Genomic DNA, 57,671 nt, shown 5'->3' with positions numbered 1-57,671 from the left:
CCCGCTGCTGGCCGCGCTCACCACGCTCGCCACCGCCGCCGTCCTCGCCGGAAACCTGCTCGCCGACCTGCTGTACGGACTGACCGACCCGAGGGTGAAGCTCAGTGAGATGTGATCGCCATGGCTGACACCACCGCCGGGGCGGTGTGGCGGCCGCACGGCACCGCCCGCCGCTCCACCCACACCCTGCGCCTGCGCGTCTCCGCGGCCCTGATGGGCGTGACCGTCCTCGCCGTGCTCCTGGTGCCCCCGCTGGCCCAGCTCGACCAGCAGGCCGTCGACCTCGCCGCCAAGCTCCAGCCGCCCACCTGGGCCCACCCCTTCGGCACCGACGACGTCGGCAGGGACCTGCTGCTGCGCTGCGTCTACGGACTCAGGGTGTCCCTCCTCGTCGGCGTGGTCGCCGCGCTCACCGCCACCGTCATCGGCACCGCGGTCGGCGCCACCGCCGGAGCCCTCGGCGGCCGCACCGACCGCGCCGTGATGCGGCTCGTCGACGCCGTGGCCTCGGTGCCGCATCTGCTCCTCGGCGTCTTCATCGTGGCCATGTTCCGGCCCGGCGTCTGGCCCGTGGTGATCTCCGTCGCCCTCACCCACTGGCTGTCCACCGCCCGCATCGTCCGCGCCGAGATCCTCTCCCTGCGCTCCCGCCCCTGCATCGACGCCGCCGTCTCCGGCGGGGCCTCCCGGTGGCGGGTCGCGGTACGGCACCTGCTGCCCGGCGTGCTGCCCCAGGCGGGGCTGGCCGCCGTCCTGATGGTGCCGCACGCCATGTGGCACGAATCGGCCCTGTCCTTCCTCGGCCTGGGCCTGCCCACCCACACCGCCAGCCTCGGCACCCTCATCCAGACCGCCCGCGGCTCCCTGCTCGCCGGCGACTGGTGGCCGACCCTCTTCCCCGGCCTCTTCCTCGTCGTCCCCACCCTGGCCGTCGCGGGCCTCGCCGGCGTCTGGCGGGAACGGATCAACCCACGACGCCGATCGGAGCTGATGCTGTGACCCGGCCCGGCCCCCTCCTCACCGTGCGAGGCCTGTCCGTGCGGTTCCTGATGCCGGGCGGCCGGCGCATCGCCGCCGTCACCGACGCCCGCTTCGAGGTGGCATCAGGGGAGTGCCTCGCCCTGATCGGGGAGAGCGGCTGCGGCAAGTCCGTGCTCGCCTCCGCCCTGCTCGGGCTGCTTCCCGCCAACACCGAGACCGCGGGCAGCGCCCGCCTCGGCGACCTCGACCTGCTCACCGCCGGCGAGCGCACCCTGGCCCGCACCGTGCGGGGCCGCCGGATCGGCCTGATCCCGCAGAGCCCCGCAGCCCACCTCACCCCCCTACGCACCGTCCGCTCCCAGCTGGAGGAGACGCTCGCCGAACTCACCGGCGTACGCGGAAGAGCGGCCCTGCGCGAGGCCGCGGAGCGGGCCGCACAGCGGGCCGCCTTCCCGCCCGACCACCTCGACCGCCACCCGCACCAGCTCTCCGGCGGCCTCGCCCAGCGCGCCGCCACCGCCCTGGCTCTGGCCGGCGACCCGCCCCTGCTGCTCGCCGACGAACCCACCACCGGCCTCGACCGCCCCCTGGTCGAACGCACCGTCGACGAACTGCGCCGCCATATCGAAGCCGACCGCGACCGCGCCCTGCTGATGATCACCCACGACCTGGCCGCGGCCGAGCGCATCGCCGACCGGGTGGCCGTGATGTACGCCGGACGCATCGTCGAACTCGCCGACGCCGCGGCCTTCTTCGGCACCCCAGGACCCCGCCACCCCTACAGCCGGGGCCTGCTGGACGCCCTGCCCGACCGTGCCTTCACCCCCATTCCCGGCCTGCCCCCGGAACTCGGCGACCTCCCCGCCGGCTGCGCCTTCGCCCCCCGCTGCCCGCGCGCCGACACCTCCTGCACCGAACTCCCGCCGCTGGCCGGCTCCGTCGCCTGCCACCACCCGGTCCGCCCTCCGGTCCCGGCCGCCACCCCGGAGAACGCCCGTGCTTGAACTGCGCTCCGTCACCGCCGGATACGACCGGCGCGCCCCCGTCGTCCGGGAGGCCTCCCTGACCCTCGCCCCCGGCCAGGCCCTCGGCCTGCTCGGCCCCAGCGGCTGCGGCAAGTCCACCCTCGCGCGGGTCGCCGCGCTCCTGCACCGCCCCGACGCGGGCACCCTCCTCCTCGACGGCACACCCGTCCGCCGCTGGCGCCACCGCGCCCCCCGCGAGCAGCGCACCGCCTTCGGCGTGGTCTTCCAGCAGCCCCGCCTCGCCGCCGACCCCCGGCTGCGCCTCGCCGACCTGATCGCCGAGCCGCTGCGCGCCACCGGCCGCCGCGACCAGATCCCCGGCCGCGTGACCGAACTCGCCGAGGCGACCGGACTGACCCCCGACCTGCTGACCCGGCGCCCCCACGAGGTCAGCGACGGGCAGCTGCAACGCGCCTGCCTGGCACGCGCCCTGGTGCTCCGCCCGCGCATCCTGGTGTGCGACGAGATGACCGCCATGCTGGACGCCTCCACCACGGCCGCACTGGTCGCCGCCGTCGAGCGGTACCGGCGGGAGACGGGCGCGGCACTGCTCGCCGTCGGCCACGACCGGACACTGCTCGACCGCTGGTGCGACCGCACGCTGCACTGGCACGAGGTGGCCAGATCCCGCGCAGACGCGCCGACTTGAGCCCGTACAGTCACAAGGGACGCATGCGCCCCCTGCGGCCGGAGGTGTCCGGTGACGGCCTCGTCCCGCGCTGACCAGGTGCGCCCCGCGCGGCCCTCTGCGAGGCGGAGGCTGCCTGATGAGCACCGGCTTCCGGTGAGATGAGCCCCCGGCCAGGTTCAGACGCTTCCCCCGCCTTCCTCGACCTCGTTCACCCGCGGCATCCGGGCCGTGAACCCGAGGCGGCACCCACCGGTGTCACGGATCTGGCGGCGCTGACCGCGCTGCTGTGTGACGCCCGCCATGCGACATGCGTCGCGCTGCCCCGCGGCGACGGCTTCGCCGCTGCCGTGGCCGGCCCGCTCACCGGGATCCGCCCCGGCCCACGGTTGCGCGTCCTGTGCACGGCGGAGTCCGCGGACGGCGTCCTCGAGCGGCTGAGCCCGGCTGGGACAGCCCTCGCAGGACCGGGCGCCGAGGCCGGCGGCAGCCACCGCAGTCACCTCGAAGTGCGGTGTCACGAGGGGCGGTCGCAGCCTGTCGTCGTGGTCGACGCTTCCCCCGCCCTGGTCCGCGGCCGGGCGCCGGCGCCGGGGACCGGGCCACCTGGTCACCGACACAGCCGCCGTACGCGCACTGGATCTTCTCTGCGCCGGAACCCGGGCGCGCAGCCGACGGCTCGGCGGCGCCCTCGCCTCCGGTCCGGGCCGTCCGCGAGCACCTGCGCCGCGAGGTCCCCGAGCACCTGCGGTCCGGTCGGCGGGACGAGATCGCCGCCCGCGAACTGAGCGTCTCCCCGCGCGCCTGTCGTCGGCAGGCAGCGGAACCCATGCGCACCCTCGGCGCGATCTCACGTTTCCAGGCAGGGGCGCGTGCCGTCGAACCGTCGCTGCCGCCCCCTGCTCCTGTGGTCTCCACCCCGCCGGACGTCGCCGGACCGCACCACGGCCAGCCGCCACAGTGAGGACGGCAACGCGACCAGTGGGACGGCGTGGACGGCCCAGCGTGCCCAGCGGGGTGGCGGAGGGGTGGCCAGGGCGGCCTCGTGAGCGGGGGAGACGGGAACGGCAGTGGTCATCGGGTACGGCTGCCTTCTCCTCGGGGCGGCTGCTCGGGGGCGTCCGCCGACGGCGGGTGGGTGCCGTCGGAGGCGAGCCGAGTGCATGGAGCCGGCGACGGCGTCATCCGCGTTCGTGGCAGCTTCCTGCCACCCGGCCGCGCCGTCCGCGAGCCGGGCGGCCGGGGGAGCTGCCTTCGCCGTCCGCGAGCCGGGCGGCCGGGGAGCCGCCCCCGCCGTCACCCCGTGGCTGCCTCACCGGACGGCAGCGCGTCCCGCACGGCCCGGGCCGTGCCCCTCGGGTCGTAGTCCTCGGGGACGCCCTCCACCAGGACGATGTCGGCCTCGCTGTGCCGGGTGCGCAGCGGGGCGATCTCCCGGTAGGCCGGGGAGTTCCACCACGCCCGCGCCTCGGCGATCCCCGGGAAGGCGATCATCACGACGTTCCCGGGCCAGTCACCCTCCACCACCTCGTGCTGCCTGCCGTGCACCAGGAACCGGCCGCCGTACGGCTCGAAGGTGCCCTGGATGCGCTCGATGTACTCGGCGACGTCCGCGTGCGGCGTGACCCGGTGCAGACGGGCGATGGCGTAGGCGGTCATGGCGTCCCTCCGGTCGGACTGTCGGTCGGTCCGTACGCCGTCGATCATGACAGCGGGGGCACAGGTGGTCGATTACCTGCCGGGTAATGAGCCCCGGGTGACCATTCACCGCTCCCGCCGCGCACCGAACCGTCAGGTTCGGCCCGCATAGCGACAGTTGGCGACAATCACGCACCGGCCGTGACCCGGCGCGCTGGGATGGACCCTTACCACTGGCGGCAGCACGGCTGGGTCCGACATGAAGAACAAGACCGATGCGACGGCCATGTGTCCCGTCGCCGCCCGGGAACCGGGCACACAGGTGATCCCCGCGCAGCCCGGAGCGCCGGGAACCGCGGAGGAGCGTTTCCGCGGCCTGCTGGAGGCGGCACCGGACGCCATGGTCATCGTCGACGACACCGGAACCATCAAGCTGGTCAACGCCCAGACCGAGGCGCTCTTCGGCTACCGGCGCGAGGAACTCCTCGGCCAGTCCGTCGAACTGCTCGTCCCGCACCGCCTGCGCGGCCACCACACGCGGCACCGCAGGTCCTACGCCGCGAACCGGCAGGTCCGTCCCATGGGGGCCGGGCTCGACCTGTACGGACTGCGCCGGGACGGCAGCGAGTTCCCGGTCGAGATCAGTCTCAGCCCGCTGGAGACCACCGACGGGCTGCTGGTGTCGGCCGCCGTGCGCGATGTCAGCGACCGCAAGGCCGCCGAGGAACGCATCAGCGAACTGGCCGCGCTGGTGGAGTCCTCCCAGGACGCCATCCTCGCCAAGACGCTCGACGGGTACATCACCTACTGGAACACCGCAGCCCAGCGGCTCTACGGGTACACCGCCGCCGAGGCGACGGGCCGGCACGTGTCCCTGCTCGCCCCGGACGACCGGCACGACGAGGTCACCGCGCTGCTGGGCCGCCTGCGACGCGGTGAGAAGGTGGAGCACTTCGAGACCCTGCGCGTCACCAGGAGCGGCGCGCTGCTGGACGTCGACGTCACCGTGTGGCCGCGGCGGGCCCCGGACGGCACGGTCATCGGCGCCTGTGCCATCGTCCGCGACATCAGCGACCGCAAGCGGGCCGAGGCCGAGCTGACCGAGCTGTACGAACAGCAGCGCCATGTCGCCCTCACCCTGCAGCGCAGCCTGATGGGCACACCCCCCGCCGTCCCCGGACTCGTCACCGCCAGCCGCTACCGGCCCGCCACCCAGGGCGCCGGGGTGGGCGGCGACTGGTTCGACCTGGTCCCGCTCGGCGCCGGCCGGGTCGGCGTCCTGATCGGCGACGTGATGGGCCGTGGCCTGGAGGCCGCCGCCGTGATGGGTCAACTGCGCTCCGCGGCACACGCGTTGGCCAAGACCGGCATGCAGCCCCGGCGGCTGATGCAGACCCTGGACACCTGCGTCGCCGACCTGGACGTCCCGGACCAGCTGGTCACCTGCTGCTATCTCGTCGTCGCCGCCGACCAGGGCGAGGTGACCCTGTGCTCCGCAGGCCACCTCCCGGTCCTGGTCGCCGCACCCGGTGAAACGGCACGCCCCCTGCCCGCCTCGGTGAACGCACCCCTCGGCGTCGGCGGCGTCCTGTACGAGCAGGCCACGTCACCGGTCCCGCCCGGCGCGACCCTGGTGCTGTACACCGACGGCCTGATAGAGACCCCCGACTGCGACATCGAGGACCGGGTCCGCCAGCTGACGTCCGTCTGCGACGCGCTCCTCACCACCCGCGCACCGAGCCTGGACACGGCCGCCGACCACATCCTGTCCGCGCTGCGGCCGGACGCCGAGGGGCACGACGACGACGTCACCCTCCTGCTGGTCCGGCTGCCCGAGGCGCCCCTCGCCTCCGCCACGACGGCACTGTCCGCGCGCCCCGAGTCCGTGCCCGAGGGCCGTTCCTTCCTCGCCAAGACCCTCACCGCGTGGGGCTGCGAGGAGAAGACCGACGACGCCCGGCTCCTCGTCCCCGAGCTGCTCACCAACGCGGTGCAGCACGGCCGCGGACCCGTCACCCTGCATGTGTGCCGGACCCCGGCGGAACTCACGGTCGAGGTGAGCGACGGCAGTTGCCATCTGCCGGAACCCCGGCACGCCGAGGAGGACGAGGAGTCCGGCCGGGGCCTCAACCTGGTCCGCATGCTGGCGGACAGCTGGGGCGCCCGCCCCACCGACGAGGGAAAGTGCACCTGGTTCACCCTGCGGTGACGGGCCGCGGCACGGTGTCCGGAGCGCAGCGCCGGTCCGGGCGATCCGGCACGCCTCCGTCCGACACGCGCCCGTCACTCTCCGGCCTGCGCCGCTCGGCTCCCCCCCCCGTGACGAGCCCCTGCCGCCGCCGGCGCGGGGGGGAGCGGGATCCGGGGCCTTTCTCTGCGGCCGGCGCCGCCCGGCGCGACCCGCCGGGTCGTCCGTACGCGCGGCACAACCTGCGCACCCCGGCCCGCCACGAGCACCTGACGCAGGTGCCCGCGCTCCGGAGCCGCGCCAGGAGTCGCGCTCAGGAGTCGTCCGGATCGACGCCGGTGAACTCCGAGGCGTCCTTGCCGCCGGCGGGGCGCCCGGAGGTGCCCCTGCGCTCGGTGTCCCGCCTGCCCTGCGGTGGCCCGGCGCCGTGCTCCTCACCCCGCCGGGTCTCGCTCTTCACCGCGTCGCCGGGGACGGAGGTGCGTTCCTCCTTCGACGGTTCGCGTCCCGCTCCGCGCGACGGCGCGTGCTCCTCCGGGTGGAAGGAGCGGTGGGCGCTGGGGTTGTCCTGCTGCCGCTTCTCGTCGACGTCGGGCGACCAGCCGTGGTGCTCCGAGCCCTGGTGACGGCTCGGTCCCCGGTCGTCCGGCGATCGTGACTCGTGCCTGCTGGCCATGTGCCGACCTGCCTGTCCGCTGTCGTGTCCGGCGCCTCCCGGGTGGTCCTGCGCCTCGTCGAGGGCACACCTCGCGCGCCCGGACGTCCCGGGTTCCCGTAGGCGGATATTTCACTCATATCGCCCGTCCTGTCGAGCGGGCCGCCCCGCCCCCATCCCGCACCGCCCGCAACCCTTCCATGTGGCGGGAAGCGCGTCTCGGCCGTGGAGCCGGTCCGGCCGGCCGGCTCGTCGAGTGCGCACCGGGGCGGTTCACCACCGAGGTCACCCGACTGGCCGAACTCCGGGCGGCTTCTCCCGGGGCACTCGCCCGGCCCGCCGGGAAGAAGGCCGAGAGCGAGCGGCGGGAGGCCCTCACCCCGCTGGCGGCGGTCAGCGCGCGGGAACCCGACCGCATGCGCAGGATCGTCTTCGACCCCGAGGCGCCGTACCACGCGCCGCGCCGGGCGTTCGTGCGCAAGGAGACCGCGCCCGTGCGACCGCCGCCCGCGTCGTCCGAACGCCTCGGCTCCGCTGCGAAGACGGAGCCGGTGGCCGACGCTTGGCAGGAACCCCAGGGGCCGATGCATCGGCCCGGCCGCATTCCTCCCCGGGAGGCATCGATGAACGCAGCATCCCAGGCCACGAGCGAGGCGCCGGAGGCCGGCGCGGTCGGCACGGACGACAAACCGATCCACATCCTCTGGATCAACGCCGGCCTGAGCTGTGACGGCGACTCGGTCGCCCTGACCGCCGCCATGCAGCCCAGCATCGAGGAGATCGCCCTGGGGGCGCTGCCCGGTCTGCCGAAGATCGCCGTGCACTGGCCGCTGATCGACTTCGAGTGCGGCCCGGTCGGCGGCGCCGACACGTTCATCGAGTGGTTCTTCAAGGGCGAGCGCGGCGAGATCGACCCGTTCGTCCTGGTGATCGAGGGATCCATCCCCAACGAGGACATCAAGCCGGAGGGCTACTGGTCCGGCTTCGGCGACAACCCGGAGACCGGCCAGCCCATCACCACCAGCGAGTGGATCGACCGGCTCGCGCCCAAGGCGCTCGCCGTCGTCGCGATCGGCACCTGCGCCACCTACGGCGGCATCCACGCCATGGCGGGCAACCCCACCGGCGCCATGGGCGTGCCCGACTACCTGGGCTGGGACTGGAAGTCCAAGGCGGGCATCCCGATCGTCTGCGTGCCGGGCTGCCCCATCCAGCCGGACAACTTCGCCGAGACCCTCACCTACCTGCTCTACCAGGCCGCAGGCTCGGCGCCGATGATCCCGCTGGACGACAAGCTGCGCCCCACCTGGCTGTTCGGGGCGACCGTGCACGAGGGCTGCGACCGGGCCGGCTACTACGAGCAGGGCCAGTTCGCGCTCTCGTACGACTCGCCGCAGTGCCTGGTGAAGATCGGCTGCTGGGGGCCGGTCGTGAAGTGCAATGTGCCCAAGCGCGGCTGGATGAACGGGATCGGCGGCTGCCCGAACGTGGGCGGCATCTGCATCGCCTGCACCATGCCCGGCTTCCCCGACAAGTTCATGCCGTTCATGGACGAGCCCCCCGGCGCCAAGCTCTCCAGCACCGGCAGCCGCGCCTACGGCGCGGTGGTCCGCAAGCTGCGCTCCATCACGGCCGACACCGTGGACAAGGAACCGAAGTGGCGCCACACCGGCCGCGAGCTCACCACCGGATACCGGCCGCGGTGGTGAGGCCCCCGCACCCGACCGCCGCCGTCACTCCTCCCGCTCGCACACCCCGACCGACCGAAGGGCAGCACAGACACGATGGCCACGACGACGACCGGTGACAGCGCCGGCCTGGTGGAGATGGCGTGGGACCCGATCACCCGGATCGTGGGCAGCCTCGGCATCCATACGAAGATCGACTTCAAGCAGAAGCGGGTGGCGGAGTGCTACAGCACCTCGTCGGTGTTCCGCGGCTACAGCGTCTTCATGCGCGGCAAGGACCCGCGCGACGCGCACTTCATCACCAGCCGCATCTGCGGCATCTGCGGCGACAACCACGCCACCTGCTCGGTGTACGCGCAGAACATGGCCTACGGGGTGAAGCCCCCGCACCTCGGCGAGTGGGTCATCAACCTCGGTGAGGCCGCCGAGTACATGTTCGACCACAACATCTTCCAGGAGAACCTGGTCGGGGTCGACTACTGCGAGAAGATGGTCCGCGAGACCAACCCCGGCGTCCTGGAACTCGCCGAGCGCACCGAGGCCCCGCACGCCGCCGAGCACGGCTACCGCACCATCGCCGACATCATGCGCTCCCTCAACCCGCTGGAGGGCGAGTTCTACCGGGAGGCGCTCCAGGTCAGCCGGTACACGCGGGAGATGTTCTGCCTGATGGAGGGCCGCCATGTGCACCCCTCCACGCTCTACCCGGGCGGCACCGGCACCGTCGCCTCCGTGCAGCTCTTCACGGACTACATGAGCCGCCTGATGCGCTACGTCGAGTTCATGAAGCGCGTGGTGCCGCTCCACGACGACCTGTTCGACTTCTTCTACGAGGCGCTGCCCGGCTACGAGAACGTCGGCCGTCGCCGGGTGCTGCTGGGCTGCTGGGGCGCCCTCAACGACCCCGAGTACTGCGACTTCACCTACGCCAACATGACCGACTGGGGCCGGCGCATGTTCGTCACCCCCGGCGTCGTCGTGGACGGCGAGCTGGTCACCAACGACCTCACCGAGATCAACCTCGGCATCCGCATCCTGCTGGGCAGCTCCTACTACGAGGACTGGGAGGGCCAGGAGCAGTTCGTCACCCGGGACCCGCTCGGCAACCCGGTCGACCCGCGCCACCCGTGGAACCAGCACACCCTTCCCGCCCCGCAGAAGCGGAACTTCGACGACAAGTACAGCTGGGTGATGTCGCCCCGGTGGTTCGACGGCAAGGACCACCTGGCGCTGGACACCGGCGGCGGCCCCATCGCCCGGCTGTGGTCCACCGCCCTGTCGGGACTGGTCGACATCGGCTACGTCAAGGCGACCGGGCACAGCGTCGTCATCAACCTGCCGCGCACCCTGACCAAGCCGGAGACCACCTTCGAGTGGAAGATCCCGCAGTGGAGCAACGCCCTGGAGCGCAACCGCGCCCGCACCTACTTCCAGGCGTACGCGGCCGCCGTCGCCCTGCACTTCGCGGAGAAGGGCCTCGAGGAGGTGCGCGCCGGACGCACCCAGACCTGGGAGAAGTTCGAGGTGCCCGACGAGTCGATCGGATGCGGCTTCACCGAGGCGGTACGCGGTGTGCTCTCCCACCACCTGGTCATCCGCGACGGCAAGATCGCCAACTACCACCCGTACCCGCCCACGCCGTGGAACGCCTCCGTGCGCGACAGCTACGGCACGCCAGGACCCTACGAGGACGCGGTGCAGAACACGCCCATCTTCGAGGAGAACCCGCCGGACCAGTTCAAGGGCATCGACATCATGCGGGCCGTGCGCAGCTTCGACCCGTGCCTGCCGTGCGGTGTCCACATGTACGTGGGCGGCGGCCGGACGGTGAAGAGCATGCACGTCCCCACCGGCCTGAGCGGCCTGGCCGGATGAGCGGCGCGCAGGGCGCGGCGGAGCGCGGCACGGTGAGCGCCGAGGCGGCCGGGCGCATGGTCGAGGACGTCCTCGACCGGCTCGCCGCCCAGGGCGATCCCGCCGCCTGCGAGGCCGCGGAGGAACTGGTGCGCGCACTCATGCAGTTCTACGGCGCCGGCCTGGCCCGCATCGTGGAACTGCTCCCCGGACCGGCCCGCACCGCGCTGCTCGACGACGACGTGGTGGCGAGCCTGCTGGTGCTGCACGACCTGCACCCGGCCGACGTGCGGACCCGCATCGCCCGGGCACTTCGGACCCTGCCCCACCCCGTGGAGACCACCGGCTTCGACCCCGGATCGGGCACCTTGCGGCTGCGCCTGACCGGATCGTCCGGCTGCGGCTGCGGCAGCACCCGCGAGGCCGTGGAACAGGCGGCCAGGGACGCCCTGGCCGGCCTGGCCCCGGAGGTCACCGAGGTACGGCTGGACGCGGACACCGCCCGCGAGCCGGTCCTGCTGCAGATCGGGTCGGGCCCGCCCGGCGCCCGGAGCACGAACGGCCGCCCGGCCGGCCGGCCCTCGTGAGCGGCGCACCGAGCGCCGAGCGGCGCACGTCCCGTTCCGGCACCGACGGGAGTTCGCACGGCCCCGGCGCCCACGGCAGCGCGTACGCCTCCGGCGCCGAGCGGCCTGAGCACCGCCCCGGCGCCGGGCGGAGCGCGTACGCCTTTGGCGCCGGCCGGGGCGCCCATGGCCCCGGCACCGACCGGACCCCTGCCCCCGGTGACCGGAGGTACGGCCCCGGTGCCGCCGCCCGGCCGCGCGGTCTGGCGCGTTTCCTGGCCCCCCGCGCTCCCCGCGAGGAGCGCTGCGAGCTGTGTGCGACGCCGTTGCCCGGCGAGCGGCACCGGCATCTCGTCGACACCGAGCGCCGGTCCCTGGCCTGCGCCTGCGATCCGTGCGCCCAGGTACTGGAGCGCCCGGGCGCGGCCGGCGGGCGCTTCCGGACCGTCCCCGGCCGCTATCTGACCGACTCTGCGCACGGCATCGACGAGGGGGCCTGGGAGCGGCTGGGCATCCCGGTGGGCGTCGTCTTCCTGTTCCGCAACTCCGCGCTCGGCCGCACGGTCGCCTTCTACCCGAGCCCGGCCGGGGCCACCGAGAGCGAACTGGACCCGGAGACCTGGCAGTCGGTGCTCGGCGGCTCCCTGCTGGCCCGCCTCCTCGAGGCCGACGCGGAGGCGCTGCTGCTGCGCAGGCACCAGGGCCGCGTCGAGTGCCATCTGGTGCCGATCGACATCTGCTACGAGCTGGTGGGCCGCATGCGCCTGCACTGGCAGGGCTTCGACGGCGGTGCCGAGGCACAGGCCGAACTGGCCTCCTTCTTCGCCCATGTCCGCGAGCGGGCCCGCGACGCCCGCCGACCGCGCAGGAGTCACGCGTGACCGAGTTCGCCTTCAGCTGCACCGGCGTGCGCGCCGACCCGTACGCGGCCGGCCCCACCCTGGTGTTCCGGCTGCGCGTCACGGCGTCCCCGGAGACCCGGGTGCACGCGCTGGCGCTGCGCTGCCAGATCCGCATCGAACCCGCCCGGCGCGCCTACGACGACACCGAGGCGGCCGCCCTGGGCGACCTGTTCGGGGAGCGTTCCCGGTGGGGGAGCAGCCTCAACCCCGTGCAGTTCGCCCAGGTCCCGCTGATGGTGCAGGGCTTCACCGGCGAGACGGAGGCCGACCTGCCGGTGCCCTGCACCTACGACATGGACATCGCCTCCACCCGCTACTTCCACGCACTCGACGACAGCGACGTCCCCCTGCTGATGCTGTTCTCCGGGACCGCCTTCACCGGCGCCGGCGGCTTCCACGTCGAACCGGTCCCCTGGGACCGGGAGGCCGCCTTCCGGATGCCGGTGAAGATCTGGCGGGAGATGATCGAGCAGCACTTCCCGGGCTCGGCCTGGGTGCGGCTGCCCAGGGACACCATGGACGCGCTGCTCGCCTACCGCTCCGGCCGGGCGCTGCCCTCCTGGGAGGCGACCGTGCACCGGCTGCTGGCGGCGGCCGGGGAGGCCACACCGTGACCACGACACCCATGACGACGTTCCCCCCGGCGACCGAGAACCGCCTGGCCGCCGCCCGCCAGGTCGCCGACGCCGTGCTGTTCGAGGGATACGTGCTCTACCCGTACCGGGCGTCGGCCGCGAAGAACCGGCTGCGCTGGCAGTTCGGGGTGCTGGTGCCGCCGTCGTGGACCACCACCGCCGACGAACACGACTTCCAGCACACCGAACTGCTGATGGAACCCCGGCGCGGCGCGGTCCTCGCCGTCGAGGTGCGCTTCCTGCACGCCCAGCGGCGCACGGTCCAACGAGCCCTGCCGGGCGGCGGGTTCGAGACCGTGCCCGAACTCCGTCTCGACGACCGGGTCCTGGTCCCCTGGGACGAGGGCACCGAGGAACAGGTCCGCTTCACCGTACCCGTCGCCGAACTGACCGGCGACGGCCTGGAGGTGCCCTTCTCCCGCCCCGCGGCCGAGGAGACCGAGCCGGTCGAGGACGCCGGGGGGCAGCTCGTGGGACGCCTGGTGCGGCGCCGCGCGGACCTCGCCGGCCGCGTCCGCCTGTCGGCGCAGCCCCTGGACGGCCCGTACACCGCCCAGCGCCTGACCCTCGTGGTGGAGAACACCAGCACCTGGCAGCCGGCCGAGAGCCAGGACCGCGACGCCGCCCTGCTGCGCTCCCTGGTCGCCACGCACACCCTGCTGCACCTGGACACCGGCGCCTTCCTGTCGCTGACCGGCCCGCCGGAGTGGGCCGCACCGGCCGCCGCCGCCTGCCGCAATCTGCACACCTGGCCCGTCCTGGCCGGGGAGCCGGACTCCCGCGACCTGGTGCTCTCCTCACCGATCATCCTCGAGGACCACCCGGCCATCGCCCCCGAGAGCCCCGGCGCCCTGTACGACGCCACGGAGATCGACGAGATCCTGGCGCTGCGCACCGCGGCCCTCACCGACGAGGAGAAGCGGGAGGCCAGGGGCACCGATCCCCGGGCCGCCGCGGTGATCGACCTGGCCGACTCGATGCCGCCCGAGGTGCTGGAACGCCTGCACGGCGCGGTGCGCGGCCTGCGCGAGATCACCACACCGGGTGCGCCCGCGCCGTACCCGCCCGCAGCCGGTGAGGTCCCGGTCCTCCGGGAGAGCACCGACCCGGCCGGGGGACCTCCGGGGTCCGGCTTCCCCCGCCCGGAGGCCCCCTGGTGGGACCCCGGCGCGGACCCCTCCGTCGACCCGGCACGGGACCACGTCCTGATCGACGGACACGAGGTCCGGGCGGGCAGCCGGGTGGTGCTGCGGCCCCGGCTGCGGCACACCGACGCCCAGGACCTCTTCCTCGACGGCCGGCGGGCCGTGGTGGAGGCGGTGCTGCACGATGTCGACGGCGGGGTGCACATCGCGGTCACCGTCGAGGACGACCCGGGCGCCGACATCCGCCGGGAGCAGGGCCGCTACCTCTACTTCCAGCCCGACGAGGTCGTCGTCGCGAGCACCGAGGAGGACGCGTGAGCAACGCAGCCGGCAGTCCCGCGCGCACGCTGGTCGCCGGGGTGGGCAACATCTTCCTGGGCGACGACGGCTTCGGCGTCGAGGCCGCCCGCGTCCTGGCCGGGCAGGACCTCCCGGAGGGCGCCGAGGTCGCCGACATCGGCATCCGCGGCGTGCACCTGGCCTACCAGCTGCTCGACGGCTACGACACGCTCGTCCTCCTCGACGCGACGGCCCGGGGCGGCGAGCCGGGCACGCTGTACCTCATCGACGCCACCGACCCCGCGACCCGGCGGCAGCCGGACGGCGTCGCCCTGGACGGTCACCGCATGTCCCCGGACGCCGTACTGGCGCTGCTCGACTCCCTGTGCGCGGGCACCGGCGCACCACCCCCGCGGCGCACCCTGGTGGTGGGCTGCGAACCGGCCCGCGTCGAGGAGGGCATCGGCCTCAGCCCTCAGGTGGCCGCGGCGGTGCCCGAGGCGGTGCGCATGGTCGGTGAACTGATCCGGGCCGAGGCCGCCGTGCCCTGAACCGCCCCGGCCGGACGCCTCCGTCCTCGCCTCCTCGCCCCACCCATCGGAGGGAACCATGAACAAGCGAGTCATCGGCGGAACCGCCGCCACGGTCACGGCCACCGCGCTCGCCGCCGTCCTCGCGGCGCTCTGGCCCGACCTGCAGCGCTATCTGCGCATCCGCAGGATGTGACGCACGTCTCGAAGAGCGCCCCCGAGACCGGTCCGGGCCGGGCCGTGCACCGATCGGGTTGTCCGGCCGTCCCGGCGCGGCGTGCCGGGGGGTGCACCGCGTGCGCCCCGCCTCTAATGGGTCTCGGAGCACTTTTCCGGCGAGCACCTTCCCCGGCCAAGGACGGAGCGGCGATGCACGAGATGTCCGTCGCGCTGTCGGTGGTCGACCAGGTCGAGCAGGCGGCGCGGGCCAACGGGGCGCGGGGAGTGCGGCAGGTCCGGGTGGACATCGGCGAACTGGCCGGGGTCGTTCCGGACTCGCTCGCCTTCTGCTTCGAACTGGCCTGCGCCGGGACCGCTCTGGAGGGCGCCCGGCTGGTGATGCGCCCCGTGCCGGGCCGGGCGAGCTGTGCACCGTGCGGGCGCACCTGGGACACCGGGATGCCGCCCGACCTGGTGTGCGCACGGTGCCGCTCGGCCGCGACCGAGCTGCTGTCGGGGCGCGAGCTGCGCATCACCCAGGTGCAGTGGACCACCGAGGCCGCCGCGCCCCCGCCCGCACCCGCCGGTCGAACCGAGGAGAACTGACCATGTGCCGCACAGTCGACCTCCGGCAGGCCGTGCTCGCCAAGAACGCCATGGCCGCGAACATCCTGCGCAGCGAACTCACCGCCCGCGGCACCACAGTGATCAACCTGCTGTCGAGCCCCGGCAGCGGCAAGACGGCCCTGCTGGAGCGCGAACTGCTGCTCGCCAGGGAGCGCGGCATCACCGCCGCGGCCCTCACCGCCGACCTCGCCACGGAGAACGACGCCACCCGCCTGGCCCGTTCCGGCGTCCCCGTCAAGCAGGTCCTCACCGACGGGCTGTGCCATCTGGAGGCGGACATGCTCGCCGGCCACCTGCACGACTGGCTGCCCGAGGACACCCGGCTGCTGTTCGTGGAGAACGTGGGCAATCTGGTCTGCCCGGCCTCCTACGACCTGGGCGAGACACTGCGCGTGGTGCTGGCCTCCGTCACCGAGGGCGAGGACAAGCCGCTGAAGTACCCCACCGCCTTCGGCCTGGCCAACCTGGTCGTCGTCACCAAGTCCGACCTGGCCGGACCCGCCGGGTTCGACGAGGCCGCGTTCCGGGACCACGTGGAGCGGGTCAACCCGGGCGTGGAGGTGGCGCTCACCTCCGTGCGCAGCGGGGAGGGCGCCGGGGTGCTGGTCGACCGGGCCCTCGCCGCCGCCGAGGGACACGCCGTCCACGCCCCGGTGATGGCCCGGGCCGAGGCGTGAGCGCCACCCCGGGTGTCGACGCCCCCGAGCGGGACGGGCGGACCGTCCGACGGGCCCGGATCGTCGTACGGGGCGTGGTGCAGGGCGTGGGCTTCCGGCCGTTCGTGCACGGGCTGGCCACCCGGCTGCGGCTCGCGGGGCATGTCACCAACACCGGCGAGGGCGTCGTGGTGGAGGTCGAGGGCCCGCCGGAGGCCGTGGACCGCTTCCGCTCCCGGCTCGCCCCGGAGGCGCCGCCGCTGGCCTCGGTGGAGTCGGTCGAGTCCGCCGAGCTTCCGGCCACCCTGGAGAGCGGCTTTCACATCGTCCCGTCCCGTACGGACGGACCCGTACGCACGCTGGTGGCACCCGACACCGCCACCTGCGACGCCTGCCTGAAGGAACTCGCCGACCCGCACGACCGCCGCCACCGCCACCCCTTCATCACCTGCACCCACTGCGGCCCGCGCTTCACCATCGTCACCGGCCTCCCCTACGACCGCGCGCACACGACGATGGCGCGGTTCCCGCTCTGCCCGGACTGCGAGCGCGAGTACCACGACCCCGCCGACCGCAGATTCCACGCACAGCCCGTCGCCTGCCCCCGCTGCGGCCCGCGGCTGAGTTTCGTCCCCGCGCAGGCCGGCCCGGACGGCGCCGTGCACGGAGCGGCGGCCCTCGCCGAGGCCCGTGCCCTGCTCGCCGCCGGCGGCATCCTCGCCGTCAAGGGCCTCGGCGGATACCACCTCGCCTGCGACGCCACCCGCACCGGCACCGTCACCGAACTGCGCCGCCGCAAGGCGCGGGGCGACAAACCGTTCGCGCTGATGGCCCGGGACGTCCGCGACATCGAGCACCTCGTCCACCTGAGCCCGCCCGAACGGCAGTTGCTCACCGGACGGGTGCGCCCCGTCGTCCTGCTGCGCCGGCGCAGCGGCACGGGTCACCCGGCCGGACGCCCCGTGCCCGCCGAGGCGGTCGCCCCCGGCAGCCCGGACCTCGGGATCATGCTGCCGTACACGCCGCTGCACCACCTCCTGCTCGCGCCGGCCCGTCCGGGCACCGACGACGGCCCGGCGCCCGGCCTGCTGGTGATGACCAGCGGCAACCTCTCCGGGGAGCCCATCGTCACCGACGACGCGGCGGCCCTGGAGCGCCTGGCCGGGCTCGCCGACGCCTGGCTGATGCACGACCGGCCCATCCAGGTGCCGTGCGACGACTCCGTGGTGCGGGTCTGCGACGGCGAGCCGCTGGTGCTGCGCCGCTCCCGCGGCTACACCCCGCTGCCGGTCACGCTGCCCGTGCGGGTCGACGCGGCGCTCGCGACCGGCGGCGACCTGAAGACCGTCCTCTGCCTCGGTCAGGGCGACAAGGCCTGGCTGTCCGCGCACATCGGCGACATGGACGACCTGGCCACCCAGCGCGCCTTCGGCCGTGCCGAGCGGCAACTGGAGTCGGTCACCGGCGTACGCCCCGGACTCCTCGTCACCGACACGCACCCCGCCTACCGTTCGGCCGCCTGGGCGAGGCAGCACGCCGACGGCCGTACGGTGGCCCGGGTGCAGCACCATCACGCCCACATCGCCTCGGCGCTCGCCGAGCACGGCGTACCGGCGGACACCCAGGTGATCGGGGTCGCCTTCGACGGCACCGGGCACGGCGACGACGGAGCCGTCTGGGGCGGCGAGTTCCTGCTCGCCGGCTACGGCGGCTTCCGCCGCTTCGCCCACCTGTCCTATGTGCCGCTGCCCGGCGGGGACGCCGCCGTGCGCCGCCCGTACCGCATGGCCCTGGCCCACCTGCACGCCGCGGGACTGACCGCCGACCCGGACCTGCCCTGCACGTCCGCCTGCCCGGCCCCCGAACTCGCCGTGCTGCGCACGCAGTTGACCCGCGGCCTGGCCTGCGTACCGACCTCCAGCATGGGCCGCCTCTTCGATGCCGTCGCCTCGCTGTCCGGGGTCTGCCACCACGCCGGCTACGAGGCGCAGGCCGCGATCGAGCTGGAGGCGGCGGCCGTCGCGGCGGGTGCCGTGCCCGAGGACCCGCGCTACGCCTTCGACCTGACCGGCGAGGGACCACCGGACGGCCCATCGCTGACCGCGGATCCGGCGCCGCTCCTCGCGGCCGTCGCGGCGGACGTACGGCAGGGAGTACCGGCCCCCGTGATCGCCGCCCGCTTCCATCTGGCCGTCGCCCGGATGGTGCGGGCGGTGTGCCGCGCCGCCCGCGAGGCGTCCGGCCTGCACACGGTGGCGCTGACCGGAGGCGTCTTCGCCAACACGCTGCTCTCCTCGGCCTGTGCGCGAGGGCTGCGGGAGGACGGATTCACCGTACTGCGCCATCGCGAGATCCCGCCCAACGACGGCGGGCTGGCCCTCGGTCAGCTCGTCGTCGCCGCACGGACCGGTGCCGGGGGCGCGGCAGTTGAGCATCAGCAGTGAGGAGACACGCATGTGCCTGGCGGTACCCGGCAGGGTGCTGGCCGTCGAGGAACGGGACGGCACCCGGATGGCCACCGTCGACTTCGGCGGAGTGGTCAAGGACGTGTGCCTGGAGTACCTGCCCGATCTGAAGGTCGGGGAGTACGCCATCGTCCACGTCGGCTTTGCCCTGCAGCGGCTGGACGAGGAGTCCGCACGCCGGACCCTCGAGCTGTTCGAGAACCTCGGCATGCTCGAGGAGGAGTTCGGCGACCCGTGGGAACAGGCCGCGCAGGCCGGATCGGCACAGGGTGACCTGGCCGGGGAGGTGCGGCAGTGAAGTACATCGACGAATTCCAGAATCCCGAGCTCGCGCAGCGGCTGCTCGACGACATCAAGGCCACGGTGACCAGGCCGTGGGCGCTGATGGAGGTGTGCGGCGGGCAGACGCACACCATCATCCGGCACGGCATCGACCAACTTCTCCCCGAAGGCGTCGAGTTGATCCACGGACCCGGCTGCCCGGTGTGCGTGACCCCGCTGGAGGTCATCGACAAGGCCCTGGAGATCGCCTCCCGACCCGACGTGATCTTCTGCTCCTTCGGCGACATGCTCCGCGTGCCCGGCACCGGACGGGACCTGTTCCAGGTGCGCGGCGAGGGCGGCGACGTACGCGTCGTCTACTCCCCGCTGGACGCGCTGCGCATCGCCGAGGAGAACCCGGACCGGCAGGTGGTCTTCTTCGGCATCGGCTTCGAGACCACAGCCCCGCCCAACGCCATGACGGTGTACCAGGCCCGCAAGCGCGGCATCCGCAACTTCAGCCTGCTGGTCTCGCACGTCCGGGTCCCGCCCGCCATCGAGGCGATCATGCGATCGCCCGACTGCCGGGTGCAGGGCTTCCTGGCCGCCGGCCACGTCTGCAGCGTGATGGGCACCCAGGAGTACCCGGAACTCGCCGAACGCTTCAAGGTGCCCATCGTCGTCACCGGCTTCGAACCCCTCGACATCCTCGAGGGCGTCCGGCGCACCCTGCGGCAGCTGGAGCGCGGCGAGCACACCGTCGACAACGCCTACCCGCGCGCGGTGCGGGCCGAGGGCAACCCGGCCGCGCGGGCCATGCTCGACGACGTCTTCGAGGTCACCGACCGCTCCTGGCGCGGCATCGGCGTCATCCCCGACAGCGGCTGGCGGCTGTCCTCCCGCTACCGGGACTACGACGCCGAGTACCGCTTCGACGTCGGCGACATCACCACCCGGGAGCCGGCCGCCTGCCGCAGCGGCGAGGTGCTGCAGGGCCTGCTCAAACCCCATGAGTGCGAGGCCTTCGGCACGACCTGCACGCCGCGCACCCCGCTCGGCGCCACGATGGTCTCCAGCGAGGGCGCCTGCGCGGCCTACTACCTCTACCGGCGTCTCGACCTGCCGACCCGCCCGGCCGCGGCGACCGCCGACCGGGCCACCGCCACGGCCCCGGCTCCGGCCCCGGACCTGGAGGGCAGCCCCGTTGTCTGACACCAACACCACCGTCGACGCCCTGTCCTGGACCTGCCCCGCCCCCCTGCGCGACCGCCCCCGGGTGGTGATGGGGCACGGGGGCGGCGGCGCGATGTCCGCGGAACTCGTCGAGCAGGTACTGCTTCCTGCCCTCACCGGGTCCGACCGGGCTCCCGCCCCCCTCACCGACTCCGCGGTGGTCGAACTCGGCGGCGCCCGCCTCGCCTTCTCCACCGACTCCTTCGTCGTCCGCCCGCTGTTCTTCCCGGGCGGCAGCATCGGCGACCTGGCGGTCAACGGCACCGTCAACGACCTCGCCATGAGCGGCGCCCGCCCCGCCTTCCTGTCCTGCGGGCTGATCCTCGAGGAGGGCGTCGGCATCGACACCGTCACCCGGGTCGCCGAGGCGATCGGCGCCGCCGCCCGCACCGCGGACGTCCGGGTGGTGACCGGCGACACCAAGGTGGTGGAGGCGGGCCACGGCGACGGCGTCTACATCAACACCGCCGGCGTCGGCCTGGTCCCCGCCGGGATCGACCTGCGCCCCGACCGGGTGGTGCCCGGCGATGTGATCCTGCTCAGCGGCCCCATCGGCCTGCACGGCGTCGCGATCCTCAGCGAGCGGGAGAACCTGGCCTTCGAGAGCGACGTCCGCAGCGACTGCGCCCCGCTCGGCGGCCTGGTGGAGGCGATGCTCTCGGTCACCACCACGGACCTGCACGTCCTGCGCGACCCCACCCGCGGCGGCCTGGCCGCCTCCCTCAACGAGATCGCCACGGCCGCCGGCTGCGGCGTCGTCGTCCAGGAGCGCGCCGTCCCCGTGCCCCCGTCGGTCGCCGGGGCCTGCGCCATGCTCGGCCTGGACCCGATGTACGTGGCCAACGAGGGCAAGCTGGTCGCCTTCGTGGCCCGGGAACACGCCGACGCCGTCCTCGCCGCCATGCGGGCCCACCCGCTGGGCGCCGAGTCCGCGATCATCGGCGAGGCCGTCGCCGACCACCCGGGCATGGTGGTGGCCCGCACCGGCCTCGGCGGCACCCGTGTGGTGGACATGCCACTGGGGGAGCAGCTGCCTCGGATCTGCTAGCCGTCGAGATTCCGGGCGGTGCCCGGCGGGCCTGGGGAAGGGCCCGGCGTCGAGAGCACCGCACGGACGGTCTTCCCGGCCGGCGGGTACGGCACGCAGTCCCAGTGATCGGCGAGAGCGGCGATCAGCGTGAGTCCTCGGCCGCCGGTCCGGAGCGCGCCGGGGTCTCCCGTGGCCGCCGGGAGCCGCGGGTGGAGGTCTCCCCGGGCGTCACTGACCTCCACCCGCAGCAGCCCGCACGCCGGGTCGGACACCAGCGTCAGCCGGAAGCAGCGGCCCGGCACATGCCCGTGCAGCACGGCGTTCGCCGCGAGTTCGGCGATGACCACCTCGGCACGCTCCACGAGGTCCTGCGGCACCTCCCAGGAGCGGAGCTGCCCCACCCCCAGCAGGCGGGCGAGCCGGGCGCCGCGCCGTGTGGCCGAGAGCAGCTGGGTGAAGCCGCGCGAACAGGGGGCGGGGTGAGGGGTGGTGTGCGGGGGAGCGCTCTGGTTCATGACGCCAGCGTGACGTCCGCTCGCGGCCGTACACGAGCCTCCAGGCCCGTACGCTGAGTGAGCGTACGGGCGCAGAGGGTGGACAGTACGGAGTGCCGACGGCCACGATGAGGGGCGGCGTGGGGGCCGACAGACCGGAGAGCCGACTGGTGAGAGGGGCGGCGGATGGACATGGCCGAAGCGGAGGTGGCGGCCACGGGCGTCGGCACCCGTGCGGTGACACTGGGGGAGGGGGAGAGGGAACCCCACCCGTCGGACAGCCTGCGCACGTTCGGCGCGGTCGTCCAGGCGTTACGCGAACACGCGGGGCTCAGCAGGACCGACCTGGCCGCGGTCGTCCAGTACTCCAAGCACACCGTGGAATCGGTGGAGTTGGGACGCCGGATGCCCGACCAGGCCTTCGTCGAACGGGCCGAGGAGGCTCTGGGCAACACGGGCGCCCTGCGGCGTGCGGCGCGCCATCTCACCCGGGGCGAGGGGGGCCTCGCCGCCTGGTTCCGCCGGTGGGCCCGGCTGGAGCGGGAGGCGGTGAGCCTGTGCACGTACGAATGCCGGCTGGTGCCGGGTCTGTTGCAGTCGGAGGCGTATGCGCGGGCGGTGTTCGAGGGGACGATTCCGTTGCGGACCGACGAGGAACTCGAGGCGCAGCTCACGGCCCGGATGGAACGGCAGCGCATGATGGTGGAGCGGCCGACGGTGCCGTTCGACTTCATCGTCGAGGAGCACGTGTTCCGGCGCAGGTTCGGGGACTCCGAGGTCGTCCGGGGGGCTGCTGGACCATGTGCTCAAGGTCGGTGCGCCGCGGAATGTGACGCTTCAAGTGGTCCCGCTGGAGGCGGGGTTGCACGCGTGCCTGGATGGGCCGGTGCAGGTGCTGGAGACGCCGGAGGGGCGGCGACTCGCCTACTCCGAGGGGCAGGAAAACGGTCGATTGATTATGGAGCCGAAACAGGTGAGTGTGCTCTGCCGGCGCTATGAAACACTGCGCTCCCAGGCCCTGAGCTCGAAGGACTCCAGGGACCTGCTGGAGCGACTGCGAGGAGAGCTATGAGCAGCGGTACGACGGAACTCGCCTGGTTCAAGTCCAGCTACAGCGGCAGCCAGGGCGACAGCTGTGTCGAGGTCGCCATCGCCGAACAGGCCGTTCACGTACGGGACTCCAAGGACCTGTCCCGTCGGCCCTTCGCGGTGGACCGCGAGCACTGGGTGCCCTTCGCCAAGTTCGTCGCCGAGGGCACGGAGGCATAGCCCCGCCGCCACCCCTCCTGACCGCCGGGCGGCGAACCCACGGTCAGGAGGGGAACGGCATGGAGAACACCAGGGACGTCAGATGTCCCGGAAGATCTCGATCTGTGCGCCGATGGAGTTCAGGCGCTCGGCGAGATCCTCGTAACCCCGGTTGATGACATATACGTTGCGCAGGACCGACGTGCCCTCCGCCGCCATCATCGCCAGCAGCACGACGACCGCGGGACGCAGCGCCGGCGGGCACATCATCTCGGCCGCGCGCCAGCGGGTGGGGCCCTCCACCAGGACGCGGTGCGGGTCGAGCAGCTGCAGGCGGCCGCCGAGGCGGTTGAGGTCGGTCAGGTAGATGGCGCGGTTGTCGTAGACCCAGTCGTGGATCAGCGTCTTGCCCTGCGCCACCGCCGCGATCGCCGCGAAGAACGGCACGTTGTCGATGTTCAGGCCGGGGAACGGCATCGGGTGGATCTTGTCGATGGGCGCCTCCAGCTTGGAGGGGCGCACCGTCAGGTCCACCAGGCGGGTGCGGCCGTTGTCGGCGAAGTACTCGGGCGTGCGGTCGTGGTCGAGGCCCATCTCCTCCAGGACCGCCAGCTCGATCTCCAGGAACTCGATCGGCACCCGGCGGATCGTCAGCTCCGACTCGGTCACCACGGCGGCGGCGACCAGGCTCATCGCCTCGACCGGGTCCTCGGAGGGCGAGTAGTCGACGTCGACGTCGATGTCCGGCACGCCGTGCACGGTGAGCGTGGTGGTGCCGATGCCGTCGACCTTCACGCCCAGTGCCTCCAGGAAGAAGCACAGGTCCTGGACCATGTAGTTGGAGGAGGCGTTGCGGATGACGGTGATGCCGTCGTGCCGCGCTGCGGCGAGGAGGGCGTTCTCCGTGACCGTGTCCCCGCGCTCGGTCAGCACGATCGGGCGGTCGGGGCTGACCGAGCGGTCCACCACCGCGTGGTACTGGCCCTCGGTGGCGGCGATGTCCAGGCCGAACCGGCGCAGCGCGATCATGTGCGGCTCGACGGTGCGGGTGCCGAGGTCGCAGCCGCCGGCGTAGGGCAGCTTGAAGCGGTCCATGCGGTGCAGCAGCGGACCGAGGAACATGATGATCGAGCGGGTGCGGCGGGCGGCGTCCGCGTCGATGGCGTCCAGGTCCAGCTCGGCCGGCGGCACGATCTCCAGGTCGGTGCCGTCGTTGATCCACCGGGCGCGCACGCCGATGGAGCCCAGCACCTCCAGGAGGCGGTAGACCTCCTCGATGCGGGCGACGCGGCGCAGCACGGTGCGTCCGCTGTTGAGCAGCGAGGCGCACAGCAGTGCCACGCACGCGTTCTTGCTCGTCTTGACATCGATGGCGCCGGAGAGCCGGCGTCCGCCGACCACGCGCAGATGCATCGGACCGGCGTATCCCAGGGACACGATCTCGCTGTCCAGGGCCTCGCCGATGCGGGCGATCATCTCAAGGCTGATGTTCTGGTTGCCGCGCTCGATGCGGTTGACGGCGCTCTGGCTGGTGGCGAGGGCCTCGGCCAGCTGCGCCTGCGTCCAGCCCCGGTGTTGCCGGGCATCGCGGATGAGCTTGCCGATGCGTACGAGGTAGTCGTCTGCCATGGGGTTGAGGTTATCTCAGATATGAGATGCCGCCTCTTGGGGGGTCCGTTCGGGTGACATGGCGTCAAACTTGCCCGATTCATCCCCTGGTGCTACGTGTGTTCCGCGTCCGTCGCCACCCGAAAGGCCCCGGCAAATCCACCGAAGTCGTACGACGTCCGGTGCTGCTCCGAGTGTACCTGGGGCCTTTGCCGCCGCCGGTGGTGATGGACCAGGACCGCTTGTTGATGTTCAGCCGCACCCCCGGAAGGATCCGGAAGCTCTTGCGGAAAGTGAGCGGCACCTCTGTCTCCCTCGTATGAGTATCTGACCCTGTCTCAGTTCGGCTACCCCGAATGCGGGGGGTCATGGGGCCAGGGTGCGCGGCGTCCCGGGTGCCAGGGGTGTCCTTGAGGGGGTGTGCCGGGCTCCAGGGGTGTGCCGGGGGTGCCGGAGAGGCATGCCCCGGGCGTCCGGAGGTGTGTCCGAGGGCTGGAGACGGGTGTGCCCGGAGGGGGTCGTCCGGCTCGCCGGGGGGTACCCGCCGGGGCGTGCCGCAGGTCGCGCCGGGGCACGCCGAGGGTCCGGGCATGACCATTCGGCGCCCGTGTACTAGAGTTATCTCGACATCGAGATATCTGCCGAGGCGCACCGCGGTCGCCACTCGAGTTAGGCCTACCTAACTTAGCCTGACCTCACGGGAACGGCCAAGCCGGCGTGGCGGCACGATTGACGGTGGTACGCGCACATCTATGAAGGAGACTGTCGTGTCGGCGAACAGCTTCGACGCCCGCAGCACGCTGCAGGTGGGCGACGAGTCGTACGAGATCTTCAGGCTGGACAAGGTCGAGGGCTCCGCGCGCCTTCCCTACAGCCTGAAGGTGCTGCTGGAGAACCTTCTCCGCACCGAGGACGGCGCGAACATCACCGCCGACCACATCCGCGCGCTCGGCTCCTGGGACTCCCAGGCCCAGCCGTCGCAGGAGATCCAGTTCACGCCGGCCCGCGTGATCATGCAGGACTTCACCGGCGTCCCCTGTGTCGTGGACCTCGCCACCATGCGTGAGGCCGTGAAGGAGCTGGGCGGCGACCCCTCGAAGATCAACCCGCTGGCCCCGGCCGAGCTGGTCATCGACCACTCGGTGATCGCCGACAAGTTCGGCACCAGCGACGCCTTCAAGGTGAACGTCGATCTGGAGTACGGCCGCAACCGGGAGCGCTACCAGTTCCTGCGCTGGGGTCAGACCGCCTTCGACGAGTTCAAGGTCGTCCCGCCCGGCACCGGCATCGTCCACCAGGTGAACATCGAGCACCTGGCCCGCGTGGTGATGACCCGCGACGGCAAGGCGTACCCCGACACCCTCGTCGGCACCGACTCGCACACCACGATGGTCAACGGCCTCGGCGTCCTCGGCTGGGGCGTCGGCGGCATCGAGGCCGAGGCCGCCATGCTCGGCCAGCCGGTCTCCATGCTGATCCCGCGCGTCGTCGGCTTCAAGCTCACCGGTGAGCTGCAGCCCGGCACCACCGCCACCGACCTGGTGCTCACCATCACCGAGATGCTGCGCAAGCACGGCGTGGTCGGCAAGTTCGTCGAGTTCTACGGCGAGGGCGTGGCCGCCACCTCGCTCGCCAACCGCGCCACCATCGGCAACATGTCCCCGGAGTTCGGCTCCACCGCCGCGATCTTCCCGATCGACGAGGAGACCATCAGCTACCTGCGTCTGACCGGCCGCAGCGAGAAGCAGATCGCGCTGGTCGAGGCGTACGCCAAGGAGCAGGGCCTCTGGCTGGACCCGAAGGCCGAGCCGGACTTCTCCGAGAAGCTCGAGCTGGACCTGTCCACCGTCGTCCCGTCCATCGCCGGCCCGAAGCGCCCGCAGGACCGCATCGTCCTGGCGAACGCCGCCGAGCAGTTCAAGCAGGACGTCCGCAACTACGTCAGCGACGAGTACGAGGCGAGCAAGGAGTCCTTCCCCGGCTCCGACGCCCCGTCCACCATCCCGAACGGCACCCCGTCCAACCCGGTCCGGGTGACCGCCCCCGACGGCACCTCCTACGAGCTGGACCACGGTGCGGTGACGGTCGCGGCCATCACCTCCTGCACCAACACCTCCAACCCGTACGTCATGGTCGCCGCCGCCCTGGTCGCCAAGAAGGCGGTGGAGAAGGGCCTGACCCGCAAGCCGTGGGTCAAGACCACCCTCGCCCCCGGCTCCAAGGTCGTCACCGACTACTTCGACAAGGCGGGCCTGACCCCGTACCTGGACAAGGTCGGCTTCAACCTCGTCGGCTACGGCTGCACCACCTGCATCGGCAACTCCGGCCCGCTGCCGGAGGAGGTCTCCAAGGCCGTCAACGACCACGACCTCGCCGTCGTCTCGGTCCTGTCCGGCAACCGCAACTTCGAGGGCCGGATCAACCCCGACGTCAAGATGAACTACCTGGCGTCCCCGCCGCTGGTCGTCGCCTACGCCATCGCCGGCTCGATGAAGGTGGACATCACCAAGGACGCCCTGGGCACCGACCAGGACGGCAACCCGGTCTACCTCAAGGACATCTGGCCCTCGGAGGCCGAGGTCAACGACGTCGTGGCCAACGCCATCGGCGAGGACATGTTCTCCAAGTCCTACTCCGACGTCTTCGCCGGCGACGCCCAGTGGCAGGCGCTGCCCATCCCGACCGGCGACACCTTCGAGTGGGACCCGGAGTCCACCTACGTCCGCAAGCCCCCGTACTTCGAGGGCATGACCATGGAGCCGGCCCCGGTCGAGGACATCTCCGGCGCCCGCGTCCTGGCCAAGCTGGGCGACTCGGTCACCACCGACCACATCTCCCCGGCCGGTGCGATCAAGGCCGACACCCCGGCCGGCAAGTACCTCACGGAGCACGGCGTCGAGCGCCGCGACTTCAACAGCTACGGCTCCCGCCGCGGCAACCACGAGGTCATGATCCGCGGTACGTTCGCCAACATCCGCCTGCGCAACCAGATCGCGCCGGGCACCGAGGGCGGCTACACGCGTGACTTCACGCAGGAGGGCGGCCCGGTCTCCTTCATCTACGACGCCGCCCAGAACTACCAGGCCGCCGGCATCCCGCTGGTCGTCCTGGCCGGCAAGGAGTACGGCTCCGGCTCCTCCCGCGACTGGGCCGCCAAGGGCACCGCGCTGCTCGGTGTGAAGGCCGTCATCGCCGAGTCCTACGAGCGCATCCACCGCTCCAACCTCATCGGCATGGGCGTCCTGCCGCTGCAGTTCCCCGAGGGCCAGAGCGCCGACACCCTCGGCCTGACCGGCGAGGAGACCTTCTCCATCTCCGGCGTCACCGAGCTCAACAGCGGCACCACGCCGCGCACGGTGAAGGTCACCACCGACACCGGCGTCGAGTTCGACGCGGTCGTCCGCATCGACACCCCGGGTGAGGCGGACTACTACCGCAACGGCGGCATCATGCAGTACGTGCTGCGCAGCCTGCTCCGCAAGTGAGCGCGGCCCGCGCGGCACGTGAGCGGCGGCTGATCCGCAAGTAGGCGGCAGCGCACGCCAGTTGGGGCCGCACCTCCGGAGTCGGAGGTGCGGCCCTCGCCGTGTTCCCCGTTGTACGCTGATGAGACACCAGGCGACGGGGGTGGCGGTGAGCCGCGGCAGGGAACACATGCAGCTCGTCCTGACCGGGCGTCAGGACAGCGACCAGGAAGAACTCGACGAACTGACCCGCCGGTTACGCGACCGGCTGCTCGAACTGGACGTGGACGACGTCCGGCTGCGCCGCGCCGGTGACCTCCCCGAGGGAGCCAAGCCGGTCGACGCGATCGCCGTGGGCGCCCTCGCGGTGACCATGGCACCCATCGCCCTGCGCTCGGTGGTGAGCCTCGTCCAGACCTGGATCGAGAACCGCCCGGTCCGCACGGTCAGCATCGCCCTCGGCGACAACAGCCTGGAGCTCGAGGCCGTCTCCTCCGCCGACCAGCAGCGCCTCATCGAGGCCTTCCTCGCCGCCCACGAGGCCGGCACCGCGGGCGGCTCCGGCGACGGGAACGACCCCCACGACCCCGGTGACGGCCCCGGGGACCCCGGCCCCGCCGGCTCCTCGGCCGGACCCGGCCAGGGCGGCTGAAGGGCGGCCCCGACGTGTCCGCGGGCCGCTACGCCCTGCTCGTCGCGACGGGCCACTACGACGACCGGGAGCTGCGCCGGCTGCGCTCTCCCGCCCGGGACGCCGAGGGACTCGCCGAGGTGCTGCGCGACCCCGACATCGGCGGCTTCACGGTGACACCGGTCGTCGACCGCCCCCACCACGAGGTGGCCCGCGCCATCGAGCACTTCTTCCTCGACCGGGGCCGTGACGACCTGCTCCTGCTGCACATCTCCAGCCACGGCGTGAAGAACGACGACGGCGAGCTGTACTTCGCCGCCTCCGACACCGACCGCCGCCTGCTCGCCTCCACCGCGGTCTCCGCCGAGTTCCTGCGCACCCGGATGCTGCGCTGCCGGGCCCGGTCGGTCGTGCTGCTGCTCGACTGCTGCTACAGCGGCGCCTTCCTGCCCGGCGCCAAGGGCGACACCACCGTGCACCTGAAGGACGAACTGGCCGGACACGGCATCGCGGTGCTCACCGCGACCAACCGCACCGAGTACGCCTGGGAGGGCGAACGCCTCGACGAACTCGACCCCGAGCCCTCCCGGTTCACCGGCGCGGTCATCAAGGGCCTCCGCTCGGGCGAGGCCGACCGCAACGGCGACGGCCTGATCAGCACGCAGGACCTCTACGAGTACGTCTACGACGAGCTGCGCGCGGCCGGGGTGCGCCAGCGCCCCCAGCTGTGGGCGCAGGTGGAGCGCCGGCTGGTCATCGCCCGGTCGGTGAGGGCCCCGCGGCAGCACCCGCTGCCCGGCATCCCGGCCCAGCAGGAAAGCCCGGCACCGTCCGTGCCTCCTCCGGTGCCGGAGCAGCCGAGGCCCGCCGAAGGGCTCGCCCGGCTGCTGGTCCTCGCCAGGCTGCTGGGCGAACTGCCCTCCCTGGCGGACGTGCAGACCCGGATGCGGCTCGCCGCCGTCCTGGGCGAACAGCTGGGGCGCACCGTCGATCTGCGCGGCGTCCGGCTGCAGGAGGACGCGGCGATGCTGGCCCGCGGCGCCCTGGCCGCCGAGGGCGGGGAGAGCGTGCTGCTGCAGGTGATCGAGCTGTACGAGGGAGGCGCGACGGCCGACCGGATGCGGCGGCGTCTTCAGCGGGCCGGCGGGGAAGCCGGCGGGGCGGACGGTGGCGGCGGGGGTGCCATGCGGCTGCTCCTCGACCTCACCGACGCCCTGTGCGCCCTGCCGTCCGTGCAGGACCCCCACGGCCGCCAGAACGTCGCCTCGCTCCTCGGCGAGGTGCTGGGCCGGCCCGTCGACGTGCGCGGAATGCGGCTGCGCGAGGACGTGGTGGCCATCGTGCGTGCGGCGCTCGGGGTGCCCGGCGGTGAGCACGCGCTGGTGGATGTGGTCCGCGTCCTCGACGGCGAGCAGCGGGCCGCCGAGCTCGAGCGGCTGCTCCGGACCGCACTCTGAACGCCGCCGCACAACGCACGGCGGGCCCGGGCCTGGCCCGGACCCGCCGTACGGCGTGGGTGGCGCCGCGTCAGCCCAGCAGCTCCACCTCCGTCAGTGTCGCCTCACCGCTCAGCACCAGACGGTAGTGCCGGTGGGCGGCCGGCTTGTCCACGGAGAAGACCCGGGTCTGCCGCTCCCAGCGGAAGGACTCACCGGACCGTTCGTCCAGGTCCTGCCACGTCCTGCCGTCGGCCGAGCCCTGCAGCACCCAGCCGGTGGGCGCCTTCTCCGGGTCCGCGGAGGTCAGCGTGTACTGCACCGCCTTGGCCTCGCCGGTGACCGGCAGTTCGACCGTGGACACCGCGGCCCCGGTCTCCGAGGTGTCGTCGAACAGCGGTCCGTCGCCCTTCAGCAGGTCCTTGCGCGGGCTGGGCACCTTGTCGTCGCGGGTGATGGACACCGGCGCCGCGTTCTTGCCGGTGCCCCACTTCGACGGGCGCGGCCCCATGTCGAACTCCAGGACGCCGCCCTGGGCGATCAGCTTGTGCGGGAGCGCGGTGGAGTTCCAGCTCCTGCCGTTGACCTTCAGGCCCTGCACGTACACATTGCGCGTGCTGTTCTTCGGCGCCTTCACCACCAGCTTGCGGCCGTTCTCCAGGTGCACGGTCGCCTTGGTGAACAGCGGGGAGCCGATGGCGTACTCGCCGCTGCCCATCACCAGCGGATAGAAGCCCAGCGCGGAGAACAGGTACCAGGCCGACTGCTCGCCGTTGTCCTCGTCGCCGTGGTAGCCCTGCCCGATCTCACTGCCGGTGTACAGCCGCTGCAGCACCTCGCGCACGTTCTTCTGCGTCTTCCAGGGCTGCCCGGCCGCGTCGTACATGTACAGGGCGTGGTGGGCGACCTGGTTGGAGTGGCCGTACATGCCCATCCGCACGTCCCGCGCCTCGGTCATCTCGTGGATGACACCGCCGTAGGAGCCGACGAACTCGGGCGAGGCCGTCTCCGGGGTGGACAGGTACTCGTCGAGCTTGTCGGCGAGGCCCTTCCGGCCGCCGTAGAGGTTGGCCAGGCCCCGGCTGTCCTGCGGTGCGGTGAAGGCGTAGCCCCAGCCGTTGGTCTCGGTGTAGTCGTACCCCCACACCCTGGGGTCGTACTTCTCCGACGGCACCCGCCAGTCGCCCTCGAGGTCGCGGCCCTGGAAGAAGCCGGCCTTCGCGTCGAAGAGGTTGACGTAGTCGCGCGCCCGGTTCAGGAAGTAGGCGGCCTCCTCCTTGTAGCGCTTCTTGCCGGTCTTCTTGTGCAGGGCCTCGGCCATCCTCGCGATGCCGTAGTCGTTGATGTAGCCCTCCAGCGCCCAGGACAGGCCCTCGTGGGTCTCGGTGGAGGTGTAGCCGAGGAAGGGCGAGGTGGCCATGCCCTTGCGGCCCACGCCCGAGGAGGGCGGCACCACGGTGGCGTTCTTCACGGCCGCGTCGTACGCCGCCTCCGCGTCGAAGCCGACGCCCTTGACGTACGCGTCCGCGAACGCCACGTCCGAGGAGGTGCCGGTCATCAGGTCCGCGTAGCCGGGGGAGGACCAGCGGGAGGTCCAGCCGCCGTCCTTGTAGTGCTGCACGAAGCCGTCGACCAGCTCACCGGCCCGGGACGGGGTGAGGAAGGAGTACGCGGGCCAGGTGGTCCGGTAGGTGTCCCAGAAGCCGTTGTTGACGTACACCTTGCCTTCGACGATCTTCGCCCCGGTGTGGGTCGGGGTGTCCGGCCCGGTCATCTTCGAGAAGGGCGAAGCGTACTTGTAGGTGCCGCCGACCTTCTCGAAGCCCGAGTTCGGGTACAGGTACAGCCGGTAGAGGCTGGAGTAGAGCGTGGTCAGCTGGTCCGGGGTCGCGCCCTCGACCTCCACCGTGCCCAGCAGCTCGTCCCACTGGCGCTGGGCCGCCTTCTTCACCGACTCGAAGGACCGGCTCGCGGGCAGCTCCTGACGCAGATTGTCCTTCGCCTGGTCGACGCTGATCAGCGAGGTGGCCAGGCGCAGCGTCACCGTGCGGTCCTTGCCCGCGTCGAAGCGCAGATGGCCCTTGACGCCGCTCGACGCTCCGTCGACGGCCTTCTTGTCGAACTCGCCGTACACGAACAGCCGGGTGGCGCCGGTGGACAGGCCGGACTTGACGTCCGAGTAGCCGGTGACGACGCCGTTCTCCCGGTCGAGCGTCAGGCCCGCCTCGTCGGTGACGTTGTCGAAGATCACGCTCGCGTCGTCGCCGGGGTAGGTGAAGCGCAGCGCCGCCGCGTGGTCGGTCGGGGCCATCTCCGCCTTCAGGCCGTTCTCGAAGCGGACCCCGTAGTAGTACGGCCGGGCCGTCTCGTTCTCGTGCCGGAACGCCAGCTCCCGCGCCTCGCGGCCGGTGTCCGGGGTGCCGGACGCGGCCGACGGCATCACCTGGAAGGTCTGCCGGTCACCCATCCACGGGCTCGGCTCGTGGCTGGCGCTGAACGCCTGGATGGTCGGCAGATTGTCGCCGTTGTTGCCGCGGGCGTAGTCGTACAGCCAGGTCAGCGAGCCGGCGTTGGTCACCGGAGTCCAGAAGTTGAAGCCGTGCGGCACGGCGGTGGCCGGGAAGGTGTTGCCGCGCGAGAAGCCGCCGCTGGAGTTGGTGCCGCGGGTGGTCACCGCGTAGTCGGACAGGTGCGCCCTGGGCTTCTCGGGCGCCACCGGCTTCAGCTGCACGTCGTCCACCCAGCCCCGGAACTGCGCGGGACCCTCGGGGGAGTCGTAGGCCACCAGGATCCGGTCGACCGTCTTGCCGCGGGCCACCGAACCGATCCGGGAGACCACGTTGTTCCACTGGTTGACGTAGAGGACCTTCGCCGCGCCCTGGCCCCGCGGCGTGAGCGGGAAGCCGTGCTGGTCGGTGGCGCGCAGGTCGCTCAGGTACGTGCCGTCGGTGAAGGCGAGATCGAGCGAGACGTTGGTGGCGTCGTAGTCGAGGTCGCCGTCGGCCATCGAGGGGAAGATCCGGTACGACAGCCGGGTGTCCCGCTCGACCTTCACATTGACGTCGAAGACCTTGTTGTACGAGTAGGCCCGGCCCTTCGCGGTGTGCCGGCCGGCGTAACGCAGGGCACGCTTTCCGGTGAATCCGGCGCCCGCCTTCGCGGTGGGCGACCCGCTCGGGCCGCGGTCGGTCAGCGTCAGCATGTCCGGGGGCACCGGCCCGTCCTCGTCGCCGGTGGAGAACTGCACATCGGCGAGCTGCACGATGTCGCCGCTGCCGTTCCTGGTGATCTCCAGCCGGAAGTGCCGGTACTCGGCGACCGCGCCGGCGTCCAGGTCGTAGATCTTCGTCTGGAACCGCTCGCCGAAGGTCTCGCCCGTGCGGGTGTCGAGCGTGGTCCACTCCTTGCCGTCCGCGGAGCCCTTCAGCGTCCAGTCCCGCGGGTCGCGTTCGGCGTGGTCATTGGCCGAGGTGAGGGCATATCGGGTGATTTCCACCGGTTCGTCCAGGTCGAACTCGACCCAGCCGGTGGGCTCGAAGGTCAGCCACTTGGTGCTGGGCTCGCCGTCGACGAGGTTCTCCTTCACCTCCCCGCCACCGGTGTTCTCGGCGCTCGCCCGCACGTCGGTCACCCGGTCGGTCACATTCCCCGGGATGCCGGTGGTGTAGCCGCCGTCGACGCCGGAGGCGCGCTTGCCGCCGCCCGGCGCCCTCTCCACGGTGCTCACCCAGTCCGGAGCGGGATCGCCCTGCTCGAACGAGGAGGCGAACGCCCGGTCGGTCTTCGCCGGTGCTCCCGGCAGGGCCACGGCGGCGCCCTGGGAGGTCGCGGCCAAAGCGAAGGCGGTCGCCGCGACGACCGCCGTACTCCATCTGTGCCGTACTCCGTACCGGACCCTGGGCCGGACTCTGTGCAGCATGCGCGAGCACCCTCCCTGCGCCTGGACAACGTTGTCAGTTTCACTGCGCAAGGAACAGTAGTGGGCCAAGTGGCCCACGGTGTCAAGGTGTTGAATGCGGCATTCGAGTTCGGAGACCCGGATAATTCCGGCGAGAAGCCTGCCGGGCGCACATATGTCCGGCAGGTCTCAACTCGGAAAAGACCGGCAGTGAACCTTGCATTCGATCTTGCTCCGCTGGCGGGAAGTGGACTATACCTGTCGGCACTCCGGGGCATCCTCACCGCGCCCGACCATCAGTGACGTGCACCGGGAACGTCCAGCACCACAGCACCTCGACAGCACTTCCAGCACGACCCAGCTTGACCCGAACGCGGTGCCGGGAAGGATCCGGTTCACCGCCTGAGTCCTGGAGAAGGCGAGGACTTGAGCATGGGATCCACCTCCGCCGAGAACAACGGCACCGGCGAGTTCGCCACCAGCGGCGTCGACCGCCGCAGTCTGATCAAGCGGTCCGCCGCGCTGGGGCTGGTCTCCGTACCTGCCATGGGTTTCCTGTCCGCGTGTGCCAGCGGGGGAGGAGGCGACGATCAGGACAAGGCCAAAGCCGGCAAGAAGACCGCGAAGAATCCGCTCGGCGTCAATGACTCCGCGCAGATGGAATTCGTCCTCTTCGACGGCGGCTTCGGCAAGGAGTACGCCGAGGACGCGGTCAAGATCTACGAGAAGAACTTCCCCAAGGCCAAGGTGAAGTTCTCCGCGACGCAGAAGATCCAGTCGACCCTGCAGCCGCGCTTCAACCAGGGCAACCCGCCCGACCTCATCGACAACTCCGGTGCCGAGCAGATGGACATGGGCGTCCTGGTCGGCAAGAACCAGCTCGCCGACCTCACCCCGCTGCTCGACGCCCCGTCCTACGACGACCCGAACAAGAAGGTCCGCGACACGCTGCGCCCCGGCATCGTCGAGATGGGCCAGTTCGACGGCGAAAAGGTCTGGATCCTCTACTACGCCTACACGGTCTACGGCGTCTGGTACTCCAAGAAGGCCCTGGACTCGCTGGACGAGGAGTACCCGAAGACCTGGGACCAGATGCTCGCGGTCTGCGCCAAGGCCAAGAAGAAGGGCATGGCGGGCTGGACGTACGCGGGCAAGTACCCGTACTACATCCCCTTCTCGCTCTACCCGATGATCGGCAAGGTCGGCGGCCGCGAGGTGCTCGACGCCATCGACAACCTCGAGCCGAACGCCTGGAAGCACCCGGCGGTCAAGGACTGCTTCGAGGCCTACTACGAGCTCTACAAGAAGGGCTACATCCTCAAGGGCACCCCCGGCCTCGACCACATCCAGTCCCAGACCGCCTGGGCGCAGGGCAAGGCGCTGTTCCTGCCCAACGGCTCCTGGGTGGAGAACGAGTCCGCCAAGGTCATCCCGGCGGACTTCGAGGTCACGGTGTCCGCGCCCACCGGCCTCGACGAGAACGACAAGATGCCCTTCGGCACCATCTGGGCCTCCGGCGGTGAGCCCTTCATCGTCCCGGCCAAGGCGAAGAACGGCCTCGGCGGCATGGAGCAGCTGCGCATCATGCTCAGCGAGGCCTCCTCGAAGAACTTCACCAGCAAGGTGAAGTCGCTGACCGCCTACAACGGCGGCACCGACGGCATCGAGCTGACCCCGGGTCTGAAGTCCGGTGTCGCGGCGCTGGAACTGGCCGGCGAGAACGTCCTGAACCCGCGCATCCAGGACTGGTACGTGCAGCTGCAGAAGGAGAAGATCGGTGTGGCGGGCCTCGGCGAGATGATGGCCGGCCGCATCACCCCGGCCGAGGCCATCAAGAAGATCCAGGCCTTCGCCGACGAGACCGCCAAGGACTCGTCGATCAAGCACTACAAGCACCAGTGAGAACCCGTCACCAGGGCCTGTCCGGCGCCGCCGCGCCGGGCCGGCCCTGGCGGCACCCGCGCGCAGATCGGGGTCGCTAGCAATGCAGCACGGCAAGTACCGGTTCATCGTGGGGTTCCTCGCGGTTCCCCTGGGGCTGTACGCGCTCTTCGTCATCTGGCCGTTCATCCAGTCGATCTACTACTCGTTCACGGACTGGACCGGCCTGAGTCCCGAGTTCTCGATGGTGGGCTTCGCCAACTACGAGCGCATGCTGGACGACTCCATCTTCTGGAAGTCGCTGCAGCACAGCCTGCTGTTCGCACTGCTGGTGCCGGTGGTGACGATCGGCCTGGCGCTGTTCCTGTCGTTCATGATCAATGTGGGCGGCCGGCGGCGCCGGGGCGGGCCCGTGATCAGCGGGGTCCGCGGCTCCGGCTTCTACAAGATCGTCTACTTCTTCCCGCAGGTGCTCTCGATCGCGATCGTCGCCCTGCTGTTCGCGTTCGCGTACAACCCGGACAGCGGCGCGATCAACTCCGTCCTGCGGGCGGTCGGCCTGGACGACGTCCAGCCGCTGTGGCTCGGCGACCCGGACCTCGCCCTGTGGGCCGTGATGGCGGTGCTCGTCTGGTCCACGGTCGGCTTCTTCGTGGTCCTGTTCTCCGCGGGCATGGCCTCCATCCCGGCGGACCTGTACGAGGCCGCGCTGCTGGACGGCGCCAGCCGCTTCACCACCTTCTTCCGCATCACCCTGCCGCTGCTGTGGGACACCGTGCAGTCCGGCTGGGTGTACATGGGCATCCTCGCCCTGGGCGCCGAGTCGTTCGCGGTCGTACAGATCATGACGACCGGACCCGGCGGGCCCGACTACTCGACCACCGTCATGGTCCTGTACGTGTACCAGAAGGCGTTCCGTGACGGTCAGGCCGCCTATGCCACCACCATCGGTGTCGCCCTGCTCGTCGTCACGCTGGCCTTCGCCGCCGTCGTGATGCGGCTGGGGCGGCGCGAGCGGCTGGAGTACTGATCAGATGAAGACGACCGAGACCTCCGCTCCGGTACCCGCCGAGTCCGGCGCCCCCGTCACCAAGATCGACCTGCCGGCGCCCGGGCAGGCGCGTGGGAAGAAGGAGGGCACCGTCCTCAATGTCTTCTCCCACGGCATCCTCGTCATCTGGGCGATCATGGTGGTCATGCCGCTGGTGTGGGCGGTGATGACGTCCTTCAAGGACGACGCCTCCATCTTCGGCTCCCCCTGGTCGCTGCCGGACCGGCTGCATTTCGAGAACTGGTCGAGGGCCTGGACCCAGGCCCATATGAGCGACTACTTCCTCAACACCGTCCTGGTGGTGGGCGGCTCGCTCATCGGCACCCTGGTCCTGGGCTCGATGGCGGCCTATGTGCTGGCCCGCTTCGACTTCCCGGGCAACCGGTTCATCTACTACCTGTTCATCGGCGGCATGAGCTTCCCGATCATGCTCGCCCTGGTCCCGTTGTTCTACGTGGTCAACAACATGGGACTGCTGAACACCATCCACGGCCTGATCCTGGTGTACATCGCCTACTCGCTGCCGTTCACGGTGTTCTTCCTGACCGCGTTCTTCCGCAGCCTGCCGACCTCCGTCGCCGAGGCCGCGTTCGTGGACGGCGCCTCGCACAGCCGGACGTTCTTCCAGATCATGCTGCCGATGGCCAAGCCGGGCCTGATCAGCGTGGGCATCTTCAACTTCCTGGGCCAGTGGAACCAGTACATGCTGCCCACGGTGCTGAACACCGACGAGGACAAGCACGTCCTCACCCAGGGCCTGGTGCAGCTGGCGGTCAGCCAGGGCTACAAGGGGGACTGGTCCGGACTGTTCGCCGGGCTGGTGATGGCGATGCTGCCGGTGCTCGCCGCCTACATCATCTTCCAGCGCCAGGTGGTCCAGGGGCTCACCGCGGGTGCGCTGAAGTAACGCAGCGCAGCCGGCCCCGCACGCGCCGCTCCCGTCCAGGGGGCGGCGTCCGTGTATGTGACCGTTCTCCCTGTCGTACCCCGAAACGGTTCAACCTCTTGACGGGAGGCAACCCGAACGGCTCAGCTTAGAGTTCACTAGTTGGACATGAAACGGGGCCTCACCGAAGCGGCCCCGCGCGCAGGAGGTCGTCGTGGAGACTCCGGGGTCGCAGTCGTCGCTGCACCGAGCCAACCTGGAGCGGGTCGTCCGAGCAGTACGTCTTGCGGGTTCTCTCACCCAGGCCGAGATCGCGAGGACGACAGGTCTGTCGGCGGCGACCGTATCCAACATCGTCCGTGAACTGAAAGAGGGCGGAACGGTCCAGGTCACCCCCACCTCGGCGGGGGGACGCAGGGCCCGCAGCGTCTCGCTCAGCGGGGACGCCGGCATCGTCATCGGGGTGGACTTCGGCCATACGCATCTACGCGTGGCGATCGGCAATCTCGCCCACCAGGTGCTGGACGAGAGGGCCGAGCCGCTGGACGTGGACGCCTCCGCCACCCAGGGCTTCGACCGGGCGGAACAGCTGGTCAACAAGATGATCGACGCCACCGGGGTGGACCGCTCCAAGATCGCCGGGATCGGCCTCGGCGTACCGGGCCCGATCGACGTGGAGTCCGGCACCCTGGGCTCCACCGCGATCCTGCCGGGCTGGGGCGGCACCAGACCCGCCGAGGAGCTGCGGGGGCGCCTCGGAGTGCCGGTGCACGTGGACAACGACGCCAACCTCGGCGCCCTCGGCGAGATGGTCTGGGGCAGCGGCAGGGGCGTGCGCGACCTGGCGTACATCAAGGTCGCGAGCGGTGTCGGCGCCGGCCTGGTGATCGACGGGAAGATCTACCGGGGGCCCGGCGGCACAGCGGGCGAAATCGGGCATATTACACTCGACGAGTCCGGCCCCGTCTGCCGCTGCGGCAACCGCGGCTGCCTGGAGACCTTCGCGGCGGCCCGCTATGTGCTCCCGCTGCTCCACTCCAGCCACGGCACGGATCTGACCATGGAGAAGGTCGTGAGGCTGGCGAGGGACGGCGACCCGGGCTGCCGTCGGGTGATCGCCGACGTCGGCCGCCACGTCGGCAGTGGAGTCGCCAATCTCTGCAACCTGCTGAACCCGAGCCGGATCGTCCTCGGTGGTGATCTCGCCGAGGCCGGAGAGCTGGTGCTCGGGCCGATCAGGGAGTCCGTCGGCCGCTACGCGATCCCCAGTGCGGCGCGTCAACTGTCCGTTCTCCCCGGGGCACTTGGGGGCCGTGCGGAGGTCCTCGGAGCGCTCGCCCTCGCCCTCAACGAGATGGGTGATTCGACCCTTTTGGACGGGGCTGTGGCAGGGGCACCGTTGGCTGGTACACCCGCCTTCACTTAGAGAACGGATGGCACCGTTGCCATCTCGTTAAGGATTTACTTCTTGACGTCGCACGTGTGGCCGAGTTGACTTCCAGCCACCTCGGCCGCAACGACGCGGCCTCGTCAGGGAGGTTTGAAGAAGTGAACGCACGTATGCGTCGTGCCGCCGTTGCCATTGCCGCCGGTGCAATGGCCGTCTCGCTGGCCGCCTGTGGCAGCGCCAAGGAGTCGGGCGACAAGGACAGCGGCGGCTCGGCCGCCAAGGGTGACGAGATCAAGGTCGGTCTGCTCCTGCCGGAGAACCAGACCGCGCGCTACGAGAAGTTCGACAAGCCCTTGATCGAGAAGAAGATCAAGGAGCTCACGAACAACAAGGCCGAGGTGGTCTACGCCAACGCCAAGCAGGACGCCAGCCTGCAGGCCCAGCAGGTCGACACCATGGTCACCAACAAGGTCGACGTGCTGATCCTGGACGCGGTGGACTCCAAGGCCATCGCCGGCTCGGTGAAGAAGGCCAAGGAGGCCAAGATCCCGGTCGTCGCCTACGACCGTCTCGCCGAGGGTCCGATCGACGCCTACACGTCGTTCGACAACGTCACCGTCGGCAAGACCCAGGGCGAGGCCCTGCTGAAGGCGCTCGGCGACAAGGCCAAGGACGGCCAGATCGTCATGATGAACGGGTCCTCCACCGACCCGAACGCCGCCCAGTTCAAGAAGGGCGCCCACTCCGTCCTCGACGGCAAGGTGAAGATCGGCCGCGAGTACGACACCAAGGAGTGGAAGCCGGAGAACGCCAACCAGAACATGGAAGGCGCCATCTCCGCCCTCGGCAAGGACAAGATCGTCGGCGTCTACAGCGCCAACGACGGCATGGCGGGCGGCATCATCACCGCTCTGAAGGCGGCCGGCATCGACGACATCCCGGTCACCGGCCAGGACGCCGAGCTCGCGGGCGTGCAGCGCATCGTCACCGGTGAGCAGTACATGAGCGTCTACAAGCCGTACGCCCCGGAGGCCGACGCCGCCGCGGAGATGGCCGTCGCGCTCGCCCAGGGCAAGTCCCTGGACTCGATCGCCAAGGACAAGGTCGACAGCCCCACCACCAAGGGCATCCCGGCCGTCCTGGTCCCGGTCGTCTCGCTGACCCAGGACAACATCAAGGACACCGTGGTCAAGGACGGCGTCTACACCATCGACGAGATCTGCGCGGGCAAGTACAAGGCCGCCTGCGACAAGATCGGTCTGAAGTAAGCAGCAGGGAGCCCCAGGCAGTACGGGAGTCCATCCGGTGACTCCCGTACGGGACCCGCTGCCCCGAGTCTCCGCCGGCGCCCCGCACACACCAGCCCCGCAAGCTACGCGGGGCGCCGGTCGGAACACCCCCCGAAAACTTCTGCACAACCTCCCGCCGGGTCAGGCGGCGAAGGAGATGGTTCACGTGTCCGCTACGCCCGTGCTGGCGTTGCGCGGGGTCTCCAAGCGATTCGGTGCCGTCCAGGCGCTCACCGACGTCGAGCTTGAGGTCCACGCCGGTGAGGTGGTCGCCCTGGTCGGCGACAACGGTGCCGGAAAGTCCACGCTGGTCAAGACGATCGCCGGCGTGCATCCCATCGATGAGGGCGTCATCGAGTGGGAGGGCAAGCCCGTCCAGATCAGCAAGCCGCACGACGCCCAGAACCTGGGCATCGCGACGGTGTACCAGGACCTCGCGCTGTGCGACAACATCGATGTCGTCGGCAACCTCTTCCTCGGCCGGGAGATCCGCCGCCGCGGCGTCCTGGACGAGGTGGAGATGGAGCGCCGCTCCCGCGAGCTGCTCGACACCCTCTCGATCCGCATCCCCAGCGTCCGCATCCCGATCGCCTCGCTCTCCGGCGGTCAGCGCCAGGTCGTGGCCATCGCCCGGTCCATGCTCGGCGAGCCCAAGCTGGTGATCCTCGACGAGCCCACCGCCGCCCTCGGCGTCGAGCAGACCGCCCAGGTCCTCGACCTGGTGGAGCGCCTGCGCGAGCGCGGCCACGCGGTGATCCTCATCAGCCACAACATGGCCGACGTCAAGGCCGTGGCGGACAAGGTCGCCGTGCTGCGCCTGGGCCGCAACAACGGCGTCTTCGAGGTCAAGTCGACCTCGCAGGAAGAGATCATCTCCGCCATCACGGGCGCCACGGACAACGCCGTGACCCGTCGTGCGGCGCGCACCAATGGGGAGATCAAGAAATGAGCACCGAGAAGACCACCACCCCCGCCGAGGACCACGTCGTGGAGAACCCCGAGGCGGCGGCCGCAGCGGTCACCGCCGTCGACCCCCGGCTGCTGGTGCGCGAGCAGGGCCTGAAGGGCTACGTCAACGAGTTCAAGCGCAAGATGAAGGCCGGTGACCTGGGCTCCCTCCCGGTCGTGGTCGGCCTGCTCATCATCTGGGCGATCTTCACCAGCCTGAACTCCAACTTCCTCACCGCCGGCAACTTCTCCGACATGTCGATCGCCATGGTCGGCACCGGCATGATCGCCGTCGGTATCGTCTTCGTCCTGCTGCTCGGCGAGATCGACCTGTCGGTCGGCTCGGTCAGCGGTGTCGCCGGCGCCACCTTCGCGGTGCTCAGCGTCACCCACGGGATGAACGAGGTGCTGGCCCTGGTGCTGGCGATCCTCACCGGCACGGCCGCCGGCGCCATCCACGGCTTCGTCTTCGCCCGCATCGGCGTGCCGGCCTTCGCGGTGACCCTGGCCGGTCTGCTGTTCTGGCAGGGCTTCATGCTCCAGATCCTGGGCGAGAACGGCACCATCAACCTCGACTCCGACGGTCTGGTCGTCAAGCTGACCAGCTACTACTTCTCGGACGTGGCCGCCGCCTACGGCCTGGCGCTGGTCGCCACCGTGGGGTACTTCCTCACCTCGTTCTTCGACAACCGCCGCCGTGAGGCCGCCGGGGTGCCCTCCCGGCCGGTCAGCGAGATCGTGGTGCGCACCGCGTTCCTGGCCGTCGTCGCCTTCGCCGTGGCGATCGTCTTCAACCAGTACAAGGGCCTGCCGCTGGCCGTGGTGATCTTCCTCGCGGTGCTGGTGATCACCGACTTCGTGCTCCGCCGCACCTCGTACGGCCGCAAGGTGTACGCGCTCGGCGGCAGTGTCGAGGCCTCCCGCCGCGCCGGTATCAACGTCGAGCTGGTGCGCATCTCGGTGTTCGCCATCGCCGGTACGTTCGCCGCGATCGGCGGTCTGTTCGTCGCCTCGAAGATCGCCTCCGCGAACCAGGGCGCCGGTACCGGTGAGTTCCTGATGAACGTCATCGCCGCGGCGGTGATCGGTGGTACCTCGCTGTTCGGCGGACGCGGCCGGACCTGGGACGCCCTGCTCGGTGTGATGGTGATCATCTCGATCACCTACGGCCTGGCGCTCGAGGGCATCGCCTCGCCGGTCCAGTACATGATCACCGGTGGCGTGCTGCTGGCCACGGTCATCATCGACGCCGTCACCCGCAAGACGCAGAAGACCGCGGGCCGGGCCTAGCCCCGCCCCCGGTGCGTGCCGGGCCGGCCCCGCCCGCACGGGGGCCGGCCTCGTACGGACGGTGTCCGCACCCCCCGGGGAGCCTCCGAGCGGCCCGGTGCCTTCACGGCACCGGGCCGCTCGTGCGTGCCCGCGGGCCGCTGGTGAACCCTGCGGGAGTCGTAGAGGTGCCGCATGGTGGGTACTGCCGAACGCGTGATGTACGACGCACAGCCCGGAGTCCGCGCGCGGAAGCGGAACATTAGACTCGTCAGGCCCGGCAAAAGCTCGATCAGCTCTACTGCAAGGAGGCACGGGTGCCGCTGCTGACCCGCATCAGGGGACCGCGCGATCTGGACCGGCTCAGCCAGGAGGAGCTGACCCAGCTGGCCCAGGAGATCCGGACCTTCCTCGTCGACGCGGTCTCCAAGACCGGCGGCCACCTCGGCCCCAACCTCGGTGTGGTGGAGCTGACCATCGCCCTGCACCGGGTCTTCGAGTCGCCGAAGGACAAGGTGCTCTGGGACACCGGGCACCAGTCGTACGTGCACAAGCTGCTCACCGGGCGGCAGGACTTCTCCCGGCTGAAGATGAAGGGCGGCCTGTCCGGCTACCCCTCCCAGGCCGAGTCCGAGCACGACGTCATCGAGAACAGCCACGCCTCCACCGTGCTCGGCTGGGCCGACGGCATCGCCAAGGCCAACCAGCTCCTGAAGCGCGACAGCCACGTCGTCGCCGTGATCGGCGACGGCGCCCTGACCGGCGGCATGGCCTGGGAGGCGCTGAACAACATCGCCGACGCCAAGGACCGCCCGCTGGTCATCGTCGTCAACGACAACGAGCGCTCCTACGCGCCCACCATCGGCGGCCTGGCGAACCACCTGGCGACCCTGCGCACCACCGACGGCTACGAGCGTTTCCTGGCCCGCACCAAGGACCTCCTGGAGCGCACCCCGGTCGTCGGCCGCCCGCTCTACGACACCCTGCACGGCGCCAAGAAGGGCCTGAAGGACTTCATCGCCCCGCAGGGCATGTTCGAGGACCTGGGCCTGAAGTACGTCGGCCCGATCGACGGGCACGACATCGAGGCCCTGGAGTCCGCCCTGGCCCGCGCCAAGCGGTTCAACGGCCCGGTGATCGTGCACTGCCTCACCGAGAAGGGCCGCGGCTACCAGCCCGCCCTCCAGGACGAGGCCGACCGGTTCCACGCCGTCGGCAAGATCCACCCCGACACCGGGCTGCCCATCGCCACCGCAGGCGCCGACTGGACCTCCGTCTTCGGCGACGAGATGGTCAAGCTGGGCGAGGAGCGCGAGGACATCGTCGCCATCACCGCGGCCATGCTCCAGCCGGTCGGCCTGGACAGGTTCGCCAAGCGTTTCCCCGACCGGGTCTACGACGTCGGCATCGCCGAGCAGCACGGCGCCGTCTCCGCGGCCGGCCTCGCCCACGCGGGCGTGCACCCGGTCTTCGCCGTCTACGCCACCTTCCTCAACCGCGCCTTCGACCAGGTGCTGATGGATGTCGCCCTGCACAAGTGCGGCGTGACGTTCGTGCTGGACCGGGCCGGCGTCACCGGCACCGACGGCCCCTCGCACAACGGCATGTGGGACATGTCCATCCTGCAGGTCGTCCCCGGCCTGCGGCTGGCCGCCCCGCGCGACGCCGACCAGGTGCGCGCCCAGCTGCGGGAGGCCGTCGAGGTGGACGACGCGCCGACCGTGGTGCGCTTCTCCAAGGGCGCCGTCGGACCCGCCGTCCCGGCCGTGGGCCGCGTGGGCGGCATGGACGTGCTGCGCGAGCCCGGCACCGACACCCCGGACGTGCTGCTGGTCTCCGTCGGCGCCCTGGCGCCGATGTGCCTGGAGGTCGCCGAGCTGCTCGACAAGCAGGGCATCTCCACCACCGTCGTCGACCCGCGCTGGGTCAAGCCGGTGGACGAGGCGATGGCTCCGCTCGCCGAGAAGCACCGCGTCGTCGTCACCGTGGAGGACAACTCGCGGGTCGGCGGAGTCGGCTGCGCCATCGCCCAGGCGCTGCGCGACACCGGCGTCGACGTCCCGCTGCGTGACTTCGGCATCCCGCCGCGCTTCCTCGACCACGCCTCCCGCGCCGAGGTGCTCGCCGAGATCGGCCTGACCGCGCCGGACATCGCCCGGCAGGTCACCGGCCTGGTCGCCAAGCTGGACGGCCGGTACGAGCGCTCCGCGGTCGGCTCCGTGGAGGCCGCGCGCGACTGACCCGCGCGCACTCCGCCTTTCCTGATCGCCCGATCGGGCCGCCCCCGCCACCGTGATGAGTGGCGCGGGCGGCCCGTTTGCGTGAGGGTGCTGGTACCGGGGCATACGACCTACGCCCCCTCTCGATCATGTCGAGGATGACAAGCGTGGGAGGTACTGTGACCAGCCCCCTCTTCAGGACGAAGAACGTCGAGCAGTCGATCCTCGACACCGAGGAGCCAGAGCACGCGCTCAAGAAGTCCTTGTCCGCGCTCGATCTGACCGTCTTCGGCGTCGGTGTCATCATCGGCACCGGCATCTTCGTCCTCACCGGCACGGTCGCCAAGAACAACGCCGGGCCCGCGGTGGCCCTGGCCTTCGTGGTGGCCGGAGTGGTCTGCGCGCTCGCCGCGCTCTGCTACGCCGAGTTCGCCTCCACCGTCCCGGTGGCGGGCTCCGCCTACACGTTCTCGTACGCGTCCCTCGGTGAGCTGCCCGCGTGGATCATCGGCTGGGACCTCGTCCTGGAGTTCGCGCTCGGTACGGCGGTGGTGGCCGTCGGCTGGTCGGGCTACATCCAGTCGCTGATGGGCAACGCGGGCTGGGAGATGCCCGCCTACCTGGGCAGCCGGGAAGGCTCCGACGTCTTCGGCTTCGACATCCTCGCGGCCGGGCTGGTGCTGGTCCTCACCGGCATCCTCGTCCTCGGCATGAAGCTCTCCGCCCGGGTCACCTCGATCGTCGTCGCCATCAAGGTGACCGTCGTCCTCGTCGTGATCATCGCCGGCGCGTTCTTCATCACCTCCAGCAACTACAAGCCCTTCATCCCCGAGTCGCAGCCCGTGGAGGCGGGGCAGAGCCTCGACGCGCCCCTGATCCAGCTGATGTTCGGCTGGGCGCCGGCGAACTTCGGCGTCATGGGCATCTTCACGGCCGCCTCGGTCGTGTTCTTCGCGTTCATCGGCTTCGACATCGTCGCCACCGCCGCCGAGGAGACCAGGAACCCTCAGCGCGACATGCCCCGCGGCATCCTCGGCTCGCTGTTCATCTGCACCGCGCTGTACGTGCTGGTGTCCATCGTCGTCACCGGAATGCAGCACTACAGCGAGCTGTCCGTGGACGCGCCGCTCGCCGACGCATTCAAGGCCACCGGGCATCCCTGGTTCGCCGGCTTCATCAGCTTCGGCGCCGCGGTCGGCCTGACGACCGTCTGCATGATCCTGCTGCTCGGCCAGACCCGGGTCTTCTTCGCCATGAGCCGCGACGGGCTGCTGCCGCGGTTCTTCTCCCGGGTCCACCCGCGCTTCAAGACCCCGCACCGCCCGACCATCCTGCTCGGTGTGCTGATCGCGGTGCTCGCCGGCTTCACCCCGCTGAACGAGCTGGCGGCACTGGTGAACATCGGCACGCTGTTCGCCTTCGTGATCGTCGCGATCAGCGTGGTCATCCTCCGCCGGACCCGCCCCGACCTGCCGCGTTCCTTCCGCACGCCGTGGGTCCCGTTCCTGCCGCTGGTCTCCGTCGCCGCCTCTCTGTGGCTGATGCTGAACCTCCCGGCCGAGACCTGGGTGCGGTTCGCCATCTGGATGGCGATCGGCATCGTCGTCTACTTCCTCTACAGCCGCGGCCACAGCCGCCTCGCCAGGGAGGGGCAGACGGCGGCACCGGGCCGGTCCGGCAGGCCCGGTCCCTGACAGCCGCTGACCCCTCCGGATCAGCCGCGCACCGATCGCGGGCCCGTGACCTCCGCGCCGAGTTCCGACACCCGGCGCCGGAGGTCGCGGTCGGCCGTGACCACCAGCACCCGCCGCCCCGCGGCCTGTGCCACCAGCCGCACGATGTGATCGTCCCCGCTCCCCGGCGCCTCCTCCACCTGCACGCCCGGCACCGGAGCCACCCCCTTCGCCGCCCCTTCCACCACCATCACGATCTCCACCGGCCCCTCGTGCCCCGGCAGCCCCGCCGCCGCCAGACGGTCCCGCAACCGCTCCGCGGCCCCCCGCCGGTCCCGCCACCATCCGTCCGGCACGGAGCCGACCACATTGGCGGCATCGACCATGACCAGCAGAGCAGCAGCGTCGTCCATACGGCCCAGCGTCGCACGGAACGTGAGCGGCGCGCGGCTCCCGAGCCCGGCGGGACGGCCGCGGCGACGGGCCCTTCAGGGTGAGACGGGTGAACGGCGACTGGCTTCTGTGCGGTCGGGACGGCCGCCTCGTCGTCTGTTGCCGTCGGACGACGCCGTGCCGTGCCGAGCGGAGCTTGCTCCTGGCGGACCCTGGGAGTCGCCGCGGAGGGCCGGCGGGCCGCAGCGGCTGCTGCCGGGGGCGGCCCTCGGGCAGGGCCCCGACCGGTACACGCATCCGGTGGCCTGGCGGCCCACCGTCTCCGGGGAGGCGGGGCTGGTGCACTCGACCCACTTCCGGCCCTGGCTTGCGGCGCTGGACTCCGCCCCCGTGGGGCATCCGGACGACAAGGGAGGCAGGACGGCGACTCCTGCCGTGGCCGTGGACGCCCAGGGGCGGGCCCATGTCTTCGTGCGGAACAACAACGGCGGGGTGAGCCTGCTCGCCCGGAAGGAGAAGGGCGGCCGGGGGCCTGGGCCGGTCTCGGGGGAGAGGACGTGCAGGGGCACCTGGCCGCCGTCACCGGAGAGTCGGGCCGGGTGGAGCTGTACGGGGCCGAGGCGGGGAGGCTGCTGCACTGGCGTCAGGAGGAGGCGGGGAAGCGCCCGGTGCCGGGGGAGGGGACCGACGCCGGTGTGGAGCCGGGGACGTCGTGTGCGCCGGCCACGTCGGCGGAGCGTACGACCGCCTTCTTCACGGACGCGGGCGGGGCGTTGTGCGCCGGCGGCCGGGGGAGAAGCCCGTGGCGCTGTTCGCGGCGGCCGGGCCGGGGCCCGTGCGTGCCGTGCGCTGTCTGACCGGGGGGCACGACTGCACCGTGCCGGCCCAGCGGTCGGCGAGCGGTCGGGGCCTTCGCCGCGTATCCGGCCGAGCAGGAGTCGGCGGGGCCCGGTGGACCGAGTCGGGGCCGCGGCTGCCCGATGACGCGCGGGTGGGCCTCGCCCTGGATTCGAACAGGGAGCTGGTGGCGGCCACGTTCACCCCGTCCACGGGGAGCCTGATGATCACCCGGCGCAAGGACGAGCCGGGGCTCGCGCTGCCCGCGTGCGGCCTGCTCGTGGCCGAGCAACGGGGTTGGGGAATGGTGTCGTGAGCAGATCCTCCACGACGGATCTTGTCGTTGTCGGACTCGGCTACGTGGGGCTGCCGTTGGCCCGCTCCGCCGCCGCAGCCGGACTGAAGGTGGTCGGCCTCGACCGCAGCCGCCAGGTGGTCGACGGTCTCAACAGCGGCCGCTCGCACGTGGACGACATCACCGACGCCGAGGTCGCCTCGATGCTCGAGCAGGGCTTCCGCGCGTCCGACCGGCCCGAGGAGATCGCCGAAGCCGCCGCCGTCGTCGTCTGCGTGCCCACCCCGCTCACCGAGTACGGCTCCCCGGACCTCGGTGCCGTGCACGCCGCGGTCGAGGACATCGCCACCCACTTCAGGCCGGGCACCCTCGTCGTGCTGGAGTCCACCACCTACCCGGGCACCACCGACGAGGTGGTCCGCCCCCGCCTCGAGGCCGGCGGCCTCAAGGCCGGCCGGGACTTCCACCTCGCCTTCTCGCCCGAGCGCATCGACCCGGGCAACGCCTCCTTCGGCCTGGAGAACACCCCCAAGGTCGTCGGCGGCGTCACCGCCGACTGCACCAAGGCCGCCCGCGCCCTCTACGAGCGCTTCGTGGCCCGCGTGGTCAAGGCCAAGGGCACCCGTGAGGCCGAGATGGCCAAGCTGCTGGAGAACACCTACCGGCACGTCAACATCGCCCTCGTCAACGAGATGTCGATGTTCTGCCGGGAGATCGGCGTGGACCTGTGGGACGCCATCCGCTGCGCCTCCACCAAGCCGTTCGGCTTCGCGCCCTTCTACCCCGGGCCCGGCGTCGGCGGGCACTGCATCCCGATCGACCCCAACTACCTGTCCTACAAGGTGCGTTCGCTCGGCATCCCGTTCCGCTTCGTGGAGCTGGCGCAGGAGATCAACCAGCGCATGCCCGTGCACGTGGTCAACCGCGCCGCCGACCTGCTCAACGACGAGGGCAAGGCGGTCCGCGGCTCCCGGGTGCTGCTGGTCGGCGTCACCTACAAGCCGGACATCTCCGACCAGCGCGAGAGCCCCGCCCTCGCGGTCGCCGAGAACCTGATCGCGCGCGGCGCCGACCTGGTCTACTTCGACCCGCACGTCGAACACTGGACCGTCGGGGGCGAGACGATCGAGCGCGCCGGCGACTACCTGGCCGCCGCCGGGGCCGCCGACCTCACCATCCTGCTCCAGCCCCACCGGGAGATCGACCTGGACATGCTGGCCGACCGCGCCCGCAAGCTGTTCGACACCCGCGGAAAGACCTCCGATCATCCCCGGGTGGTCAAGCTGTGACGACTGAGGATACGTACATACCCGGAGCCGTCGACTCCGACGGGCGCCGAGCCCATCGCAAACGACGGCACCTGAAGGTCTCGTACCTCTTCTTCATCGCCATCGCCGCCGTCATCGCCACCCGGCTCGACTCCGACTCGCTGCACCTGTACTCCATGGGCGCCATGGGCCTGCTGGGCCTGAAGATGTTCGGCGCCCTCTTCTACCGTCCCGCCAAGGCGGGCCGCGAGGAACTGCAGTACCTCGAGGAGTGCTGGGTCACCGCGGTCATCCCGATCTACAACGAGGACCCGGTGATGTTCGAGCAGGGCATGCGCTCCCTGCTCGCACAGAGCAGGCTGCCCAACGAGATCCACATCATCGACGACTGCAGCGCCGACCCGGCCGGCATCCGGGCGGCACGGAAGCTGCGCCCCGAGTTCGAGGCCAAGGGCGTCAAGTACACCGTCAGCGTCCAGCCGGAGAACAAGGGCAAGCGCGAGGCGCTGGCGCTCGGCTTCGAGGCGGCCCCGTACTCCGACATCTTCCTGTGCGTGGACTCCGACACCGTGCTCTCCCGGGACACGGTCCGTGAGCTGCTGCTGCCGCTGGCCGACGAGAAGATCATGGCCTCCACGGGCATGGTCCTCGCGCTCAACCACGACAGCAACGTCTTCACCCGCCTGCAGGACCTGCGTTACGGCAACTCCTTCCTCTTCGAGCGGGCCGCCTACTCGCGGCTGAAGTCCGTCCTGTGCTGCTGCGGCGCCCTGTCGGCGTACCGCGGCTCGCTGGTGCGCAAGTACCTGCCGGACTTCCTCAACCAGCAGTTCCTGGGCAAGCCGGCCGTCTTCGGCGACGACCGCCGCATGACCAACTACTGCCTGATGGAGGGCCAGGTCGTCTTCCAGGAGACCGCGGTCGGCTACACCGCCGTCCCCGAGAAGCTGCCGCACTTCCTGCGCCAGCAGGTCCGCTGGAACAAGTCCTTCTTCCGCGAGTCCCTGTGGGCCTTCCGGCACCAGAAGAAGTACCGCCCGGCCTTCTGGCTGACCTGCATGGAGCTCGGCCTGTGGCTGGTGTTCGGCTCGGCCATGTTCTACTCCATGGTCATCCTGCCGATCATGCACCCGTCCCGGTTCCTCGACCACATCGCCGACTACGCGCTGTTCATGGTCCTCATGGGCTATCTGCGCAACGTCCGCTACCTGGACTTCCCGCGCCGCGGCATGGGCTTCATCAAGCGGTTCGGCATGTTCCTGCTGGCCCCGCTGTACGGCCTGATCCAGCTGTTCCTGCTGACCCCGCTGCGCTTCTACGCCCTGCTCACCCTGCACAAGGGCAGCTGGGGCACCCGCCAGGGCGGCGTCGAGGTGTCCGTGGGCGGCGACCACGAGGCCGAGATGACGGAGATCTGGGAGGAGGAAGACCCCTACTCCGACAAGAAGGTCACCGAGACGCTGCAGCTGATGCGCCTGGAGGGCGTGGCGCTGCGCACCCGGCCCCGCCCCGCCTACATTCCCAGCCAGCCGCAGCCGCTGCCCGGGTACGACGAGCAGCTGCACCAGAACATGCCGCAGCAGCCCGTCCGCTGGGGCACCCCCGCGGCGGCCCAGGCGCCCGCCCCGGCCCCGGCCCCGGTACCCGCGTCGGCCGGCTACGGCGGTGGCCGGCAGTGGCAGCAGGGCGGTGCCCAGCCGGGCCCGTACCCGCAGCAGCAGTCCTATCCGCCGCCGCAGCACCACCAGCAGCCGTACCCGCAGCAGGGGCAGCAGCCATACCCGCGGCAGGGGCAGCAGCCGTACCCGCCGCAGCAGGGGCATCCCCAGGCACCGCAGCAGCGCGGCCCGCACCACCCCGGCCACCCGCCGCAGGACCCGGACTGGCCGCAGAACGGCGGTCAGGGCGGCGGCTGGTAGCCGCCGGCGCGGACGCCGGTGCCCCCGGTCCGCACCACCGCACGACGAAGGGGCGGCCCTGATCGGGCCGCCCCTTCGGCACGTCCGCCACGACGTGTCGTGCGCGCCTACTTGTAGTAGGCCATCGCCTCCTCGACCGTCACCACCGGGATGTCCCGGTCCTCGAGCTCCTGCATCAGCTTGGTGAGCCCCGCCGTGCCGATCTCGGTGCTGGTCTTCGGCGTACCCTCGACGATCTTGTGCAGGCACAGGATGAGCCAGTCGCCGCTCTCCGCGCACCGGTCGAGCCTGCCGCCCTCCTCGGTCAGCTGGGACAGCGCGGTGCCGCCGATGCCCTTGCCGTCGGTGATGCCGGTCAGCGACTTCAGCCGGTAGGGGTTGGCCGGGGCGAAGGACTCGATGGTCTCGGAGATGATCGAGCGGGCGGTGGTGAAGTGCCGGCTGGCGATCAGGTCGACCGGGACGCCGTCCTTGGTCTTCTGGAACGCCCCGTGCGGGTAGGCGAAGTGCTCGCTGGTGAAGCCGTTGGACACCAGCCACTCCCGCAGCTTGCGGAAGTCCTCGTCGGCCTCCTCCGCGGTGAGCTTCGGGTAGCTCTTGGTGTGCACCTCGTTGGCGTAGGAGTGCCCGGCCATCTCCCAGCCGGAGAAGTTCTGCATGGACCGCATCTGGTCGACGGTCAGGAAGCTCCCGGTGCCGATGGCGTCGGCGATGTTGTAGATGGTGCCCGGGAAGCCGAAGGAGTCCATGATCGGCCGGGCCAGGTCGTGGATCGACTTGTGGGAGTCGTCGAAGGTGATGGAGACGACACCCTTGGGGAAGACACCGGTGGTGTCCGGTATCAGCTCCACGGCCTGGAGCCGGTAGGTCACCTGCCCGCCCGCGTCGTCGTACACCGCGAACGACATGTCGGTGAAGCCGGTGGTGGTGGACGGCTTGCCCGCGGCCGAGATGCTGTACGCGCCGGCCGCGCCGCTGACATCCGCCCACTGCAGGTGGACCGTCACCCACTCTCCGGACTGCACATAGTTGGCCGCGGTCTTGGAGTGGACGTGGAAGTTCCAGACGAAGTAGTTCGTCAGCCCGCCGCTGCCCAGGTAGAAGACCATCTTGGCCAGGTTGCTCACGTCGTCGACGCGGAACAGCAGCCGGATCATCTTGCCGGTCGCGTTCACCTCGGCCATGCCCGTCCTGCGGACGTAGGACTGCTTGCCGGTGCCGTTGGTGGTCACCCGCACCGACTGGGTGCCCCGCACGAACTGGCTCGTGTCGTTCACCTCGGCCGAGGCCGTGCCCGCGCCGCCCGCCTTCCAGCCGTGTCCGTCCTGGAACTGCTGCGACCAGGAGGCCCGGCGGTTCCTGGGGCGCCGGCCGGAAGGAGCGTAGGGCGGGGGAGTGGTCAGCCCCCCGATCGCCCCCTCGGCCGCCGCCTGCGGGGCGGCCGCGGACTGGGCCGCGACATTGCCGAGCCAGGCGCCACCGCCCGCCATCGCCACACCGCCCGCTCCGCCCATCAGCAGCGCGGCCCGGCGGCTGACCACCGGCCTGTCACTCGCAGCGGCACGACCGTGTGCGCCCGCCCGCCTCTTGCCCACTTATGACTCCTGAACCGTGTCGAAGTAGTTCCTGCCGCTCTCGGCGAAGTCCTCGACCTGGGCCTGGACTTCCTTCGCCGAGAGGGTGTCGTTCGCGTTGTAGTAGAGCCAGTCGACCTTCATGTCCCAGGCCCGCTCGCCCTTGAACGGCAGGTCGATGAACCAGTGGTTGAAGTTCACCGACATTCCCGCGCGCGGGGCGTACTTGCCGCTGCTGACGAACAGCTTCTTGCCGTCGATCCAGTAGGAGACGACGTCGTCCTTGACCCGGATCATCACGGTGTGCCAGGCGTCGAGGCTCTTGTTGGTGGTCTGGTAGACGCGGTCGTTGGTCTTGTGGTCGTACCAGGTCACCGTGTCGAGCTTGGGCCCGGGGCGGCCCCAGCCGCCGTTGGGCATGTACTCGTTGTCCAGCTCGCTGTAGGCCGCGCCCTTGCCGCCGATGGTGTAGAAGGTCTGGTTGACGTGGTCGCCCTTGTCACCGGTGGTGGGCTTGTCGCTGAAGTGGATCCGGGCCGCGTAGGTGCCCTCGCGGAACTTGCTCGCAGCGGTGCCCAGGCTGGCCTGCTTGGTGCCCGCCTCGGTGCCGTCGGTGCTGGCCCGCAGCCGCAGCACCTGGCCGGAGTTCAGGGCCTGCTCGTCGCCGGGGAAGGTGACGCCGTCGGCCGACCAGGTGTTCTCGATGCCGGGGCCGCCCTTGCTGGTGCGCACCAGCCAGCCGTGCTTGAACAGGGCCGGGTCCTTGGCGCCGAGGTAGTCGAAGTTGTCGAAGAGCACGCCCTCGGGGACCTCCGGCACCGGGTCGGCGGCCGCGGTGGCCTTCGCCTTCGAGCGGTCGTCGGCCGGCTTGGTGCCGTCCGGCTCCTCGCCCCAGACGAGCACGCCCTTGTTGTACGCGGTGACCTTCCGCGCCTCGCGGTAGCTGGTCATCTTCGCGTCGAAGGAGCGGTCGTCGGCCTGATCGAGCTTCTTGTGGTCGGTGCGGAACAGCTGCAGGTCGATGCCCTTGCTGTTGGCCCCCGGCTGCAGCGTGCCCGCGGCCCTGCTGAACCGTATCTCCAGATAGCGGTCGGCGTTTCCGGCCGGTTTGTCCATCTCCACCACCCGGCCCGCCAGATTCGAGCAGCCGAAGGCGGCGTTGACGCAGTTGAAGGCGTAGGACGCGGACTCGTCCGCCGTGAACCAGTACCGCAGTGTGACGTCGCTGAGCGGCAGCGGCTTGTCCGTCTTGTTGAACACCTCGAGCGAGGGCCTGGCCGCGGGAGCCGTGGCCGGGGTGTCGGTGCGGTAGCGCACCAGCAGCTCGGGCGGATCCGGATTCGCCTTCTTGTACAGGGGCTTCCAGTACGGGTACGTCACCGTGGCGCCTGCGGCGAGCACGGCCACGACCAGCAGCAGCCGTATCTTGGGCCAGACCCGGCGTCGGGGTGGGCGGCGGCGGGTGGACGCCACGGGGACTCCTCAGCGAAACAACACGATGTTCGTGTGAACAGGTGGTGGGATGGTGTGGAGATCCTATCGGTACCTGTGTGACGAAAGGGGGCGGGCCGCACGGATCGTTATCCGTGCGGCCCGCCCCCTTCGCAGGGACGGCGGTTACGCCGGGACGCTCGCCACGCCCGGGGCCAGGAACCGCTTGCCGTTGACGCGCTCGGAGACGCCCTCACGGTCCAGGTACGGCGTGATGCCGCCCAGGTGGAACGGCCAGCCGGCGCCGGTGATCAGGCACAGGTCGATGTCCTGCGGCTCGGCGACCACGCCCTCCTCGAGCATGAGGCCGATCTCCTGCGCCACCGCGTCCAGGACGCGGGCGCGCACCTGCTCCTCGGTGAGGACCGTGTCGCCCTGCTTCAGCAGCGCGGCGACCTCCGGGTCCAGCTCCGGCTTGCCGCTGTCGTAGACGTAGAAGCCGCGCTTGCCCGCCTCCACGACCGCCTTGAGGTTCGGGGAGACCTTGAAGCGGTCCGGGAACGCCTTGTTGAGCGTCTCGGAGACGTGCAGACCGATCGCCGGGCCGACCAGCTCGAGCAGCACCAGCGGCGACATCGGCAGCCCCAGCGGCTCGACGGCCTTCTCGGCGGTCTCCACCGGGGTGCCCTCGTCGATGACGTTCTGGATCTCGCCCATGAAGCGGGTCAGGATGCGGTTCACGACGAACGCCGGGGCGTCCTTCACCAGCACCGCGGTCTTCTTCAGCTTCTTGGCGACGGCGAACGCGGTCGCCAGCGACGCGTCGTCGGTCTTCTCGCCGCGGACGATCTCCAGCAGCGGCAGCACGGCGACCGGGTTGAAGAAGTGGAAGCCGACGACCCGCTCGGGGTGCTTCAGCTTCGACGCCATCTCCGACACCGACAGCGAGGAGGTGTTGGTGGCGAGGATCGCGTGCTCCGGGGCGACCGCCTCGACCTCGGCGAACACCTGCTGCTTGACGCCCATCTCCTCGAACACGGCCTCGATCACGAAGTCCGCGTCCGCGAAGCCCTCGGCCTTGTCCAGGACACCGGTGACCAGCGCCTTGAGGCGGTTGGCCTTGTCCTGGTTGATGCGGCCCTTGCCGAGCAGCTTGTCGATCTCGGCGTGGACGTAGCCGACGCCCTTGTCGATGCGCTCCTGGTCGATGTCGGTCAGCACGACCGGCACCTCCAGGCGGCGCACGAACAGCAGCGCGAGCTGGGAGGCCATCAGACCGGCGCCGACCACACCGACCTTGGTGACCGGGCGGGCCAGGTTCTTGTCCGGGGCGCCCGCGGGGCGCTTGCCGCGCTTCTGCACCAGGTTGAACGCGTAGATGCCGGCGCGCAGTTCACCGCCCATGATCAGGTCGGCGAGCGCCTGGTCCTCGGCGTCGTAGCCCTGCTGCAGGTCGCCGTTCTTGGCGGCGGCGATGATGTCCAGGGCGCGGTAGGCGGCCGGGGCGGCGCCGTGCACCTTGGAGTCGGCGAAGGCACGGCCGCGCTCGACGGCCTGGTCCCAGGCCTCGCCGCGGTCGATCACCGGGCGCTCGACCTCGATCTCGCCCTTGAGGACCTTCGCGGTCCAGATCAGCGACTGCTCGAGGAAGTCCGCCCCCTCGAAGATCGCGTCGGCGATGCCGAGCTCGTGGACCTGCTTGCCCTTGAGCTGCTTGTTCTGGTTGAGGCTGTTCTCGATGATCACCGAGACGGCCTTGTCGGCACCGATCAGGTTCGGCAGCAGGGTGCAGCCGCCCCAGCCGGGCACCAGACCGAGGAAGACCTCGGGCAGCGAGAAGGCGGGAACCGCGGCGGACACCGTGCGGTAGGTGCAGTGCAGGCCGACCTCGACGCCACCGCCCATGGCGGCGCCGTTGTAGTAGGCGAAGGTCGGCACGGCCAGCTTGGAGAGCCGCTTGAAGACCTCGTGGCCGCCCTTGCCGATGGCCAGCGCGTCCTCGTGCCGCTTCAGCAGCTCGACGCCCTTGAGGTCGGCGCCGACGGCGAAGATGAACGGCTTGCCGGTGATGCCGACGCCGGCGATCTCGCCGTCCGCGGCCTCCTTCTCCACCTGGTCGAGGGCGGCGTTGAGGTTCGCCAGCGACTGGGGCCCGAAGGTGGTGGGCTTGGTGTGGTCGTGCCCGTTGTCCAGGGTGATCAGGGCGAAGCGCCCGGCGCCCAGCGGCAGGTCGAAGTGGCGCACGTGCGCCTGGGTGACGACCTCGTCCGGGAACAGCTCGGCCGCGCCCTTCAACAGCTCAGCGGTGGTGCTCACTTGTTGCCTCCGTCGAAGTGCGGGTTCTCCCAGATGACCGTCGCGCCCATGCCGAAGCCCACGCACATGGTGGTCAGGCCGTAGCGGACGTGCGGCTGCTCCTCGAACTGGCGGGCCAGCTGCGTCATCAGGCGGACGCCGGAGGAGGCGAGCGGGTGGCCGAAGGCGATGGCGCCGCCGTACTGGTTGACGCGCTCGTCGTCGTCGGCGATGCCGTAGTGGTCGAGGAAGGCCAGCACCTGGACGGCGAAGGCCTCGTTGATCTCGAACAGGCCGATGTCGGAGATGGACAGGCCCGCCTGGGCGAGCGCCTTCTCCGTGGCCGGGATCGGACCGTAGCCCATGACCTCGGGCTCGACGCCGGCGAAGGCGTAGGAGACCAGGCGCATCTTGACCGGCAGGTCGTGCTCGCGGGCGAAGTCCTCGGAGGCGATGATCGAGGCCGTGGCGCCGTCGTTCAGACCGGCAGCGTTGCCCGCGGTGACCCGGCCGTGGACGCGGAACGGCGTCTTGAGGTTCGCCAGGTTCTCCAGGGTGGTGCCCGGGCGCATCGGCTCGTCGGCGGTGACCAGGCCCCAGCCGGTCTCGCCGCCCTCGGGGTTGGTGCGGCGCACCGAGACCGGCACCAGGTCGGCCTGGATCTTGCCGTTGGCGTACGCCTTGGCGGCCTTCTCCTGGGAGCGCACCGCGTACTGGTCGGCGCGCAGCTTGGTGATCTGCGGGTACCGGTCGTGCAGGTTCTCCGCGGTCATGCCCATGAACATGGCGGACTCGTCGACCAGCTTCTCGGAGACGAAGCGCGGGTTGGGGTCCACACCCTCGCCCATCGGGTGGCGGCCCATGTGCTCGACACCGCCGGCGATGGCGACGTCGTACGCGCCGAAGGCGACGGAGCCGGCCACCGTGGTCACGGCGGTCAGGGCGCCGGCGCACATGCGGTCGATGGAGTAGCCCGGCACGGACTGCGGCAGACCCGCGAGGATCCCGGCGGTGCGGCCGATGGTCAGACCCTGGTCACCGATCTGCGTGGTCGCGGCGATGGCGACCTCGTCGATCTCCTTCGGGTCGAGACCGGGGTTGCGGCGCAGCAGCTCCCGGATGGCCTTGA

45 protein-coding genes and 2 pseudogenes (2 of these 47 cut by a window edge) are annotated in these 57,671 nt (G+C 71.1%); 36 read left to right on the top strand and 11 right to left on the bottom strand.

What is annotated here, in order from left to right; genetic code table 11:
- The 4 genes in view from HCJ93_RS09770 to HCJ93_RS09755 are tightly spaced (at most 50 nt apart) and all read left to right on the top strand, a layout consistent with a single transcriptional unit that may run on beyond the window.
- Window positions 1–115, top strand: partial view of an ABC transporter permease gene (locus HCJ93_RS09770; protein ID WP_167993148.1) — the 3' end only. 854 nt of this gene lie to the left of the window's left edge; 115 of the gene's 969 nt are visible here — the last part of the coding sequence; its start codon lies beyond the left edge, outside the window; its stop codon occupies window positions 113–115.
- A 5-nt stretch (window positions 116–120) separates the two neighbouring features.
- On the top strand, window positions 121–999 hold the full coding sequence (locus tag HCJ93_RS09765; protein WP_167993089.1) for an ABC transporter permease: 879 nt from the start codon (window positions 121–123) through the stop codon (window positions 997–999).
- Window positions 1,000–1,049: 50 nt separating this feature from the next.
- The gene (locus HCJ93_RS09760) at window positions 1,050–1,985 is read left to right on the top strand and encodes an ABC transporter ATP-binding protein (protein ID WP_167993146.1); all 936 of its coding nucleotides are present in this window, start codon (window positions 1,050–1,052) and stop codon (window positions 1,983–1,985) included.
- Window positions 1,978–2,655: an ABC transporter ATP-binding protein gene (locus tag HCJ93_RS09755; protein ID WP_167993087.1), complete on the top strand. Its 678-nt coding sequence runs from the start codon at window positions 1,978–1,980 to the stop codon at window positions 2,653–2,655. The genes HCJ93_RS09760 and HCJ93_RS09755 overlap by 8 nt, the downstream gene beginning before the upstream one ends.
- A 1,275-nt stretch (window positions 2,656–3,930) precedes the next feature.
- Here the strand turns inward: HCJ93_RS09755 and HCJ93_RS09750 are convergent.
- Window positions 3,931–4,293: a DUF1330 domain-containing protein gene (locus HCJ93_RS09750; RefSeq protein WP_167993085.1), complete on the bottom strand. Its 363-nt coding sequence runs from the start codon at window positions 4,291–4,293 to the stop codon at window positions 3,931–3,933.
- 238 nt (window positions 4,294–4,531) lie between these two features.
- On the opposite strand from HCJ93_RS09750, the gene HCJ93_RS09745 reads away from it, so the two are divergent.
- Complete coding sequence (locus HCJ93_RS09745) at window positions 4,532–6,481, top strand: PAS domain S-box protein (protein WP_240967520.1); 1,950 nt, start codon at window positions 4,532–4,534, stop codon at window positions 6,479–6,481.
- A 292-nt stretch (window positions 6,482–6,773) separates the two neighbouring features.
- On the opposite strand, the gene HCJ93_RS09740 is transcribed toward HCJ93_RS09745, so the two are convergent.
- Window positions 6,774–7,136 carry a hypothetical protein gene (locus HCJ93_RS09740; protein ID WP_167993083.1) on the bottom strand — a complete coding sequence of 121 codons (363 nt, stop codon included), beginning with the start codon at window positions 7,134–7,136 and terminating at the stop codon, window positions 6,774–6,776.
- A gap of 602 nt (window positions 7,137–7,738) precedes the next feature.
- Here HCJ93_RS09740 and HCJ93_RS09735 point away from each other — a divergent pair.
- The 14 genes from HCJ93_RS09735 to hypE all read left to right on the top strand — a co-directional run bounded on the left by HCJ93_RS09735 (window position 7,739) and on the right by hypE (window position 21,163).
- Window positions 7,739–8,824 carry an NADH-quinone oxidoreductase subunit B family protein gene (locus tag HCJ93_RS09735; RefSeq protein ID WP_167993142.1) on the top strand — a complete coding sequence of 362 codons (1,086 nt, stop codon included), beginning with the start codon at window positions 7,739–7,741 and terminating at the stop codon, window positions 8,822–8,824.
- 75 nt (window positions 8,825–8,899) lie between these two features.
- Window positions 8,900–10,678 (top strand): nickel-dependent hydrogenase large subunit, encoded by a 1,779-nt coding sequence (locus HCJ93_RS09730; protein ID WP_167993081.1) that lies wholly within the window; start codon window positions 8,900–8,902, stop codon window positions 10,676–10,678.
- Entirely contained in the window at window positions 10,675–11,244 is a 570-nt protein-coding gene (locus HCJ93_RS09725; protein WP_167993079.1) for a NifU-related iron-sulfur-binding protein, read from the top strand. The genes HCJ93_RS09730 and HCJ93_RS09725 overlap by 4 nt, the downstream gene beginning before the upstream one ends.
- Before the next feature lie 254 nt (window positions 11,245–11,498).
- Window positions 11,499–12,104: a DUF5947 family protein gene (locus HCJ93_RS09720; RefSeq protein WP_309141361.1), complete on the top strand. Its 606-nt coding sequence runs from the start codon at window positions 11,499–11,501 to the stop codon at window positions 12,102–12,104.
- Window positions 12,101–12,739, top strand: a complete 639-nt coding sequence (locus tag HCJ93_RS09715; RefSeq protein ID WP_167993078.1) for a DUF6084 family protein — start codon at window positions 12,101–12,103, stop codon at window positions 12,737–12,739. Before HCJ93_RS09720 ends, HCJ93_RS09715 begins: the two co-directional genes overlap by 4 nt.
- Window positions 12,740–12,750: 11 nt before the next feature.
- Window positions 12,751–14,223, top strand: a complete 1,473-nt coding sequence (locus HCJ93_RS09710) for a hypothetical protein (RefSeq protein WP_167993140.1) — start codon at window positions 12,751–12,753, stop codon at window positions 14,221–14,223.
- Window positions 14,220–14,735, top strand: coding sequence for a hydrogenase maturation protease (locus HCJ93_RS09705; RefSeq protein ID WP_167993077.1), 516 nt, complete (start codon window positions 14,220–14,222; stop codon window positions 14,733–14,735). The genes HCJ93_RS09710 and HCJ93_RS09705 overlap by 4 nt, the downstream gene beginning before the upstream one ends.
- A 58-nt stretch (window positions 14,736–14,793) precedes the next feature.
- Complete coding sequence (locus HCJ93_RS30135; RefSeq protein WP_373563570.1) at window positions 14,794–14,910, top strand: DUF6893 family small protein; 117 nt, start codon at window positions 14,794–14,796, stop codon at window positions 14,908–14,910.
- A 173-nt stretch (window positions 14,911–15,083) separates the two neighbouring features.
- Window positions 15,084–15,479 carry a hydrogenase maturation nickel metallochaperone HypA/HybF gene (locus HCJ93_RS09700; RefSeq protein ID WP_167993076.1) on the top strand — a complete coding sequence of 132 codons (396 nt, stop codon included), beginning with the start codon at window positions 15,084–15,086 and terminating at the stop codon, window positions 15,477–15,479.
- 2 nt (window positions 15,480–15,481) lie between these two features.
- The gene (gene hypB, locus HCJ93_RS09695; RefSeq protein ID WP_167993075.1) at window positions 15,482–16,177 is read left to right on the top strand and encodes a hydrogenase nickel incorporation protein HypB; all 696 of its coding nucleotides are present in this window, start codon (window positions 15,482–15,484) and stop codon (window positions 16,175–16,177) included.
- Window positions 16,174–18,600 (top strand): carbamoyltransferase HypF, encoded by a 2,427-nt coding sequence (hypF, locus tag HCJ93_RS09690; protein ID WP_309141358.1) that lies wholly within the window; start codon window positions 16,174–16,176, stop codon window positions 18,598–18,600. The genes hypB and hypF overlap by 4 nt, the downstream gene beginning before the upstream one ends.
- 10 nt (window positions 18,601–18,610) lie before the next feature.
- Complete coding sequence (locus HCJ93_RS09685; RefSeq protein WP_167993074.1) at window positions 18,611–18,919, top strand: HypC/HybG/HupF family hydrogenase formation chaperone; 309 nt, start codon at window positions 18,611–18,613, stop codon at window positions 18,917–18,919.
- A complete protein-coding gene (hypD, locus tag HCJ93_RS09680) occupies window positions 18,916–20,094 on the top strand; it encodes a hydrogenase formation protein HypD (protein ID WP_167993073.1) in 1,179 nt (392 codons plus the stop codon). Before HCJ93_RS09685 ends, hypD begins: the two co-directional genes overlap by 4 nt.
- A gap of 70 nt (window positions 20,095–20,164) precedes the next feature.
- Window positions 20,165–21,163 (top strand): hydrogenase expression/formation protein HypE, encoded by a 999-nt coding sequence (hypE, locus tag HCJ93_RS09675; RefSeq protein ID WP_206317185.1) that lies wholly within the window; start codon window positions 20,165–20,167, stop codon window positions 21,161–21,163.
- On the opposite strand, the gene HCJ93_RS09670 is transcribed toward hypE, so the two are convergent.
- Window positions 21,160–21,660 carry an ATP-binding protein gene (locus HCJ93_RS09670; protein WP_167993071.1) on the bottom strand — a complete coding sequence of 167 codons (501 nt, stop codon included), beginning with the start codon at window positions 21,658–21,660 and terminating at the stop codon, window positions 21,160–21,162. The two genes, hypE and HCJ93_RS09670, sit on opposite strands and share 4 nt — an antisense overlap.
- 165 nt (window positions 21,661–21,825) lie before the next feature.
- Between HCJ93_RS09670 and HCJ93_RS09665 the strand changes: the two are divergent.
- A pseudogene (locus HCJ93_RS09665) lies at window positions 21,826–22,711 on the top strand (helix-turn-helix domain-containing protein).
- The gene (locus tag HCJ93_RS09660) at window positions 22,708–22,908 is read left to right on the top strand and encodes a DUF397 domain-containing protein (RefSeq protein ID WP_167993070.1); all 201 of its coding nucleotides are present in this window, start codon (window positions 22,708–22,710) and stop codon (window positions 22,906–22,908) included. Before HCJ93_RS09665 ends, HCJ93_RS09660 begins: the two are co-directional and overlap by 4 nt.
- Window positions 22,909–22,986: 78 nt before the next feature.
- On the opposite strand, the gene HCJ93_RS09655 is transcribed toward HCJ93_RS09660, so the two are convergent.
- Together HCJ93_RS09655 and HCJ93_RS09650 are read right to left on the bottom strand one after the other, a co-directional pair.
- The gene (locus tag HCJ93_RS09655; RefSeq protein WP_167993069.1) at window positions 22,987–24,516 is read right to left on the bottom strand and encodes a UDP-N-acetylglucosamine 1-carboxyvinyltransferase; all 1,530 of its coding nucleotides are present in this window, start codon (window positions 24,514–24,516) and stop codon (window positions 22,987–22,989) included.
- Window positions 24,517–24,595: 79 nt separating this feature from the next.
- Complete coding sequence (locus tag HCJ93_RS09650) at window positions 24,596–24,799, bottom strand: DUF4236 domain-containing protein (protein WP_167993068.1); 204 nt, start codon at window positions 24,797–24,799, stop codon at window positions 24,596–24,598.
- A gap of 463 nt (window positions 24,800–25,262) precedes the next feature.
- Between HCJ93_RS09650 and acnA the strand changes: the two genes are divergently transcribed.
- The 3 genes from acnA (at window position 25,263) to HCJ93_RS29375 (ending at window position 30,047) form a co-directional block, all read left to right on the top strand.
- A complete protein-coding gene (gene acnA, locus HCJ93_RS09645; RefSeq protein WP_167993067.1) occupies window positions 25,263–27,980 on the top strand; it encodes an aconitate hydratase AcnA in 2,718 nt (905 codons plus the stop codon).
- Window positions 27,981–28,149: 169 nt separating this feature from the next.
- Window positions 28,150–28,611 carry a hypothetical protein gene (locus tag HCJ93_RS09640; protein WP_240967519.1) on the top strand — a complete coding sequence of 154 codons (462 nt, stop codon included), beginning with the start codon at window positions 28,150–28,152 and terminating at the stop codon, window positions 28,609–28,611.
- A gap of 14 nt (window positions 28,612–28,625) precedes the next feature.
- Window positions 28,626–30,047 (top strand): caspase, EACC1-associated type, encoded by a 1,422-nt coding sequence (locus HCJ93_RS29375; RefSeq protein ID WP_309141357.1) that lies wholly within the window; start codon window positions 28,626–28,628, stop codon window positions 30,045–30,047.
- Window positions 30,048–30,117: 70 nt separating this feature from the next.
- On the opposite strand, the gene HCJ93_RS09630 is transcribed toward HCJ93_RS29375, so the two are convergent.
- Window positions 30,118–33,945, bottom strand: coding sequence for a GH92 family glycosyl hydrolase (locus tag HCJ93_RS09630; RefSeq protein WP_167993066.1), 3,828 nt, complete (start codon window positions 33,943–33,945; stop codon window positions 30,118–30,120).
- A gap of 411 nt (window positions 33,946–34,356) precedes the next feature.
- On the opposite strand from HCJ93_RS09630, the gene ngcE reads away from it, so the two are divergent.
- The 9 genes from ngcE to HCJ93_RS09585 all read left to right on the top strand — a co-directional run bounded on the left by ngcE (window position 34,357) and on the right by HCJ93_RS09585 (window position 46,551).
- Window positions 34,357–35,826, top strand: coding sequence for an N-acetylglucosamine/diacetylchitobiose ABC transporter substrate-binding protein (gene ngcE, locus HCJ93_RS09625; RefSeq protein ID WP_167993065.1), 1,470 nt, complete (start codon window positions 34,357–34,359; stop codon window positions 35,824–35,826).
- Between the two features lie 82 nt (window positions 35,827–35,908).
- Window positions 35,909–36,835, top strand: coding sequence for a carbohydrate ABC transporter permease (locus tag HCJ93_RS09620; RefSeq protein ID WP_167993064.1), 927 nt, complete (start codon window positions 35,909–35,911; stop codon window positions 36,833–36,835).
- Between the two features lie 4 nt (window positions 36,836–36,839).
- A complete protein-coding gene (locus HCJ93_RS09615; RefSeq protein ID WP_167993063.1) occupies window positions 36,840–37,763 on the top strand; it encodes a carbohydrate ABC transporter permease in 924 nt (307 codons plus the stop codon).
- Window positions 37,764–37,956: 193 nt separating this feature from the next.
- Window positions 37,957–39,168, top strand: coding sequence for an ROK family transcriptional regulator (locus tag HCJ93_RS09610; protein WP_167993062.1), 1,212 nt, complete (start codon window positions 37,957–37,959; stop codon window positions 39,166–39,168).
- 134 nt (window positions 39,169–39,302) lie between these two features.
- The gene (locus HCJ93_RS09605; RefSeq protein ID WP_167993134.1) at window positions 39,303–40,400 is read left to right on the top strand and encodes an ABC transporter substrate-binding protein; all 1,098 of its coding nucleotides are present in this window, start codon (window positions 39,303–39,305) and stop codon (window positions 40,398–40,400) included.
- A 178-nt stretch (window positions 40,401–40,578) separates the two neighbouring features.
- A complete protein-coding gene (locus HCJ93_RS09600) occupies window positions 40,579–41,370 on the top strand; it encodes an ATP-binding cassette domain-containing protein (protein WP_167993061.1) in 792 nt (263 codons plus the stop codon).
- On the top strand, window positions 41,367–42,659 hold the full coding sequence (locus HCJ93_RS09595) for a sugar ABC transporter permease (RefSeq protein ID WP_167993060.1): 1,293 nt from the start codon (window positions 41,367–41,369) through the stop codon (window positions 42,657–42,659). Before HCJ93_RS09600 ends, HCJ93_RS09595 begins: the two co-directional genes overlap by 4 nt.
- Window positions 42,660–42,955: 296 nt before the next feature.
- Window positions 42,956–44,878 carry a 1-deoxy-D-xylulose-5-phosphate synthase gene (dxs, locus tag HCJ93_RS09590; RefSeq protein WP_167993059.1) on the top strand — a complete coding sequence of 641 codons (1,923 nt, stop codon included), beginning with the start codon at window positions 42,956–42,958 and terminating at the stop codon, window positions 44,876–44,878.
- Window positions 44,879–45,036: 158 nt separating this feature from the next.
- On the top strand, window positions 45,037–46,551 hold the full coding sequence (locus HCJ93_RS09585) for an amino acid permease (RefSeq protein WP_167993058.1): 1,515 nt from the start codon (window positions 45,037–45,039) through the stop codon (window positions 46,549–46,551).
- A gap of 20 nt (window positions 46,552–46,571) precedes the next feature.
- Here the strand turns inward: HCJ93_RS09585 and HCJ93_RS09580 are convergent, their stop codons facing one another.
- The gene (locus tag HCJ93_RS09580) at window positions 46,572–46,943 is read right to left on the bottom strand and encodes a PIN domain-containing protein (RefSeq protein WP_167993057.1); all 372 of its coding nucleotides are present in this window, start codon (window positions 46,941–46,943) and stop codon (window positions 46,572–46,574) included.
- An 89-nt stretch (window positions 46,944–47,032) separates the two neighbouring features.
- Here HCJ93_RS09580 and HCJ93_RS09575 point away from each other — a divergent pair.
- The 3 genes and pseudogenes from HCJ93_RS09575 (at window position 47,033) to HCJ93_RS09565 (ending at window position 51,242) form a co-directional block, all read left to right on the top strand.
- Window positions 47,033–48,076 (top strand): annotated as a pseudogene (locus HCJ93_RS09575) (hypothetical protein).
- Window positions 48,073–49,344 carry a nucleotide sugar dehydrogenase gene (locus tag HCJ93_RS09570; protein WP_167993056.1) on the top strand — a complete coding sequence of 424 codons (1,272 nt, stop codon included), beginning with the start codon at window positions 48,073–48,075 and terminating at the stop codon, window positions 49,342–49,344. Before HCJ93_RS09575 ends, HCJ93_RS09570 begins: the two are co-directional and overlap by 4 nt.
- The gene (locus HCJ93_RS09565; RefSeq protein WP_309141356.1) at window positions 49,341–51,242 is read left to right on the top strand and encodes a glycosyltransferase; all 1,902 of its coding nucleotides are present in this window, start codon (window positions 49,341–49,343) and stop codon (window positions 51,240–51,242) included. Before HCJ93_RS09570 ends, HCJ93_RS09565 begins: the two co-directional genes overlap by 4 nt.
- A gap of 107 nt (window positions 51,243–51,349) precedes the next feature.
- Here HCJ93_RS09565 and HCJ93_RS09560 read toward each other — a convergent pair whose 3' ends face one another.
- From HCJ93_RS09560 to HCJ93_RS09545, 4 genes are all read right to left on the bottom strand, one after another.
- Window positions 51,350–52,783, bottom strand: coding sequence for a polysaccharide deacetylase family protein (locus tag HCJ93_RS09560; protein ID WP_167993054.1), 1,434 nt, complete (start codon window positions 52,781–52,783; stop codon window positions 51,350–51,352).
- A 54-nt stretch (window positions 52,784–52,837) separates the two neighbouring features.
- On the bottom strand, window positions 52,838–54,289 hold the full coding sequence (locus HCJ93_RS09555; protein WP_167993047.1) for a cellulose binding domain-containing protein: 1,452 nt from the start codon (window positions 54,287–54,289) through the stop codon (window positions 52,838–52,840).
- Window positions 54,290–54,433: 144 nt separating this feature from the next.
- Complete coding sequence (locus tag HCJ93_RS09550; protein ID WP_167993045.1) at window positions 54,434–56,563, bottom strand: 3-hydroxyacyl-CoA dehydrogenase NAD-binding domain-containing protein; 2,130 nt, start codon at window positions 56,561–56,563, stop codon at window positions 54,434–54,436.
- Window positions 56,560–57,671, bottom strand: partial view of a thiolase family protein gene (locus tag HCJ93_RS09545; protein WP_167993043.1) — the 3' portion only. It continues 109 nt past the right edge of the window; the window shows 1,112 of its 1,221 coding nt (coding positions 110–1,221); its start codon lies off the right edge, out of view; its stop codon occupies window positions 56,560–56,562. Before HCJ93_RS09545 ends, HCJ93_RS09550 begins: the two co-directional genes overlap by 4 nt.

Source organism: Streptomyces composti, assembly GCF_012034205.1.
Taxonomy (GTDB): Bacteria; Actinomycetota; Actinomycetes; order Streptomycetales; family Streptomycetaceae; genus Streptomyces; species Streptomyces composti.
Note: the sequence above shows the minus strand (reverse complement) of the source record. Positions and strands in the feature narration are given on the sequence as shown.

Coding starts and splice junctions, on each gene's coding strand:
- HCJ93_RS09765 (WP_167993089.1), top strand. CDS start 121: ATGGCTGACACCACCGCCGGGGCGGTGTGGCGGCCGCACGGCACCGCC.
- HCJ93_RS09760 (WP_167993146.1), top strand. CDS start 1,050: ATGCCGGGCGGCCGGCGCATCGCCGCCGTCACCGACGCCCGCTTCGAG.
- HCJ93_RS09750 (WP_167993085.1), bottom strand. CDS start 4,293: ATGACCGCCTACGCCATCGCCCGTCTGCACCGGGTCACGCCGCACGCG.
- HCJ93_RS09745 (WP_240967520.1), top strand. CDS start 4,532: ATGAAGAACAAGACCGATGCGACGGCCATGTGTCCCGTCGCCGCCCGG.
- HCJ93_RS09740 (WP_167993083.1), bottom strand. CDS start 7,136: ATGGCCAGCAGGCACGAGTCACGATCGCCGGACGACCGGGGACCGAGC.
- HCJ93_RS09735 (WP_167993142.1), top strand. CDS start 7,739: ATGAACGCAGCATCCCAGGCCACGAGCGAGGCGCCGGAGGCCGGCGCG.
- HCJ93_RS09730 (WP_167993081.1), top strand. CDS start 8,900: ATGGCCACGACGACGACCGGTGACAGCGCCGGCCTGGTGGAGATGGCG.
- HCJ93_RS09725 (WP_167993079.1), top strand. CDS start 10,675: ATGAGCGGCGCGCAGGGCGCGGCGGAGCGCGGCACGGTGAGCGCCGAG.
- HCJ93_RS09710 (WP_167993140.1), top strand. CDS start 12,751: ATGACGACGTTCCCCCCGGCGACCGAGAACCGCCTGGCCGCCGCCCGC.
- HCJ93_RS30135 (WP_373563570.1), top strand. CDS start 14,794: ATGAACAAGCGAGTCATCGGCGGAACCGCCGCCACGGTCACGGCCACC.
- HCJ93_RS09700 (WP_167993076.1), top strand. CDS start 15,084: ATGCACGAGATGTCCGTCGCGCTGTCGGTGGTCGACCAGGTCGAGCAG.
- hypB (WP_167993075.1), top strand. CDS start 15,482: ATGTGCCGCACAGTCGACCTCCGGCAGGCCGTGCTCGCCAAGAACGCC.
- HCJ93_RS09685 (WP_167993074.1), top strand. CDS start 18,611: ATGTGCCTGGCGGTACCCGGCAGGGTGCTGGCCGTCGAGGAACGGGAC.
- hypE (WP_206317185.1), top strand. CDS start 20,165: ATGGGGCACGGGGGCGGCGGCGCGATGTCCGCGGAACTCGTCGAGCAG.
- HCJ93_RS09670 (WP_167993071.1), bottom strand. CDS start 21,660: ATGAACCAGAGCGCTCCCCCGCACACCACCCCTCACCCCGCCCCCTGT.
- HCJ93_RS09660 (WP_167993070.1), top strand. CDS start 22,708: ATGAGCAGCGGTACGACGGAACTCGCCTGGTTCAAGTCCAGCTACAGC.
- HCJ93_RS09655 (WP_167993069.1), bottom strand. CDS start 24,516: ATGGCAGACGACTACCTCGTACGCATCGGCAAGCTCATCCGCGATGCC.
- HCJ93_RS09640 (WP_240967519.1), top strand. CDS start 28,150: ATGCAGCTCGTCCTGACCGGGCGTCAGGACAGCGACCAGGAAGAACTC.
- HCJ93_RS09630 (WP_167993066.1), bottom strand. CDS start 33,945: ATGCTGCACAGAGTCCGGCCCAGGGTCCGGTACGGAGTACGGCACAGA.
- ngcE (WP_167993065.1), top strand. CDS start 34,357: ATGGGATCCACCTCCGCCGAGAACAACGGCACCGGCGAGTTCGCCACC.
- HCJ93_RS09620 (WP_167993064.1), top strand. CDS start 35,909: ATGCAGCACGGCAAGTACCGGTTCATCGTGGGGTTCCTCGCGGTTCCC.
- HCJ93_RS09615 (WP_167993063.1), top strand. CDS start 36,840: ATGAAGACGACCGAGACCTCCGCTCCGGTACCCGCCGAGTCCGGCGCC.
- HCJ93_RS09605 (WP_167993134.1), top strand. CDS start 39,303: ATGCGTCGTGCCGCCGTTGCCATTGCCGCCGGTGCAATGGCCGTCTCG.
- HCJ93_RS09600 (WP_167993061.1), top strand. CDS start 40,579: ATGGTTCACGTGTCCGCTACGCCCGTGCTGGCGTTGCGCGGGGTCTCC.
- HCJ93_RS09595 (WP_167993060.1), top strand. CDS start 41,367: ATGAGCACCGAGAAGACCACCACCCCCGCCGAGGACCACGTCGTGGAG.
- HCJ93_RS09580 (WP_167993057.1), bottom strand. CDS start 46,943: ATGGACGACGCTGCTGCTCTGCTGGTCATGGTCGATGCCGCCAATGTG.